Genomic DNA, 55,482 nt, shown 5'->3' on the forward strand with positions numbered 1-55,482 from the left:
CTCGGCGTTCACCCCAGTCGATCCGACCACCTCGCCGTATTTCCAACTGCCCAAGGGCGAGTACGGCCTGTTCGTCAAAAACGCCGACCCTACCAGCCACTACCTGATCGAAACCAACCCCCAGTTTGCCAGCCTCTCGGGCTTCTTCAGCTCCGACTACATGCTCGACAAACTCGGCTTCAGCGCCGACACCGCCTGGCGCCGCCTCGGTGATGGCCAATACGAAACCCGCCTGATCCGCGACGCCGTGCTCGCGCAAACCGGCCAACGCTTCCTCACCAGTGCCTTGAGCAGCGACGCCGACCAATTCCGCTACCTGATGGACAACGCGCTGGCCAGCAAAGACGCCCTGCGCCTGAGCCTCGGTGTGACCCTCACTAGCCAGCAAGTCGGCGCACTGACCCACGACATCGTGTGGATGGAAAATCGCGTGATCGACGGCCAGAGCGTCCTCGTGCCGGTGCTCTACCTGGCCCAGGCCGAGTCACGCAATGTACGCGGCAGCAGCCTGATCCAGGGCCGCGACCTCAACCTGGTCACCGGCGGCGACCTGCTCAACGTCGGCACCCTGCGCGCCAGCAACAACCTCTCCGCCGCCGCCGGTGGCAGTCTTTATAACGGTGGCCTGATCGAAGCGGGCAACAACCTGACCTTGCTGGCCCAAGACAGCATCCGCAACGCCATGGCCGGTGAAATTCGCGGCACCCAAGTCAACCTCGCCGCCCTCAAAGGCGACATCACCAACGACACCACCGCGATTCAAGTGCGCGACGGCACCGGCATGCGCACCCTCACCGACAACGGCACTAGCACCATCACTGCCCGCGACAACCTGGTGATGGAGGCCGGTCGTGACCTCATCAATCGCGGCGCGCTTGCAGGCGGCAACGACGTCACCCTCACCGCTGGCCGCGACCTCAGCCTGCTGCCCGTCAGCGATACCCGCGTGAAGCACGAATTCAGCGACGGCGGGCACAAATCCAGCATCACCACCGACGTGAAAAACCTCGCCGCCAGCGTTACGGCGGGGGGCAATCTGAATATGAAGGCTGGGCAGGATGTAAACATCATCGGTAGCACGGCCACCGCTGGCAAAGACATCAATGTCGACGTCGGGCGCGATTTCAACGTGGTGTCGGTCAGCGATGTGCACAGTGTTGACGGTAAGGAAAAACACGGCAAAAAACGCATCAAAACGATGGATGAGCAGACCACCCAAGTGGCCAGTGTGTTGACCGCGGGTGGGGATTTCAGAAGTCAGGCCGGGCGTGATACGACGCTGGTGGCGAGCAAGATCAGTGCGGGGAATGAAGCGTATTTGTACAGCGGGGAGCGGATGAATCTGCTGGCGGCTGAGAACAGTACGCATACCTTGTATGACATGAAGGAGAAGGGAAGCTGGGGCGCTAAAAAGGCGCAGATGGACGAAGTAACCCGCACGACTCAAGTAGGCACCGAGATCAAGGCGGGCGGAAACCTCACTCTGAAAAGTGATGGCGACCAGTTGTACCAAGTCGCCAAGCTCAACAGCGGCAAGGACATCATTCTCGATAGCAGCGGTGCGATCGTCTTTGAAGGAGTCAAGGACCTGCACGATGAGAGCCACACCAAGAGCAAAAGCGACCTCTCGTGGTTCAGCGCCAAAGGTAAAGGCAATACCGATGAAACCCTGCGTCAGAGCGAGCTGGTTGCTCAAGGGCAGCTTGTTATCAAGGCCGCCGAAGGCATTCGCATCGATGTCAAACAGGTTGATCAGCAGACCGTAAGCCAGACCGTAGATGCGATGGTAAAGGCTGATCCCAATCTGGCTTGGCTGAAGCAAGCTGAGGCGCGTGGCGACATTGATTGGCGCCAGGTGAAGGAGATTCACGAGAGCTTCAAGTACGACAACTCGGGACTGGGTGCCGGTGCCAAGATTGCGATTGCGATCATGATGGCGGCGATTATGGGCCCGGCTGGTTTTGGTCTAGGTGGCTGGCAACTGGCGGTCGCTACGAGCTTCTCTACTACGGGTGTTACCAGCACCATTAACAACAAAGGCAACCTCGGCAGGGCTTTGAAGGAAACCGTTAGTACCGACAGTCTTAAAAGCGCGGCGGTTGCTGGTTTTACGGCGGGTGCTCTGGAGTATGCCGACACTAATTGGTTCGCTGGTGCCGACAAAGCAGGTGCAAGTACTAGCACCGTCCAAGGTGTTAACCCGAGTGCGGGCTCAACCTTGGCGGTTACTAACTCCTCCAAAGATATTTTCACCTGGACGTCAGCGGGTGATATCGCCCTGCGCACTGGAGGTCGGGCGGTAATCTCTAGCGGGATTTCTACGGCCATCCAGGGCGGAAGTTTCGGCGACAATTTCAATGCTGCCTTGCTGGGAGAGGCTGGCAACGTTGCGATGGCTACCGGTTTTAATTGGGTGGGTGACTACGTCACGTTCCCGAATGGAAGCCCTCAAAAGATCATTGCTCATGCATTGATGGGCGGATTGCTGGCGGAAGCGACCGGCAGTGATTTCAAAACCGGGGCTGCGGCGGCTGGGTTGAATGAAGCGCTCATCAATCAATTAACTTGGGCCGCCCAAGGCAATAAAGACATCACTTTGATGCTTTCACAACTGACTGGGTTGTTAGCAGCGGCAGCGGTTGATGGTGATTTAGAGAAAGGCTCTCAGATTGCCCAGAAGGCGACGACGTTTAACTACCTTTACCACAAAGAAGTCGAGGAGATGCTTCGGGAGGTTGACAGCAAAAGTACGGAACAAGAGAAAAGGGCGGTTAGGGAGCGGTATGCGGCCCTTGATCAGCAGAGAAATGACGAATTGGATGCGCTCTGCGCGCGCGATCCGCAACGCTGCAGGGCTATTGCTATCTCGTTGGCGAACGATGATCAGAAACTCGTCGATCTGGTAGGTAAGCTTAGGTCCCAGGGGCAGGGCGGTGCTGCTTCTGCTGTAGGTTTTGTGATAGGGAGCAACCTAGACGCTTCCAGCAAAATTGCTGCAGATATCAGCTCTGCTGGCGGTGGGGTGTTGGTTAAGCTCGGGGCGGAGGCTATCAAGGCTGGAGTTGGAGTAACATTACCCTCGCGCTCTGGAGCAGGGAAAGGGAAGGGTAGTCAGGGTGAAGCTGCGGGTCCTGATGTACCGCAGGGTGCAAAAGCTACTGGCGGTGCTGCAGAAAAGGTAGATGATGTTGTAGCTCCATCGTCTAAACCTGAATGGTTGCAACGGCTTGATGCGGGTAATGAGTTTAATAAGTTACAGTCTAAAAACTACCCGAATAACGAAGTTTATATTCAGCGACCTGACGGGAATGGCTATTATCGTGTTGATTCGTATAATCCCATAAAAAGCGAAATCGTCTCTCGTAAATTGACACAGCTTTCTGAGGTTTCAGAGGCGACAGCAAAGAGCTACATAAGTGAGGCCATTACGAAATACCCTTCTGGCGCGACCATTGCGAAAGTTCCATCTAGTGGGTCTTTGGGTGGTCAAAAATTGCAAGGTGCTGTTATTCTGGAGGTTCCTCCACAGAATGGAGTAATTCCAAAAGCCATCTTGGACTCTGCCAATAAAGCAGGGGTTTTAATTAGAGATACTAATGGGAAGGTGTATTGATGGGGCTGCCTATTTATTATTGTAAGTCTTGGTTTCGGATGAAGAAGTTTGCGATAGAGCCTATGGATGAATCTCTGGCACATTCTAGGCATCTCTCGGGTGAGTCATATACGGCTCTCATTGGGTCGGACTCTGCGCCATCTTGCTTTGTTGAGTTCTCCATAGATAAAGGAATGGTTGGTGTCGGTTTTTTAGATAAAAAATGTCGTGAGTATCTGACCTACCAATTTCAAGTAACAGATGCGGATAACTTATTTTTGACTATGGCGACTCATCGTGAGTTTGAAGGGGATGGAGACGAGGTCATAGGTGGGGAGTCCTACATTTTCAATGAGGAAGGCGGCCTTGTTATTAGGCGAGAAAAATTTAATCCTCATGAGATTGAAGAGGCTAGATCAAGTTTCGAACCGTCTCGAAATTATGAAAAACTTCCCAAGTTTGGTTGTTACTCTGATGTAACAAAAGCTGATAGATGAAACAGGCAGGTAAGTTTCATTATAAATTTTAAGGGGGCTAAGTTGATCTGGCACCGGCCTTGCGCCGGTGTTTTTGCACCCTATCTGCACCCTTTTTGCCGCCTTCTTGCATCCTATTTGCATCCTTTCTGCAGTCAAGTTGCATCCCTTTTGCACCCGCCCTGCTGGCGGTGGGGTGTTGGTTAAGCTCGGAGCGGAGGCTATCAAGGCTGGAGTTGGAGTAACATTACCCTCGCGCTCTGGAGCAGGGAAAGGGAAGGGTAGTCAGGGTGAAGCTGCGGGTCCTGATGTACCGCAGGGTGCAAAAGAAGTAGCAGGTACAACTGCGACGAGCGGGACGAAAGTTGCTGCAACGGAAGGAACGTTTCCAGACGAGGTATTTACCGGGAAGAAACCGCACCAGACGACTCCTGGAATAGGGAGTGTGACACAGGAGAGGTACAACCCCGCGACTGGAAAACTGGAAGAATCTGTGATCGAGTACGACCAGTATGGCCGGCAGGTTAAAAGAACGGATTACACTAATCACGGATATGGAAACCAAGAAAAGCCTGCGGAATATCATTCCGACCCCCACACGCATACCTATGAATATGGTCCAGGCTATGGCTCCAATGGGAAAGAGACGAGGATCAATAATGATTAGTCTTCCAGAATTGAATGAATTGCTTGTTGCTCACAACTGCCTGCATGCGATTAGTATTCAGCTGAATGTTGACGGGATGGCTTATGATTTATCCTTATCGATCTCGGCCTCTGAAAAGGTAGGGGCTGATGTGGTGAGTATCAGATTCATTGATATTAGCCAATTTACGTGCCGTGATTTTGGCGGCGGATTAACTCAGCTGATGCACATGAACGTTAATAAGCTGGATTCTGGCTTCGATAGGATGCGTTATCAACTGAGTGATCTTGAGGATAAAAAGTTGTCGTTTTACTTCTCATCATTCTCGCTTGATTAGCTGGTGCAAAAGGCGCAGGTGAGGTTGCCTCTATAGGCGGAAAGACCTGGGAAATAGGGGGCAGACCACGTTTTGCATTTATGGAGTTTTTGTGACTATTGTTCAGTCCTTTAAAAAGAGAGTTATCCGAGGAGTGGTATGTCGTCCGAAGGCTGTTTTTTCTTAGTCTTATAATGGTGGTCTGACCCCTATTTCTCCCACCTGGAGTATTAGGCTTGGAGCCGGGTTCGGCATCATCTAAGGCTATACAGAATTACTTTCCTAGCACAAAAAACGGTTCCGTTGAGTTTGTTTTTGATCCTAAAACGAATACTTTCGCTGTCGGTAAGCCGACCAATAACCTCGGAGGCTCTCCTCATCAACAGTTGGCAGAGACAATAAAGTCCGATGGGTCGACTCTAGTTGGTGGTATGTTTCGGCGAGGGCCCAACGGGGAGGTAATCACTAATGAGTTTAGTGGGCACTACTGGAAGAACTGGACGCCTGAGGTCAGAGCTAAATTTGAGCAGACTCTTAAGCAGTACGATCTCAATGTCAAACATCATCCTGGAATGTAATTTATGACTGGCTCTGAAAAAACTATCTTGGGTAGCGATTTCATAATTTGCAGAGATGAGTCTGGTCGCTGGAAGCTTGTAAGTAATGAAGTTACACTTCCTCTAGTTAATTCGTCAGACTTTAGGCGGATTATCTCATTGCTTGAGACGCCTATTGAAAGTGTTAAAGAGGTGTTAGGTCTCGACTTTCCCTACATGAGTGTGGCAGAGATAGGGCTGAAGCACGACTCTGACTATTGGATAAAACTCGCCATTTCTTGGATCGCGCACAGTTCGGCCCAAGAAGCCTCTTCCTTTGTGGACGATCTGAAAAAATTGTCAACAGATAAGGCTGTCTCACAAAGTAATCGGCACTTGGCAAGAAAGGAATTAAAGCGCCTTCTTAATAGTTAGTTGGTGCAAAAGCTACTGTCTCTAAAAATCCCAATGCAACTAGTGCGCTGACTGACTCAGAGGCAGGCACGCTGGTTGAAAGGAATGTTTTGGAGGCGAGTCCCAAAGTAATAAATCAAGCCGAACCAGAAGTTCTTGCAAAGGTTAATAACGGACGCAGCCCATATTCTGAGTTAAACGGCGCAATTGGGGAGGCTCGTGGCTGGAGTCAGGCTATTGAATCGGGGCAAACACCAATTTCCGGACCTGGGAAAGCGTCACCCCCAGGTGCAGATTACATTACGTATGATCCATCATCGCGATCTGTGATCGTCTGGGACGCCAAGTATCGTGCTCCTGGCGGAAGCTATCCGACTTCCTTGCCAGGTTCAAAGTTACAGGCCTGGCAGTCAGAGATCATAAACTCCGTTAAAAATATGCCGGAGGGATCGGCCAAAGCAGCCGCAGAGAGTGCGCTTAAGGCTGGCAGGGTCGAAGGCCGAATATTCAAATGGCCACAATAGGCTTGAGGTATTTAAGATGAAAGAATGGTCATCGCTGTGCAAGTCAAAGGTTGGGGACGCCGTTGATGTACGGGAGCAATGCGTTATCGCTATGGACGACGGTGCATACAAAATTTCAGACGATCAGTATTTTTTAGCTGACGCTTTTTCTGATGAGGGAGAGGAAAAACTTCGTTTGCTATCCCTCTACTGGGCCTGCAGTGAGCCTGCATTTAGAAGAGCCTACTACAGGGATGTTGAAAATGATGACATGGCCGTATGCCGGCCGCCGCCTGAATTGCTTCCAGTTGGGGCGGGGGGGACCTATAGTCAGATAAAAAATGCTCTTAGCTCTCTTGGTTCTGACAAGTTTATGGAGTACGCCTCTTATCGTGTTATGTCTGATGGTGCATTTGTTCATAAGGGCTTAGAAAGCTCATTGGCTGTTTATTATTTTCGCTTGCATGATATTGTTGATGATGAGCTGCCTTACGCGATACTGTGGAAGCTTTCTAGTGTGTGATTTAATGAGAAACAACGTCCTGTTGCCGGGTTGAAGCAAAAGAGATAGGCGCTCATGCAAAAGTCGATTATTCAAGTATTGAAAATCCGCCAAATGTTGGTCCCGGTAAAGAATTCACTTTGCGGCAAAAACAAGAGGCATTGGAGTTGAATAAAGCAGCCAACGACGGTGTAGTCAAATCCGATGCCAGTGGTACTGTGTTAGTCAAACCACAAAAAAGCCAGCGCGGCGTAACTCCAGATCCTAACGGGTGGCAGTTTGACCATGTAAAGCCAAAAAATTGTGATGGTACAAATTGCAGCTCAAATATTCAGATTCTATCTCGACAAGAGAATAGAGCCAAATCTGACAAATAGGTGCTACTAGATGAATAATTCGATTCTAAATATAAATGAACTGCCTGCAGTTGATCGTGTTAAACATGTGGCTCAGGGGTTGGCGTTGTTGGATGCCATAATTATGCCCGAGTGGGAGTATAGATACTTCTCATTCAACTGTAATTGGGATGGAGCGGGGAAAGAAATGATGGCCTCAATGAGGGACGGATCCGGGGCTGAGTATTTTTTGCACTTTACCGATGCAGGTGTTGCAGGGAAAGTTATATGTGGTTCTCCTTTGCCTAATGTGTCTGAATGTTTGAATGCTATGCCCGAGGCGTTTCAGCAATTTAAAGTTGAGCCAGCGTTCTCTACGGATAATGCTAGTCTGTTTTTTTGGCGAGGTGTCAAGCAGCCATCGTGGTGTGCGTCGCCGGATGGGCTGAAAGAGTATCCACTGCTAGGTTTTTTTGTGGGAGGTATTGCAGCTTATAAGAGTTTAGTTGAGAACTATTATGAGAAAAGCATCGATGCAACCGTACTTGAAGAGGTATTCGCGTCGCTAGATGTGACTGCGGACCAGCTAGTGATACTTAATCCTGATATAGAGCTTGGTGATTTAGTCGATGACTTTCAAGAGATTTTAGGTCGTGAATTTTAACTTCATCTTGATGGCGTGGTGCAAAAGCACATGCTGACGCTCCCAATACACCTAGATTTATTGCGGATCCTGCCGGTAACATTATTGATTTAAATTATACCAAGGGACTCAGGGAAACGAATGTGACGGTCACGGGAGCTCGTGGTGGTGTTCAGTATCCATTGCAAGGACAAATCCCCGATTCTTATGCGAATCTTGGAAATGGACATGTAGTTGTCTACGGTCCTGAGGGGCGTGCACTATATTCAGCGGGTCAAGGGTGTGCACCATGAATGTCAAAACATTCCCAGCTATGAAAGTTTTTTTCATGTTCTTACTTTGCCCATTTTTCGCAGGGTTAATCATAGGACCTATTTTTCTGATCATCATGTTTGTAGATTTATTTAGTGATGCTCGGCTGCTAGGACAAGTCAGAGGTGGGGAGGCGTTTTCTATTCTGCTGACGGCCCCTATTCTTGGAGATATAATATTTTTTATTCCTTCGCTTGTATTTGCATCCTGTATTACGTTGCTTAGGCCGGCCAACAGCTTTAAAATTTGCAGGATTATTTCAATCTATGGGGGCGCGACTGCGTCATTATGGATGTTTATGGCGGACTACTACTTGCTTCGTAATAGTTCGGGTTACAATTTTTTGGACAGCTATGTTCCTGTGTCAATTGCTTTTGTAGTTGGTTTGTTAGTTACTGGCGGAATAGCATATTGGACCTTGCCGAAAAATTCTCATGGGAAATAGGGGGCAGACCACGGTTTGTATTTAAGGCGCTTTCGTGGCTATTGTTCTGTTCTTTAAAAAGAGAGTTATCCGAGGAATGGTGTGTCGTCCGAAGGCTGTTTTTTCTTAGTCTTATAATGGTGGTCTGACCCCTATTTCTCTTTAATGGTGGGGCCTGGAGTTGATTATCTGCACAAACCGGGGCGGCACTAAGGCCGCCCGATTTTATTCAGGTTGGATCGGCATTGAGCCTGCGGCTGATCACATCCAACAAATCGCACCCATCGCGCAGCGGAATCGCCAGTAGATGGGCAAAGTCTTGCAGCACCACGGCATCGCTGCTGAGCTGTTCGCGAAAGGCTAGGTTTTCCAGCAGTTGGGTGACGGCTTGGATGCGGTGCACGGCGGCGTCGTGGAGGACGTCGAGGGGGGCTTGGGTGTCGATGAGCAGTGCGGGGACGGTGCAGTCGTGGCCGGTCAGGGGCATGTAACGGTTCATAATTGGCACTCTGTTAAGTGGTTGAGGCCACCACTCAATCGTCGCCAAACGAATGGGTGGCAGCTGTACGCAGGTTGGCGAACCGGCAACAGAGTAAACCGGCAGACCCGGGGGTCTCCCGCGCACAGCCGCCATAAAAGGTACGACTTTGCGGGTGCAAAAACACCTGCATGAAAGCGGATTGCTTTTGCACTCTGTTGTCAGGTCGCCAAACCTGATCGCCATTTGGGCGACGGCCGGACTATAAGCCCCTCACCCAAAACAGCGCAAGGCATCAGAGTGATGGCACAATGCCTTATGCAATGCCATCCGCTGCCGACATACTGGTGATGCCCAGACGCATCAAAAATCTGAACCGGCCTTCGCCGGCGTTTTCGAATCCGCCCCACCGCTACCCACAAGGAAGAAATACATGATCAAGTTGTTCTGCAAAGGCGCTGTCGTTGTGTCCCTGGCCACGCTGTTTGGCTGTTCTTCGACCCCGTCGGTGGAGAAGATGCAGGCTGACGTGGCGAGCTATTCGCTGCCCAAGGCTGCCGTGGCCGATAAGGGCCTGGTGTATGTCGTGCGCCCTAGCAACGTCGGGATGCTGGTACGGTTCAACGTGTTCCTGGATGACAAGGAAGCCGACTCGGAGATGGGTTACAACCGCGGTAACCAGTACATCTATTTTTTCGTGACGCCGGGCAAGCACGTGATCAGCTCCAAGGCTGAAAACTGGGCGGACATGCCAATCAACGTCAAGGCCGGTGAGGTGGTTTACCTCAAGCAGGAAGTCGAAATGGGCTTTGCCGTGGCGCGCAACAGCCTCAAAGTGCTGAGCGATCTGGAAGGCCGTTATCTGGTCAAGGATGCGTCCTTGGGCACCGTGGCAAAAGAAAGCAAGTAAGTTAAAAGCGCTTAAGGCGGCCGAGCTCGGAGCCCGGCCGTTGTCGCTGTTCATCCGCCCTGCACACTTAGCTTGATAAGGGGCTGACACGCGACTCTTCAACCCTCGTTGACTGACACGCGACCTAAGTCGGAGTGGCACCGTATGGACGCAAATCCCCCGCTAAACGCCCGACCCTTCCGGCCCGCAATTGTTTAGACCCAAGGAAGCTCTTCAATGAAAATACATCGTTTGTTTATCTCGCTCACTGCTCTGGCGACCTGCACCAGCAGCTTCGCCGCGGCGCCTGCCCTGCAAAGTTTTCTCGCCTGCGACCAGAACTCCCTGGCGGTGGTAAGCCAGCCGGGGCTCAAGGAACGTGTCGCCCATAAGGTGGAGAACGGCAAGATCACGCTCAGCGGCGGCACAAAATCCGATATGGGCCAGCGCTGGATGTTCGACACGCCACTGACGCTTGACGGTATGACCTTGACCGGCTTTTTCGCCGAAGACCAGGACCTGATGGGCTCGCGCATCATCAACTGGGGTTTCTACACCGAGCAGGCGCCCGACGCGCTTTACGCACAACTGAGTAAAGTACCGGGTACGGGGTTGGAGAAAGCCAACGGTATCTACGCGCGTGCGCAGATCTGGTCGCAGAAGCAATCAGCCTGGGTACCGGAGGGCGGCGATGACAACGCGGGCAAGCTGGTCACCGATACGGCCGAACGCATCTTGATGGTCGAGCCCGCACCCAGTGACCTGGCCAAGACCAGCAATGGCATGATCACCTGCTCGGTTCAGGGCGCGGTGAGCGCCGCGATGCTCAAGATCACTCGACCTGACCTGATCAAGTGAACTGAGGCCGGCAACGATACCGCGGGCATGCTGAATGCCTGCGGTGTTCTCTGGTTTTTCGCGAGCAAGCTCGCTCCTACAGAGGGCGGGGTTACAGCAACTTGCGTTGCACCGCTTCATCCAGCGTGCTGCGCGTCAACGCCTCGACCACTTCCCGCGTGTCCGCCTGGAACGGGATGCCCACGATCAGCACCAGGTGCATCCAGGTGCGTACCGACTCACTCTTTTTGACGCGCCCGAGTTCTTTGCCGTCTTTGTCCTTGAACACGGTTTCCAGGGTGAAGGTGTTCTTCGCCGTGGACGGGATGATGAAGAACGTCACGCCAGTGATGATCGCCGAGGCCATGTTGAACTGTTCGTTGTTGTACAGGGTGGCGTCGGCGTAGATGTCCGAGTCGACCTTGTCGGTGCTCACCCGCGAGAAGCGGTTGGACTGGCGAAACGAATCCGCCACGGCCTTTTCCCACAACGCCGCCGGAGCGCCGGCTGCAGTGTTGCCCGGGCCGCTGTTGACCTGGCGGAGCGCGGTGGTGCGCACGAACGCGGTGGGTTTTTGCGCCGGTGCGTTGGCGGTCGGCGGCCAGGTTTGCACGGGCGGCAGTTCGTGTTGCGAGTAAGACACGCAACCTGTCAGCAAGATGGCCGCGAGGACCAGGCTGTGTTTGATCAATCCGTTCATGTGTCGCTCCTTGAAATTACGGTTTGGCCAGCTTGGCGGTGGCGCTGTCGAGCAGTTGCGCGACCAGTTCGTTCAGTTGCTTGGCGCCCATGGTTGGGGCCCAGTATTCACGACCGTAGAGGCCGACGTTGCGCTCGAACTTGACCTCGTGTTTGGCGCTCGCCAGTTGCTTGCCTTCGCGATCGACGATCACCAGGTCGCCGGCCACGTCGAAGGTGTCGACGTAGATCGGGCCGTTGACCCAGATCCAGACCGTCAGCGTCAGCAAGGCGCCGGGGACATAGCCCGGGTGGATGCCACGGTGGCCCTTGAGGGAGGTCATGTTGAACTTGAGCGACACGTCCTGCTCGCCCAGGCGCACAGGGTATTCGGTGACCTGCTTGAAGTAGCCCGCAGTACTTACGTACTGATTGAGCTGGGCGGTGAGCGAGCGGCTGATCGCGGTCTTGTTGGCGTCGTTGACGTCGGCGGCGCTCACCGTCACATCGGCGACTTGTGCGCTGCGTGGGCTGGTGACGGCGGCAGGGTGGAGCGGGGCGCCAATGGGGCCGGTGACGGTGTAGGACACACAACCGGTCATCGACAGAGCGGCGATCAGGGTCGCTGCTCGGAAGAGGTTTTTCAACACGCAATATCCCTATTAATAAGTGAGCCAAGTCACTGTCTCGACCGACTGGCCGAAAACTTGAGGAATGTGCGTCACCGCACGCGCTCCGACGAAACACCTTGAGAACCCCTCTCAACCCCGTAAAATGCCGCAGCCGTTGCGACACGACATGTTCAGGGATGAAGTCAGTTACGCACGTGTTCTTGCCTTTGCGCAGGCCAGCCTGCTCCCCTCCCTGAAACTGCCGCCCTTGGCCCGACGCCTTCGACCTCGAAGGAGTGGGTATCGCCTCGTGCCCGGTTTTTCGCTACACCGAGCTCTGCTGATTTCCTCACTTTAGGAGCAACATGTGAAAACACTGTCCCAAATCCTGCTCTCCGGCCTTGCCGCTGCAGCGCTGCTGACCGTGGCCGGTTGCGCCACGGAGAGCAACCGCGCGATGCCGGTGGAACAAGTCGCCAGCGCCAACATCGCTTATTCCGGCGTGCGCGTGCCGATTGCCGTGGGCAAGTTCGATAACCGCTCCAGCTACATGCGCGGCATCTTCTCCGACGGCGTCGACCGTCTCGGCGGGCAGGCCAAGACCATCCTGATCACCCACTTGCAGCAGACCAACCGCTTCAGCGTGCTGGACCGCGACAACATGGGCGAAATCTCCCAGGAAGCCGCGATCAAAGGCACCGTGCAGAAGCTCAAGGGCGCTGATTACGTGGTGACCGGCGATGTGACCGAGTTCGGCCGCAAAGAAACCGGCGACCGCCAGTTGTTCGGCATTCTCGGCCGTGGCAAGACGCAAGTGGCTTACGCCAAAGTCGCGCTGAATATCGTCAACATCAGCACCTCCGAAGTGGTGTATTCCACCCAGGGCGCCGGCGAGTACGCGCTGTCCAACCGTGAAGTGATCGGCTTCGGCGGCACCGCCAGCTACGACTCCACCCTCAATGGCAAGGTGCTCGACCTGGCCATGCGCGAAGCGATCAACCGCTTGGTCGACGGCATCAACGCCGGCGCCTGGAACCCGCGCAACTGATCAGCAACACCTCAAGGAGCAATACACGGATGAGCAAGGCAGTGAAGTTGGCGCTGATGCTGACAGCAATCGCGACGGTCGCCGGGTGCCAGACGGCGCCTCAACCCCTGTATCAATGGGAAAGCTACCAGCCGCAGGTTTACGAGTACTTCAAGGGCGAGCCCAAGGAAGCGCAGGTCGAGGCCCTGGAGCGCGATCTGCAGAAGATCAACGCCAGTGGCCGCAAAGCGCCGCCGGGTTACCACGCCCACCTGGGCATGCTGTACCTGAGCATGGGCAAGGATGACCAGATGGTGCAGGAGTTCCGCACCGAGAAGGCGCTGTTCCCCGAGTCCGCCGCGTACATGGACTTTTTGCTGAAAAACGCCAAGACCGGAGTCGCCACTAAATGAGCCTATTGAAACTCACCGGCGCCTTGCTCGCCCTGGCCCTGCTCGGCGGTTGCGCTGCACCCAAGACCATTGATTACACGGCGTACAAACAGGCGCGGCCGAAGTCGATCCTGGTGCTGCCGCCGATCAATGAATCGCCGGAAGTGCAGGCGTCCTACAGCATGGTCTCGCAGGTGACCTACCCGTTGGCCGAAGCCGGCTACTACGTGCTGCCGATCGCCCTGGTGGACGAAACCTTCCGCCAGAACGGCCTGACCACCGCCAACGATATCCAGGGCGTGGCGCCGGCCAAACTGCATGACATCTTCGGTGCGGATGCGGCGCTGTACATCACTGTCAGTGAGTACGGTACCCAGTACATGCTGATCTCCAGCAACACCACGGTGACCGCCTCGGCCAAACTGGTGGACCTGCGCACCGGCACCACCCTGTGGACCGGCTCGGCGCGCGCATCCAGCGAGGAAGGCAACAACAACAACGGCGGCGGCCTGGTGGGCATGCTGATCACGGCGGCGGTCAAGCAAGTGATCAACAGCTCCACCGACGCGGCGCATCCGATCGCGGGCATCACCAGTGCGCGCCTGCTCTCGGCAGGACAGCGCACGGGGCTGCTGTACGGTCCGCGTAACCCGAAGTACGGCACGGACTGATATCACCGAAGATCAAATGTGGGGGGGGGGATTGCTCCCGATGGCGGTGGGTCAGGCACCTGATGCAGTGGCTGACAGTTGGCAATCGGGGGCAAGCCCCCTCCCACATTGATCGAGGTGTTATCTAAACCAGGATTCAGGCGGGGCAGTGCACTGGGCTGAGTTAACCGTCTCGATTTTGGCTCCACCAAAGATCAAATGTGGGAGGGAGCTTGCTCCCGATGGCGGTGGGTCAGGCACCTGATGCAGTGGCTGACAGTTGGCAAGCCCCCTCCCACATTGATCGAGGTGTTATCTGAACCAGGATTCAGGCGGGGCAGCGCGCCGGGCTGAGTTAACCGTCTCGATTTTGGCTCTACCAAAGATCAAATGTGGGAGGGAGCTTGCTCCCGATGGCGGTGGGTCAGGCACCTGATGCAGTGGCTGCCAGTTGGCAATCGGGGGCAAGCCCCCTCCCACATTGATCGAGGTGTTATCTGAACCAGGATTCAGGCGGGGCAGCGCGCCGGGCTGAGTTAACCGTCTCGATTTTGGCTCCACCGAAGATCAAATGTGGGAGGGAGCTTGCTCCCGATGGCGGTGGGTCAGGCACCTGATGCAGTGGCTGCCAGTTGGCAAAGTTGGCAAGCCCCCTCCCACACTGACTGAGGTGTTATCTAATCCAGGGTTTAACCCGAACACCCCGCACCTTGCGTCTGACCTTGTGAACGGATCATTTATTCACGAGGTTCAGTCCATGTCCCGTCCTCTGCTTTTCCTGCGTCCTGCTGCCCAGGGCTTTGCGGTTACTTTGCTGGTGGCGCTGGCCGGTTGTGGGCTGTCTTCGTCGCCTGATTTAGCCAAACCGACTGAGCCCGTCGCCGAGCTGCAAAGCGCGCCGGTCCAGGGTGCTTTGGTCAAGCGCATGGCGATGCCTGCACCGATGCGGATGCAGGAGTCGGCGAGCCTGGACGACCGCAGCGAGCCCCGCGAGCAATACGCCAACCTGCCGGACAATCCGGTGCATCGGGTCGCTGAAACGCCGGTCTCGACCTTCAGCATCGACGTCGACACCGGCAGCTACGCCAACGTGAGGCGTTTCCTCAACCAAGGCCGTCTGCCGCCCGAGGGCGCTGTGCGACTGGAGGAAATGCTCAACTACTTCCCCTATCACTACGCGTTGCCCACCGACGGCTCGCCCTTTGGCGTGACCACCGAATTGGCGGCCACCCCGTGGAACCCGCGCACTCAACTGCTGCGCATCGGCATCAAAGCGTCCGACCGCGCCGTGGCAGAGTTGGCGCCGGCCAACCTGGTGTTTCTGGTCGATGTGTCCGGCTCCATGGATCGCCGCGAAGGCTTGCCGCTGGTGAAAAGCACCCTGAAATTGCTGGTCGATCAGTTGCGCGACCAGGACCGCGTGTCCCTGGTGGTCTACGCCGGTGAGTCGCGCGTGGTGCTCCCGCCGACCTCCGGGCGCGACAAAGTGAAGCTGCGCAACGCCATCGATCAGCTCAGCGCAGGCGGCGCTACCGCCGGTGCATCAGGCATCGAATTGGCCTACCAGATGGCCCGCGAAGGCTTTATCGACCAAGGCATCAACCGCATCCTGCTGGCCACCGATGGCGACTTCAATGTCGGCGTCAGCGATTTTGACAGCCTCAAGCAGATGGCCGTGGAACAACGCAAAAGCGGTGTGTCGCTGACCACCCTCGGCTTCGGTGTGGATAACTACAACGAACACCTGATGGAACAACTGGCCGACGCGGGCGACGGCAACTATGCCTACATCGACACCCTGCGCGAAGCGCGCAAGGCGCTGGTGGACCAACTCAGCTCGACCCTGGCGGTGGTGGCGCGGGACGTGAAAGTGCAGGTGGAATTCAATCCGGCCCAGGTCAGCGAATACCGCTTGCTGGGTTATGAAAACCGCGCATTGAAGCGTGAGGATTTCAACAACGACAAGGTCGACGCAGGAGAGATCGGCGCCGGGCACACGCTGACCGCGCTGTACGAAATTGTACCGAAGGGCGAGCAGGGCTGGTTGGAGCCGCTGCGCTACGCCTCCGCACCTGCGGCGCAGGGCCAATCCGCTGAGCTGGCCATGTTGCGTGTGCGCTATAAGCCGGCGGCCGGTGGTGCGAGCCGTTTGATCGAGCAGCCGGTGGGCAGCCAGTCGGCCAAGGCCAGCGACGACCTGCGCTTCTGCGCCGCCGTGGCCGCCTTCGCCCAGCAACTCAAGGGCGATGGCCGCTACACTGGCAGCATGACGTTGCAGGACACCGCCGCACTCGCCCGCTCGGCCCGGGGCGACGACCCGTTTGGGCTGCGCAATGAATTCGTGCAACTGGTCGAAGTGGCCCAAAGCCTCAAACCTTGATCGTGAACACGCCGACCAGAAAGGAGTTCGCCACCGACATGCCCGCTCCAGATGATTCACCCAGCGACGAATCGCTGCTGGCCCGCTACCGAACCGGTGACGGTGCCGCGTTCGAGGTCTTATACGCGCGGCATCGCCAGGGCCTGTACCGCTTCCTCGTGTCCCTGAGCAACAAGGCCGAACTGGCCGAGGAAATTTATCAGGAGACCTGGCTCAGCCTGATCCGCAGCGTCACCCAGCCACAAGGTCGGGCGAGTTTTCGCACCTGGCTGTTCCAGATCGCCCGCAACCGCCTGATCGATTACTGGCGCAAGCACGGCATCCACAACCCGTTGCACGACAGCTACGATGAGCAACTGCACGCCCAGCCCGACGCCGGCGCCGGTCCCGAGCAGCAACTGAGCCTGAGCCGCGACCAGGCGCGTCTCGACGCCGCGTTGCAAGACTTGCCCGAAGACCAGCGCGAAGTCTTCCTGCTGCGCCTGCACGGCGACCTCGAAGTGCCGCAAATCGCCGCGCTCACCGGTGCCCCGCTGGAAACCGTCAAAAGCCGCCTGCGTTACGCCCAGCAGAAACTGCGCCGCCTGCTGGCCGAGGAGATACCCGCATGACCGACTCCCGACACACCCCCGACGACCCGCTCATCGAGCATGTTCGTCAATACAGCAGCGGCGAACCGCCGGCGTCCCTCGACGCCTTCATCCTCGCCACCGCCCGCCGCGAAACCCCGGCGCCGCAACCGAGTGTGTGGCAACGCTGGCTGCAAGCCTGCCAACGTCCGCGCTGGCAAATGGCGTTCGCCACCGTCGCAGGCTTGGCGCTGATGATCGGCGTGGTCATGCGCTCGCCCGTGCCGGCCCCCGATATCTCCCCCGCGACCTTCTCCGCGTTCCACGAAGAAGCGCGCCGCCCCGCCCCGCCAGCGTTCTCCGCGCCCGCGCCGATGGCCCGAATGGCCGCCGCGCCCAAGGCCGAAAGTGCGCCGGTCCAAGCCGAAATTGCCGGCGCGTTGGCGGATCAATCGACGGCCAAACTCAGCAAGCGTGCGCCGGTTGCACTGCCGTCATTGGAGGAGGCGTTGCAGGAGATCGTGAACCTGCGCGCGGCCGGGGAAAGCAAAGCGGCGGATGAGAAGTTGCTGGCGTTGCACGCGCGCTTTCCCCAGGAAGACTTGCCCGCGCGGTTGGAGAGGTTGCAGCAGTAGTCAGAAGCTGGCGTGTGGCAAGCCCGCGCCAGTATCAAGCGACGCCGACGGGCTCAATGTCGGCCCAGTGTTCGCGTATCTCGAGGATTTCGGGTAGGCAGTCCATAAAAACCTCGACCAATTCCGGATCGAAGTGTTGGCCGCTTTCCTGCTGGATCAACCCTGTGGCGTCTTCAACTGACCAGGCAGGTTTATAGGGGCGCACGCTGGTCAGAGCATCAAACACATCAGCCACGGCAACTATTCGGGCGGCATGGGGAATGTCTTCACCCGCAGTCCGGCTTGGGTAGCCGGTGCCGTCCCATTTTTCGTGATGGTTCTGCGCGATGATCTGCGCCATATGCAGCAGTCCAGAAGGGTGCTCACCGATGATCTTGGCTCCGATGGACGTGTGCTGGCGCATGATGGTCCACTCGTGTTCAGTCAGCTTTCCCGGCTTTTGCAGGATCGCGTCGGGAATGCCTATCTTGCCAACGTCGTGCATCGGCGCAGCGTGCAGCAAGTCTTCTGCTGCCAAGCGGCTGTAACCCGCGCCCAGGGCCATCGTCTTGGCATAGTGGCTCATGCGGATAACGTGCAGTCCGGTTTCGTTGTCCTTGAACTCGGCTGCGGTACCCAGCCGCTGAACGATCTGCAAACGTGTATCGCGTAGTTCTTGTGCCTGCACCAGGGACAGATGGGTGCGCACACGGGCTTTGACGATGCCGGGATTGTAAGGTTTGCTGATGTAATCCACGGCCCCTAGCTTAAGGCCGAGCATCTCGTTGTCAGCCTCGGCCAGGGCACTGACGAAGATAATGGGGATAGAGGTCGTACTCGAGTCCTGTTTGAGCGCGGTGCAGACGTCATAGCCCGAGAGCCCGGGCATCATGATGTCGAGCAGAATCAGGTCCGGCCGATCAGCCTGCGCCAGCTCTAGCGCCTTGTAACCGTCCTTGGCGAAGAGCAAGCGGTACTCATCTTGCAGCGTGTGGCGCAGCACCTGGAGATTGGTCGCTTCATCATCGACCACCAGCAAGGTCTGGCGAGAGTCCTTCATGTACTTCATGCAATGGTCCTGCTCATGCTTGAGTTTCCAGGGTGTGGTCGGCAACGAGTTGCTGCAGCAGGGTTTGAGCGCGCCCAAACTCAAAAGCATCGACCGCCGTGCGCAACACCTGAACATGTGTATGTTCACCCAGGCTCTCGAGCCCGGCGCAGACCTTCTCTAGCGCTGTGTCGTTCAATTCGTTGTGCGTAAGGCAGGCCAGCAATTGGTGCATATGGGCTAGCAGTTCGGGCGCGGAGGGCTCGGCCAAGGGGCGTTTTTTCTCAACGAGTAGCGCGTTGCTGGCCTGTAATTCTCGGGTTGCGGACGCTAGCAGAGTGCGCAGCTCTGTGATTTGAGGGCGTGCCTCTTCTTGCCGTCCTGTCCTGACCAGATCCTCCAGCGTGCAGGCCAGTTCGGCCACGGAGGGGAGCGATAAGTTGCCGGACGCCCCATGGATGCCATGTAGGCTGAGAAGTGTCGTCTCCCAGTCGATATCGACGTCCGCGTCACCCGGCAACGGATGGTTGGTAGCCGCTGACTCCAGGAATTGCTTGAGTGCCTTGGCCAGTCGCTTTTCACTGCCCCATAGCGAGATGCCTGAGTCCCAATCGATCAGTTGGTGAGGTGCAAGGGTTTTATCGGTGTCGCCGGGGAGAGCGGGGGCGCGTTCGATCTTCAAGACCCCTGCGATCTCATCGAACAGTCGAGGTACGTCTAGCGGCTTGACCGCGAAACCGTCCATTCCGGCCAGCTGTGCGGTTTGTCGGTCTTCGGCCAATACGCTGGCGGTGAGCGCGATGATCGGGGTGTAAGGGCGAGCGTGTGTGCGCTCGTACTGACGGATCAGCCGTGTTGCCTGCAGGCCGTCAGTGCCTGGCATGTGCACATCCATCAAGATGAGATCGAAGTGGTCGCTTATGAATTTCGCGACAGCTTCGCCGCCATCGCGCGCAGCCACTACCTGATGTCCGCGGCCACTGAGTGTCAGCGTCAACAGTTCGAGGTTTTGGGGTACGTCGTCGGCGATCAGAATCTTCAGCGGTGGCAACACCTGCTGGGGCGCCGCAACCGGTGCGGCCTCGGGTATTTTTCCTATCGGCAGGGGCAGTTGCACATGGAAGATACTGCCATGTCCGAACTCGCTCACAACCTCAATTCTTCCGCCCATTTGTTCGACCAACTGACGCGCAATGGTGGTGCCCAAACCGGTACCGCCGAAACGCCGGCTGATGGACGCGTCGGCCTGAGTGAACGGTGCAAAAATCAGTTCGATTTGCTGGGGCGTCATGCCAATGCCGGTGTCCGCGACTTTGACGTGCACCATGGCGTCCGTATAGCTAAATGAAACTTCAATACCACCACGCTCGGTGAACTTGATGGCATTGCCGACAAGGTTGGTCAGTACTTGCAAGATGCGAAGGGGATCACCTTGAAAGTATTCAGGCATGTCGGTCGGGTAGTGCGGGGTGAGCGTCAGGTGCTTACTCTGCGCGCCCAAGCGCATTGAGGATTCGATCTGTAGAGCAAGCCCTTTGAGCGAAAAATCAATGGACTCCAGCGTCATGCTCCCATTTTCCATCTTGGTGGTATCAAGAATGTCGTTGATCAACCCGAGTAGCAGTCTGGATGATTGCCCCACGGTGTGCAGGTGGTTGCGCTGGATCGATGTCAGATCACCCTGGAGAAGTAACTCGGTGAACCCGATGATCGAGTTCATCGGTGTACGAATTTCGTGGCTCATATTGGCCAAAAAGGTGCTCTTGGCGATGGCCGCGCGTTCGGCACGTTCCGCGGTCTCGCGTAATGAGGCTTCCAGCGCGTGACGCTCGGTGATGTCGGTGACGAAACCGACAAACAGTAGCTCATTGGGCAGGTCTACCCGGCCGACGGCAAGCCGCATTGGCATCAGGCTGCCGTCCTTACGCAAGCCCATGACCTCCCGACCTACGCCGATGATCTTCGGAGCGCCCGTGGTCTTGTAGTTATGCAGGTAACCATCGTGCTGCGACTGGTCGGGTTCGGGCATCAGCATATTGATGTTGCGGCCAATGGCTTCGTCGGCTTTCCAGCCAAACAGCCGTTCCGCCGAATGGTTGAAACTTTGGATCAGGCCTCGGCTATCGATAGTGATAATGCCATCGACCGCAGTGTCTAGGATGGCATCCATGCGTGACTTGCTTTCCTCAATCTTGAGGTTGTTCTCTTCCATCGTTCGGTACAGCTTGCGCGAATGGATCAAGCCATTGAGTGCAAGCACCAGCACCGTCACCGTGACGGTGAACGTGGAAAGCGCGATAGACGCGAATGTGGTGTTAAGCAGAACACCTGGCGAGGTGCTGTCCGGCACACCGACGAACCGGACTGCTGCCATGCCTGTGTAGTGCATGCCAGCAATGGCCGACCCCAAGACTGTCCCACTGACCAGCAACCGTTGCATGGAGGTCAATGTGGTTCGTAGAAGTCGGTAATGCACCCACAAAGCGAACACCGCGAGGACGATCGCCAGCACGATGGACAGCGTGAAGATGAGCGGGTCATAACGCATCTGCAATGATGTTTGCATCGCTGCCATGCCGCTGTAGTGCATCGCCCCGATGCCTAAGCCGACCAGGGTGCCACTCATGACGAGATGCAATCCGGTGACGGAGGGACTTGAAAGCATGCGCAGAGCCAGCCAGGAAGCTACGCAAGCCGGCAGCAGAGAAAAAAGGGTCAGGCCGGTCGCGTAGTGGACGTGGGTATGCAGCTCGAACGCCAGCATGCCGATGAAGTGCATGGTCCAGATGCCACCGCCCAGGGCGAACGCACCTGTGCTGACAGCCATGTGTCGATGCAACGCGCTTTCGGCTTTGCGTGCAATCTGTGCGGTTTGCAGCGACATGGTGGCCGAAAAGATCGACACCAGGATAGATAGCACTACCAAGCCCGGATTGTGAGAGCCCGGCACGTAGAGTGCTGCGACCGGCGTGTCGATAAACAGGCTATAGAAACCCCCCATGTCGCGTTGACTCCTTAATGCGGAAGATGGTCGGTTAAAGGGCACAGAACCGGTGATTAGAAGCATCGGCGAGTGAGCTGAATTCTTGAGGGAGAGGCGACGATACGTGTTGCCAATGGGCTTGCAGGGTCGGGGCTGGCGGCGAGACGCAGCGTCTCACGGTCTCGTCGCCACCTCGTGCGGTCTGATATGACGCGTCTCATTGGAGCGCGATCCCGGCCCCGCTTGGGTTTCCATCGACCGCTCTAAGAAAGGGCTGTTCAGCTGTTTTTGCGGATCTGGCACCGGCCTTGCTCTGGCTCTGGCTACCAGCCCGACTGGCAACCCAATAATAAAAACAGGTGCCCGATGTCCAGCCCAGCCTCTTTCCCTGTTCTGCCCGTGGTGGCGTCATGAGTTGTGTGTCGCTGACCGTTGGCATCACCCCGAGCAGGTCAATCGACTGATTTTGGACGTTGTGCAACCGCACTGACGCCCCTGCTGGCGGACTCTGGCGGGGCGCCAGGACCAACCGTTTCAAGGAGATTTCGCGATGACCCTTTCGATCAATCCGCAACGCAGCATGCGTGCCGCTGTCTGGCACGGCCGTAACGATATCCGCGTCGAAGACGTTCCGCTGCCCATTTCGCCGCCTGCGGGTTGGGTGCAAATCCGCGTGCAGTGGTGCGGAATTTGCGGGTCCGATTTGCACGAGTACGTGGCCGGGCCGGTGTTCATCCCGGTTGACGCTCCGCACCCGCTGACCGGGATAAAGGGCCAGTGCATTCTCGGTCATGAGTTTTGCGGTGAGATCGTCGAACTCGGTGCCGGCGTGCAGGGCTTCAGCGTCGGCGAACCGGTGGCGGCCGATGCGTGCCAACATTGCGGCACGTGCTACTACTGCACCCACGGGATGTACAACATCTGCGAGAACCTGGCCTTCACCGGGCTGATGAACAATGGCGCCTTCGCCGAACTGGTCAACGTGCCAGCCAACCTGCTGTACAAATTGCCGGCGAACTTTCCGGCCGAAGCCGGGGCACTGATCGAACCGCTGGCGGTGGGCATGCACGCGGTAAAAAAAGCCGGAAGCCTGCTCGGGCAAAACGTGGTGGTGGTCGGTGCCGGCACCATTGGCCTGTGCACCATCATGTGCGCCAAAGCGGCCGGTGCCGCGCAGGTGATCGCGCTGGAAATGTCCGGAGCCCGCAAGACCAAGGCCCGCGAAGTGGGCGCGACCCATGTGCTCGATCCGAATGAGTGCGATGCCCTGGCCGAAGTACGCCGCCTGACGGGCGGACTCGGCGCGGATGTCAGCTTCGAATGCATCGGCAACAAACACACGGCCAAGCTCGCAATCGACCTGATCCGCAAGGCCGGCAAGTGCGTCCTGGTGGGAATCTTCGAAGAGCCCAGCGAGTTCAACTTTTTCGAATTGGTGGCGACGGAAAAACAGGTAATGGGCGCGCTGGCCTATAACGGCGAGTTCGCTGACGTGATCGCGTTTATCGCTGATGGACGGCTGGACATTACGCCGCTGGTGACGGGGCGCATTCAGTTGGAACAGATCGTGGGGCAGGGCTTTGAGGAGTTGGTTAAGAATAAGGAGCACAACGTGAAGATTATTGTGTCGCCTGCTCGGGTTTGAGGTGAGCGATGATTCTGCCACTTTGTTGTAGATGGCAAAGGGTGGCGGGGTGCTGATGGGATCTATCGTGCCTTTCCCGTCGCCCGGCTGAGGACTGGCAAAAGCAAAGCACACGAAAAGGCCCCGCACTTGGCTCAAGTGTGGGGCCTTTTGATTTACCATTCGCACGCCGCCCGTTCCGGCGGCGTTCAGCCCAACGGCTGCACTCCGAATTTAAAATGGAAGGATCCCCACATCATGTCCGATAAGTTGTTCCGCACACTCGCCTTGTCCAGCCTGTTCGTACTCGCCAGCTGCACCACGGCAACGCCAATCGTATCGACGCCTGTCACCTCCAAGGCCATCGAAGCCTTCGTCGACATCTGCCTGAAGACTGCGCCCTCATTCGCAGGCTCGGCTGAAGCGGCCAAGCGGTTCGGCATCAACGACCTCCAGGACATGGGCTTCATGCGCCTCGGCTTCACCGCCGACAAAAAACTCGGCGTGCAACTTTCCGAAAAGGAATGCGTCGTCACCACTCCGAATCAATCGGACGACAGCCTGCCCCGCCAACTGCTGAGTGCCGCGCAGACTTACTCGCAAACGCCAATAGCTGATCGTGTGCCATCGAAGGTGCGTATCCAGGACAACAACTTTATTCTTCAGCATGACCGCAAAGGCGGTGAAACGTATGTGCTATTGCGGAACAAGTAATTAGCACTTTTACCCTGCGCACGAAAAAAGCCCGCTTTGCGGGCTTTTTTTATGTCGGGAATTTAACGAAAACGCCGTTATTTGAAGCCACTTTCAGCTTGGGAATCGCTAGTGAAGAAATCTACTTTTTCGGATTGATGGGCTCACCTTCGTTTTGCCGAGCCAGCTTGTGGTAAGTCACTATGAATCGCCCTGGATTCTCTAGACACCTTGCGAGCTCCAGTTATAGGAATTTGAAAGCATACAAATGGGCATACACGGCGGGAAGTTATAGGGGTAGACAGGGACGGATAGCCAGAAACAAGAAAGCCCGCACGGGGCGGGCTTCTTGGGGTGTTTCGTAGACTGTCTGAGACAGCCAGAAACTAGTATATGGCCCGGCGTCGTTTGAACTGGAGGCTTTTAGTGCCGGTTTATAAGGGTCTAGCTGGTAGTGTTTCGGTTAGGCATACACGTGGGCATACACGGTGCAGCGTACTGCTTCCTCTCACACTCGTTTAGGGCGCTCGATTTAGCCACCATGACGAACGACTGCGGGCGCACCTTGGTAATTCCCCGCACTACGTATCCAACGCTGTTCGTCACAAAAGAAATGGGCTGTGAAGATCGCTTCACCGGGGCTCGCAGGATTAAGTGTGCGAGCCTCAACGACCCTCGACCCACTTCCCGTAAGCGCTCGTCCCCATCTTCTCAAAATCTGGAAAAACGCCTGTCTCGACAGCTTGGAAAAAGGCGAGGCAATGACTCCAATCAGAGTTGCTGGGCTCATCCACTACCCAGCAGTCATAACCCAATGACTTCCAGTCAAGGGAAGGGTCCGAGTTGGATACCCGCAGGAGTTCCTCAGCAATGCGTTCTGTCCACGCTATTGCCTCCCCCAACGTAGGGGCCGTGACGTAAACGCCGGTGGATGACTCGCAGTCTTCAATGATGCCTTTTTGAAACAACTCCCAGCGTTCGGGCTCGTGGTAAGTGAAGCCTATTAGGAATTTATTCATGTTGAATCCTTGTGGTTCCATCGCCACTAGCATCGCTACCGTGCTTTCGCGGACCTTAGTAATTGGGTGAACCTGGAAATCGCAAGATGTATGTCATCTTGGGTATCTCCGTCCCACTCCTCAACCGTTTCCAACTCGGCTCGTAACCTGGCAATACGCTGTTCGATCTCTGCAATTTCAGGGGCTCCGCATTGCTTAGAGATTGCTTGCCAATCCTCAGCAGAGATTTTTTCCTGAACAGACAAGCCCGACTTGGCATTTTCTATCAGCTTCTGAAGGTTACTCATCTGTGGTCTCGGGCAGGTTGTGAAAAAAGTCGCTGGGGACCCTGAGGATATCTTGAGGACACGGGGCATGAAACCCGCGGGACTGCGTTAGCGGCAGCCGTGCCAGCTTACTGAAATTTCAATGTTGAAATTGAAAGGATCTTGAAGAAAAAAGGGCATCGTTACCGTATTGGTAATGGTGCTCGCAGACGGTTCAAACGTTAGGGCAAATGCACAGGTGAACTGGAGTTCACCTGTTCACTAAGCTGGGTGACTTTCCGCTAACACGATCCTGCGGGTTCTTTGCCCCGTACCTTCAAGAATGCTCCAGGGTCCCCACTATCGAACCAAAGCCAAGAGCATGACCCGCCTCGCTTCGCTGGAGGAGCAATACTAATGGGGCTAGGGGGATACCCTGATAAAACCGTGTTACGGGTGTTACGCGTGTTACTGAAGTAGATAACTGTATGATTTTAAATGATTTATTTGGCGTTACACAGCTGTGACTGATTTGCCGATATGCGTGTTACATGGCAAATAGGTGTTACATCAATGAATGCTCTGGGAGGAGCGGTTTGTGATGATTAAGGCGGGTGTTATCAAATTAGGGGCTTTCGCTTAGAGGGCCGCTACCGGCCGATTGTGTTGAAAAAGTCGGCCATGGTTTCCATGCAGAAAAGTATGCGCTTGAGATTGAAATCTTTACTTTGAGCAGAGGGTTCCGGGCTCAGATTTCGCGTAGCCGCGCACAAAAAAGGCATCTTCAGCAGTCAGTACATGCGCAGCCTGGAAGGATCGACTTTTTCAACACAATCGGCCAGAAGCGGGCATTGGGTGGCACATGGCGATATATTCCGGGCATAGCAATCCACCTTCATTCACGATACTCGCTAAAGACAAAGGTCAGGAAAGACATGAACTTCACCGACGAATTAGTAGCCGCCTTCCCGGCAAGCAATCCGGTACCTCCAGTATTACGACAGACCATGGAATTCCTGGAAGCACTAGGCTGCGTCCGTCACTATAGGACCGGGGGCCGCTACATGACTTTGCATCCCGAACCTGAATACAACAACAGCGCTATCACCGCCTTTCACGTTCCGGACTCCGCCGATACTGCTCGATGGACGGCCTGCGAAGATCCCAGAGTAAACGAGCGGCTATCAATATTCCTCAGGACTGGTGGCGATGGATCGTGGGCAGGGTTGTGGCTGGACGACCACGATCAGCAGCGAATCGTCCATCTTGGCTCGGGCTCGGGATCAGACATGCTCTGCGTCTTGACCAATAGTACGCAAGACCTGATTCGCTTACTGGCCATCGGTTACAACGAGCACTGCTGGCCAGAGGAGTTTACGAGAACACCGGCCGAACTGCGGGAGCAGCAATACGCAGATGATGACTACCCAGCACCACCTAGGGCATTGCGTGCGTACGTGGAACGCACGCTTGGCCTCAGCGTCCCGGCGCGCGCATCAGATCTCATCTCAAGCACAACAAGCATGGACGCGCATGAATCCAGTGATCCTTTCTGGAACTGGCTCAAACAGGTAAGAAATGATTGAAAGGTCCCGTCACGATCTCGACCACCAGAAGGTCAGAGAATCGCAGGATTTTTCATCAAGCCTTGGATTAATTGGCCGCTCGCAACGGGCGTAGACCAGCAAAAAATCGACGTTAGACACGTAATCGCGAGCTGCCTAATCCAAGCTTCGAAGCCACGATAGGGGAAAGATATGGCAGGAGGGAACATCATCTGCGGCACCTTCCAAAGTGCTGACAAATCCGGATCAGCCTTGGAGGCTGTGTTAGAGGGACTCCCGTTGCAGGCTCACGAACTGGTCGAAAATGTTAAACAGCAACTCGATACAGCAGAATTTGTCCTCATAGAGGTTGAACAAGCGAAAAGCTTGCTTCCATTCTTACATATTGCCCTTCCGAATCTTCAGGCGCTCGTCACGGTAGCGTGCAAAATCTGAAGAGGTGAGGGTGGCAACGATGCGTGTCGCCAGCGGGTGACGCTTAAGCGCTTCCAGACGTTTGATTTCCGAATAAGCGCCTTTGTGCTTCGGAGCAATCTCAGAGATATAGCGATCAATAAGTTGATGAAAGGCGGTGCGTTCAGCCTCGACCCGAGAGACAAAAATACCCCGGTCGATTTCGCTTTCGATCATGCGTGCCCAGGCTTGGGCATCGGCTTTGGTTTCAAAGGTTTTGCGCTGGGCTGGATAGCCCTTACGGCGGATTTGCGCTTCCCACTGATACTCGCCGCGATTCCTGATTGTTGCCATTTCGACCATTCCCGCCACTTTTGAGTGTGGCAAATTTGTGGCAAAAAACGACTTTCAGGACTAGGACAGGTTTCTGTCAGGAGCGCTATCCCCTTGTAATACAAGGGAAAGAAGATGGTGCACCCGGCGGGATTCGAACCCACGACCCCTGCCTTCGGAGGGCAGTACTCTATCCAGCTGAGCTACGGATGCTTGTGCGGGCGCCATCATACCCATGTCGACCTTGGGCGTCCATGCTGGTTTTTGGCCGTTGGCGGGTAGGAATTGTCCGTGTCGGGGCTCTGCGTCGGGCGCGAGGGAGCGGTGGCGGGGAACCGGGCTGAAGGTCGCTGATCCGATAAATCCGGCAAATGTGCGGTTTTTGTTCTTTTTTTCGAACATCCTATTGCCCTATACCCCCATTGATCCTAGGATTCGTTTGAGATTTCAAACGCTCTGTCTCCCGTGCGCTATCCACTTGCTTGCACGCTGGGGCTGATTTCCCTGACGGCAGCCCACAAGGCGCCTTTCAAAAACTCTAATTCGCTCCGCGCGCGCGCGGTGCTGTTAAGGAAAGCCGACATGCAGCTTAAAGATGCCCAGTTGTTCCGCCAGCAAGCCTTTATCGATGGGGCTTGGGTCGATGCGGACAACGGTCAGGCCATCAAGGTCAACAACCCCGCCACGGGCGAAATTCTCGGCACCGTGCCGAAGATGGGCGCCGCTGAAACCCGCCGCGCCATCGAAGCCGCCGACAAGGCGCTGCCGGCCTGGCGTGCGCTGACCGCCAAGGAGCGCGCCAACAAGCTGCGCCGTTGGTTCGAGCTGATCATCGAGAACCAGGAAGACCTGGCCCGCCTGATGACGCTGGAACAGGGCAAGCCGCTGGCCGAAGCCAAGGGCGAAATTGTCTACGCCGCGTCCTTTATCGAGTGGTTCGCCGAAGAAGCCAAGCGCGTCTACGGTGACGTGATTCCCGGTCACCAGCCGGACAAGCGTCTGATCGTGATCAAGCAACCGATCGGCGTGACAGCCGCGATCACGCCGTGGAACTTTCCCGCTGCGATGATCACGCGTAAAGCCGGCCCGGCCCTGGCCGCTGGTTGCACCATGGTGCTCAAGCCTGCATCGCAAACGCCGTTCTCCGCGTTCGCCCTGGCTGAATTGGCCCAGCGTGCCGGCATTCCGAAAGGCGTGTTCAGCGTGGTCTCCGGCAGCGCCGGCGATATCGGCAGCGAGCTGACCAGCAACCCGATCGTGCGTAAATTGTCCTTCACCGGCTCGACCGAAATCGGTCGCCAGTTGATGGCTGAATGCGCCAAGGACATCAAGAAAGTGTCCCTGGAACTGGGCGGCAACGCGCCGTTCATCGTGTTCGACGACGCTGACCTGGATAAGGCCGTTGAAGGCGCGATCATTTCCAAGTACCGCAACAACGGTCAGACCTGCGTCTGCGCCAACCGTCTGTACGTTCAAGACGCGGTGTACGACGTGTTCGCTGAAAAACTCAAAGTAGCGGTGGCCAAGCTCAAGATCGGCAACGGTCTGGAAGACGGCACCACCACCGGCCCGCTGATCGACGGCAAAGCCGTGGCCAAGGTCCAGGAGCACATTGCTGATGCCCTGGCCAAAGGCGCTACGCTGCTGGCGGGTGGCAAGGTCATGGAAGGTAACTTCTTCGAGCCGACCATCCTGACCAACGTGCCGAAAAACGCCGCTGTGGCGAAGGAAGAAACCTTCGGCCCGCTGGCGCCGCTGTTCCGTTTCAAGGACGAAGCCGAAGTGATCGCGATGTCCAACGACACCGAGTTCGGTCTGGCTTCCTACTTCTATGCTCGCGACCTGAGCCGTGTGTTCCGTGTGGCCGAAGCCCTGGAATATGGCATGGTGGGCGTCAACACCGGGTTGATCTCCAACGAAGTGGCACCGTTCGGCGGCATCAAGGCTTCGGGCCTGGGCCGTGAGGGTTCCAAGTACGGGATCGAGGATTACCTGGAAATCAAATACCTCTGCCTGGGCATCTAAGCCCGGCAAGGCATTGCTGCAAGCGCAAAGGGCACGAGAGCGCTGATCCTTTGCGCGTTTTACATCGTTATTCGTAGTGGCCGGGAACGCTGTGGCAGTCGATCATCGCATGCTGCCATAGTTGCCTCCCCGCCACGTATTCCTTGGACCACGCCACCCGATGAGTGGCGAATGAGGACTTTATGAGCAAGACCAACGCTTCTTTGATGAAACGCCGCGAAGCCGCTGTACCACGCGGTGTTGGCCAGATTCACCCGATCTTCGCCGAATCCGCGAAGAACTCCACCGTGACCGACGTTGAAGGTCGCGAGTTCATCGACTTCGCCGGCGGTATCGCCGTGCTGAACACCGGTCACGTACACCCGAAAGTCATCGCGGCCGTGACCGAGCAGTTGAACAAGCTGACTCACACTTGCTTCCAGGTACTGGCCTACGAGCCTTACGTGGAGCTGTGCGAAAAAATCAACGCCAAGGTCCCAGGTGATTTCGCCAAGAAAACCCTGCTGGTCACCACCGGTTCCGAAGCCGTTGAGAACGCCGTGAAAATCGCCCGCGCCGCCACTGGCCGTGCCGGCATTATCGCGTTCACCGGCGCGTACCACGGTCGCACCATGATGACCCTGGGCCTCACCGGTAAAGTCGTGCCTTACTCGGCCGGCATGGGCCTGATGCCAGGCGGCATCTTCCGCGCGCTGTACCCGAACGAACTGCATGGCGTGAGCGTCGACGACTCCATCGCCAGCATCGAACGCATCTTCAAAAACGATGCCGAGCCGCGTGATATCGCTGCCATCATCATCGAGCCGGTGCAGGGCGAAGGCGGTTTCTACGTCGCGCCTAAAGCCTTCATGAAGCGCCTGCGCGAACTGTGCGACAAGCACGGCATCCTGCTGATCGCCGACGAAGTGCAAACCGGTGCCGGCCGTACCGGTACGTTCTTCGCGATGGAACAGATGGGCGTGACTGCCGACCTGACCACCTTCGCCAAATCCATCGCCGGCGGTTTCCCGTTGGCCGGTGTGTGCGGCAAGGCCGAATACATGGACGCCATCGCGCCAGGCGGCCTGGGCGGCACCTACGCCGGTAGCCCGATCGCTTGCGCCGCGGCCCTGGCCGTGTTGGAAGTGTTCGAAGAAGAGCACCTGCTGGATCGCTGCAAAGCCGTCGGCGAGCGTCTGGTCACCGGCCTCAAGGCCATCCAGGCCAAGTACCCGGTGATCGGCGATGTGCGTGCCCTGGGCGCGATGATCGCGATCGAGCTGTTCGAAGGTGGCGACAGCCACAAGCCAAACGCCGCTGCCGTCGCCTCCGTGGTGGCCAAGGCGCGTGAGAAGGGCTTGATCCTGCTGTCCTGCGGCCCTTACGGCAATGTGTTGCGCGTACTGGTTCCGTTGACCGCGCCGGATGCGCAGTTGGACAAAGGCTTGGCAATCATCGAAGAGTGCTTCTCCGAGCTGTAAGCACGGGCTGAACCGATCGATAGAAAAAACCCGCTTCGGCGGGTTTTTTTTTGTGCCCGAGACAGCACATTCAGCGGTTGTTCATTGTGCGTAGGCCACCGCATTGTCTAAGGTGCAGGCATTGCAGATGGAGCGTGCTGGATGAGTGCTGTTGATTTGCCCGCTGTACCCCGAGTGTTGATTGCCGAGGCAGACCCTTGGTCGCGGGACCTGCTCAAGCAGGTGTTGTTGAATGTGCGCTGCGATGCACGGTTGGATGTGTGTGCCGATGGCCGGCAAGCGGCTACGCTGCTGCGCGACAAGGCCTACGACCTGATCGTGGCGGATTGGGAACTGCCGGGCATCGATGGCCTGAGCCTGTTGCGCACCGTGCGCCAGCAGCGTCGTTCGCCCGCGCTGCCGTTCATCTTGCTGAGCAGCCGCAATGACAGCGCCAGCGTGCGTGAGGCCTTGCCCCTGGCGCCCACGGCGTATCTGACCAAACCGCTGAACATGGAAGGCCTGACCCAGCGCCTGCAAGACCTGCTGCTCAACGAGGGCGAAAGCGTGTACTGCGAAGTGCCGCGACTGGCGCCGGGCATGACCTTGCCGGTGTTCCTCGAGCGCCGCCGCGATGCCTGCGATGGCGCGCCGCTGTGGGTCGATGTGAAGGCCGCCGTGCAAGACAGCCTCGGGCCGGAGGGCCTGGACCTCAATCGCCTGGAAGACCGGGTGCGCATGGACCCGCAGATCACCGCCGTGCTGATTGCCGCCGCCAACAGCGCGGGCAATCACGGCACGCCGGTGCAGACCCTGTCGGCGGCGCTGCACACGCTGCTGGCCGGGCAAAGCATGAACCTGATCCTCGGCCTGGCCCTCAAGCACAACGTGGCGTTGGGTGATCCGGGCCTGGTGGCGTATGCCGAGCGTCACTGGCAGTTGTCCCAGGACACCGCCGACTTCGCCCGCCGCCTGGCGCGCATGCTGGAGCTGGACCACGAGCGCTGTTACAGCGCGGGCATCCTGCATCGGCTCGGCGACCTGGCCTTATTGCGCTGCCTGGAAGACTGGCGCCAGGGTGGCGGGGCGTTGGATGACGAAGCGATTGGCGAGTCTCTCCACGCCTTGGGGGCCGCCTACGGTTCGGCGTTGCGCACGCGTTGGCGCTTGCCGCTGGAGCTGCGCCAGTTGATCGCGGCGGTCTACTCGCTGGAGGGCGGGGTGTATTCGCGGGAGGCGCTGGTGATGAACCTGGCGGCGCAGATGGCGCGGTTGACCGAGCATGAAGGGCTGGAAGCACTGGCCAGGAGCAAAACCGCGCGCTTGCTCAAGGTGGGGTTGTCGGAGCTGATGAGGTTGCGCAAGGCCTAGAGGGCGATGCAATTCAAATGTGGGAGGGGGCAAGCCCGCTCCCACATTTGATCTGTGTTGGTCCTCTAGCCAGCAACCACGCGGTTTTTGCCCAGGCGCTTGGCCTCGTACATGGCGGCGTCGGCGCGGCCGAACAGGCTGTTCAAGGTCGAGTCTTGCTCGTTGAGGCTGGCCAGCCCCTGGCTGACCGTCACGGTAAACGCATGGCCGTCATAGCTGAAGCTCAATGCCTGGATTTCCTTGCCAAGCCGTTCAGCGACTTGCAGGGCTGTATCCGGCGCGCAACCGGGGAGTACGGCGGCGAACTCTTCGCCGCCAATGCGCCCGAACAGGTCGCCACGGCGTAATACGCCACGACCGCTCTCGGCGATGCGCCGCAACACCTGATCGCCCTCCAGGTGGCCGTAGGTGTCGTTGACGTCCTTGAAGTCATCGATGTCCAGCAGCAGGAACGCCAGCGGCGAAGCCTGGGCGCAGGCACTGTCGAAGGCCTGGTTGGCGCATTCGAAAAAGTGCCGGCGGTTGCTGCTCTGGGTCAGCGCATCGGTGGTGGCCAGACGGTGCAGCTCCAGCTCCATTTGTTTCTTGTCGGTGATGTCCTCGGCCATGCCGACCACAATCAACGGTTCACCCGGCTCGACCTGCTGGTTGATATAGCACTTGTCGCTGAGCCAGCGAATCTGCCCGTCGGCCGTGATGATGCGGTACTCGCGGTCTTCCACGGCGCCTTGCTCCAGCACGCGGGCCAGGCTGTGTTCGGCGTAGTCGAGGTCTTCGGGATGAATGCTGTTGCGCCATTCCCGGTGGTCGGCCAGCAGCAGGCCGGCGGAACGGCCGAACACCCGCTCATACGCCGGGCTCACATACAGCACGCGCCGCGACTCCCAGTCGATGGCCCATAGCACCGCACTCACGCTGACCAGCAGTGAACTCAGTAATTGTTCACGCTCACTCAGCCGCTCGACCTCGCCCTGGGCGTGCATCAACGCCAGCAAGTTCGCTGCGGTAGGGGGGCGTGGGGTTTTAGCGGTCGGCGGATCGAGCAGGTGAGTCTTTTTGTGGACCATCGGCACAACTCTCTCTGGGCGCGCCGCAGGGTTCAGCAGCGGTCACAACAAGGGGCCACCATGATGGCGAAGTGTTGTCTGAGAGGGGTGAATTGCGTCTAAGTTCCGTCATCGGGGGCGATTTTGACGGATTAAGGGGTGTCTGGAGAATGGCGTCAAAAAAGTGATCAGGGGGAAGGCAAGCCTTCCCCCGGCGTGTTCACACCGCTGCCGGGCGCAACGAATAAGTCTTCAGTTGGTGGGCAAAGTCGCGCAGGGACTGGATGCCGCTGGCCTCGGCCTCATGCACCCACTCCTTGATCGCGGCCAGCATATCGTGGCCGTTGGAGCTGGTCTTGAGCCAGATCTGCTGCAGGGCCAGACGCTTTTCGTAGATCACTTTCAGGGCCTGGCTGTGTTCCAGCATGCTCTGGATACGCAGGTGGTGACGGTCATCCAGCAGGCTGGTTTCCCGCGACAGCAAGCGCTTGGCACGGTGGAACTGGTGGCGCACCGAGTGATCGACCTTCTCCAGTTCCTGCGTGACCAGCGGGCCGATCACCAGCTTGCGGTACTGGGCCATGATCTGGAAACGGTTGTTGAGGATTGCCATGGCGGTGTCCATGTCCAGGTGGCCCTTGCCTTCCACGCGGTGGGCGATCGGTGCGACACGCTGCACCTTGGCCAGGCGCAGGAAGCTGAACAGTTTGATCCACGCCCAGCCGAGGTCGAACTCCCATTTCTTCACCGACAGCTTGGCGGAGTTGGGGTAGGTGTGGTGGTTGTTATGCAACTCTTCGCCGCCCACAATGATGCCCCACGGCACCAGGTTGGTCGCAGCGTCCCGGCATTCGAAGTTGCGATAGCCCACGGCATGGCCCAGGCCGTTGATCACACCGGCGGCCCAGAATGGAATCCACATCATCTGGATCGCCCAGATAGTGATACCGATGGTGCCGAACAGCAGAAGATCGATCACACCCATGATTGCCACACCCAGCAGCGGGTAAGGCGTGTAGAGTCTGCGTTCGATCCAGTCGTCCGGGCAGTTCTTGCCGTAGATGCGCAGGGTCTCGGGGTTCTCTGCCTCGGCGCGATAGAGCTCGGCGCCTTTGCGCAATACGGTAGACAGGCCTTTAATGACGGGACTGTGTGGATCGTCGACGGTTTCGCATTTGGCGTGGTGCTTGCGGTGGATGGCGGTCCACTCGCGGGTGTTCTGCGCCGTGGTCAGCCACAGCCAGAAGCGGAAGAAGTGTTTCAGGCCAGCATTGAGCTCCAGGGAGCGATGGGCTGAATAGCGGTGCAGATAGACGGTGACCCCAATGATGGTCACGTGGGTCATCAACAGGGTGACTGCCACCAGTTGCCAGGCCGACAGGTCAAGAAAACCGTTGTACCACATAGGCTGTATGGCCCTCAGATAAAGAAAAAAACAGCTTACGCATTATCACTAAGCCTACAGAGAAAACCAGCCGACCTTTCAGATAGAAGTGAGCGGATGTTTCTTATTCTATAATCCCTAACCTTTGTAGGGCGAATCTAGCTTTTTAGTAAGGATTATTGGCCATATGTTGTTTTCATACCGAGGGGCCCGGCGCGCAGGGTTGGTATATCTGCTGGTTTCGCTGCTGTGGGTCGTGCTTACTCACCGGGTATTGATCGAGTTTCTCGATAACCCGGTGGAGTTAAACCAGTGGCTGCAGCTGCGCGGCTACGTGTGGGTGGCCATCAGCGCCCTGGTGATTTACCTGATTTGTGCGCGCTTTGAGCACGTCAACCAACGGCTGCAACCGCTGAAAGAGAGTCGCGAACGCCTGCGCCAGGCCGCCGCCGTGTTCGATTGCACCCGCGAAGGGGTGCTGGTCACCGATGCCCAGGGGAAGATCGTCCATGTGAACCGGGCCTTTATGGAGATCACCGGCTACCGGCGCGAAGATGTCATGGGTGAGCAACCCAGCCTGTTCAAGTCAGGCCGCCATTCGTCGAGTTTTTATCAACAGATGTTCCAGGCTCTGGAGCAGACCGGCGAGTGGAGCGGCGAAATCTGGAACCGGCGCAAAAGCGGCGAAATTTATCCACAATGGCAAACCATTCGGGTGATTTACGATGACCTGGGCCATGTCAGCCATTACGTCGCGGTGTTTTCCGATATCAGTGCCATCAAGGATTCCGAGCACGAACTGGCGCACCTCGCTCACCACGACCCGCTGACCGACCTGCCCAACCGCCTGCTGTTCACCGACCGCGCCGAGCAGGCCCTGACTTCGGCGCAAGCGCATAAACGCGGCTGTGCGTTGCTGCTGCTCGACCTGGACCACTTCAAGATCATCAACGACAGCCTTGGCCATAACGTCGGCGACCAATTGCTCAAATTGGTCGGTGAACGCCTGAAAAGCCTGTTCGGCCCCGGCGTGACGCTGGCGCGGCTGGGAGGGGACGAGTTCGCGCTGTTGGCGGAAAATTGTCCACAGGTGGTGCAAGCCGCCGCGTTCGCGCAACGCATGCTCGATGCGATGAAACTCCCGTTTATTTTTGATGGCCATCAATTGTTTATCAGCGCGAGCGTTGGCATCAGCCTTTTCCCCAGCGACGCACTGAGCGCCCAACAGTTGTTGCGTAACGCTGATTCCGCGTTGTTCAAGGCCAAGAGCGTCGGCCGTGAAGGCTACGCGTTGTACACCGAAGAGTTGACCGCCCACGCCCAGAACCGCGTGGAGATCGCCAGCGAACTGCGTCGCGCCCTCGACCAGCAGGAGCTGCGTGTTTACTACCAGCCGGTTCACGACCTGCAAACCAGCCGCCTGGTCGGCGTCGAAGCCCTGGTGCGCTGGCAGCACCCGGAACGCGGCCTGGTGCCACCGGTCGAGTTCATCCCCATCGCCGAACGCACCGGCCTGATTGCCGATATCGACGCCTGGGTCATGCACCAGGCGTGCGCCCAGATGTGCCAGTGGCTGGCTGACGGCGCGCCGCTGAGCTTTATGGCGATCAACGTGTCCAGCCGCATGTTTGCGCGACGCGAGTTGTATGACCAAGTCGCCCAGGTGCTGCATGACACCGGCCTGGACCCGGCTTACCTTGAGCTGGAAGTCACCGAAAGCGCAGTGATGGAAGACCCCGAAGTGGCCCTGGAGCAACTGCACCGCCTGCGCGAGCTTGGCCTGCGCCTGGCCATTGACGATTTTGGCACCGGCTATTCCTCGCTGCTGCGCCTCAAGCGCCTGCCGGTGCAGAAGCTCAAGATCGACCAGGGCTTTGTTGCTGGGTTGCCGTGGGATGAAGACGACGCCGCCATCGTGCGCGTGGTGATTGCCCTGGCGAAAAGCATGGGCATGCAGGTCCAGGCGGAAGGGATTGAACAGGTGGAACAGGCGCGGTTCCTGTTGGATCACGAATGCGGCATGGGGCAGGGGTATTGGTTTGGGCGGCCGATGCCGGCGAGTGAGATCGATTGGGCGCTGGCGCCCGTCATTCGACAACCCTCCACGAACGAGACTTGAAACACCGCCAAAATGTGAGCGCGGGCTTGCCCTCTATGAGGGACTTTCAGACGAAATATTCGCCGCCTGTCGACACCCTCATCGCGAGTAAGCGCGGCTCCCCCAGGGGTCAGCAGCGTCTGTGCGTCAGTATTTTCACCCGCAAAACCTTCGCAACCCCGCGTCCTGCCAGAAAATTCTTTTTGGTTATATAAACATTCTTAAATAGTATTTTTAAGAATATCTGCGCTTATCTACTATCGCCCTCACGCCGCAAGCAGTGCCGCTACTGCGCGGCACTCTTCATTTCAGGAGCGAGACCATGAGCGCATCTCTACGTAGCGTCGACGGCCAGGACGAAGCAGCCATTTTGCGCGAGATCCAGAGCGCGTTGCGCGATCTGCGCTTTGGCGCGGTGGAAATCACTGTACACAACGCTCAAGTGGTACAGATCGAACGCAAAGAAAAATTCCGCCTGCAAAACCCGGGTAACAAACCGGCCTGAGCAAGAGCGGCGATAGACCCATCACTATAAGAAATGCCCCTGTAGGCGCGAGCTTGCTCGCGAAAAGCTTGAAGGCAACGCGTTGCACCTGATGTGCAGCGTTATCGTTGACGTTTTTCGCGAGCAAGCTCGCTCCTACAGTCGTCAGCCAACACCCCAGAATTTCAGGAGCTTTCTATGTCGTCGATTCGCCGTTACGCCCTGGCTGCCTTGGCCAGCGCCGTGTTTGCCGGCTCTGCCGTGGCCAAGGACTACGAGTTGCTCAACGTCTCGTATGACCCGACCCGTGAGCTGTACCAGGACTACAACGCTGAGTTCACCAGCTACTGGAAACAGTCCCACCCCGGCGACAGCGTCAAGATCCAGCAATCCCACGGCGGCTCGGGCAAACAGGGCCGTGCGGTGATCGACGGCCTGCGCGCCGATGTGGTGACCCTGGCGCTGGCCGGTGACATCGATGAAATCGCCAAGTTGGGCAAGACCCTGCCGCAAAACTGGCAGACCCGTCTGCCGGACGCGAGCACCCCATACACCTCGACCATCGTGTTCCTGGTGCGCAAGGGCAACCCAAAAGGCATCAAGGACTGGGGCGACCTGATCAAGAAAGACGTGTCGGTCATCACCCCGAACCCGAAAACCTCCGGCGGTGCGCGCTGGAACTTCCTCGCCGCCTGGGCCTACGGCCTCAAAGCCGGAGGCAGTGAAGCCAAGGCCCAGGAATACGTGCAAGCGCTGTTCAAGCACGTACCGGTCCTCGACACGGGCGCGCGCGGTTCGACCATCACCTTCGTCAACAACGGTCAGGGTGACGTGCTGCTGGCCTGGGAAAACGAGGCGTTTCTGGCGTTGAAAGAAGACGGTGGTGCCGACAAGTTCGACATCGTCGTGCCGTCCCTGTCGATCCTCGCCGAACCGCCGGTGGCCGTGGTCGACAAAAACGCCGAGAAAAAGGGCAACACCGAGATCGCCACCGAATACCTCAAGCACCTGTACAGCCCGGCGGGCCAGGAGATTGCGGCGAAGAACTTCTACCGCCCACGCGATGAGAAAATCGCCGCCAAGTACGCCCAGCAGTTCCCGAAACTGGACCTGGTGACTATCGACAAAGACTTCGGCGGCTGGAAAACTGCGCAGCCGAAATTCTTCAATGACGGTGGCGTGTTCGACCAGATCTACACGGCGCAATAAAAACACCGCCCTTTGTAGGAGCGAGCTTGCTCGCGAAGAAGGTCCAGGCACCGTGTGCACCCAGAATGTGCGCGTTATCGTTGACGTTTTTCGCGGGCAAGCCCGCTCCTACAGAGCACGCATTCACCTGCGGGTTTTGTGTGTCAGACCTGCTAACCAAGGACTCTTATGTCGCGTCGTATTTCCCCCGTCATACCCGGCTTCGGGCTGACGCTGGGCTACACCGTGGTGTACCTCAGCCTGATCGTACTCATCCCCCTCGCGGCGATGTTCGTACACGCCGCTCAACTTACCTGGGATCAGTTCTGGAACATCATCACCGCACCGCGTGTGCTGGCGGCATTGAAATTGAGCTTCAGCACCGCGCTGTACGCCGCGCTGATCAATGGCGTGATCGGTACGCTGCTGGCCTGGGTGCTGGTGCGCTACACCTTCCCCGGGCGCAAGATCATCGATGCGATGATCGACCTGCCGTTCGCCCTGCCCACCGCCGTTGCCGGTATCGCGCTGACCGCGCTGTACACGCCGACCGGCCTGGTCGGCCAGTTCGCCGCCGACCTGGGTTTCAAGATCGCCTACAGCCCCTTGGGCATCACCCTGGCACTGACCTTCGTCACGTTGCCATTTGTGGTGCGCACGGTGCAGCCGGTCCTCGCCGATATCCCCCGGGAAATCGAAGAAGCCGCCGCCTGCCTGGGCGCCAAGCCGTTGCAGGTGTTCCGCTACATCCTCGTGCCCGCGTTGCTGCCGGCCTGGCTGACCGGCTTCGCCCTGGCGTTTGCGCGTGGCGTCGGTGAGTACGGCTCGGTGATCTTCATCGCCGGCAACATGCCGATGAAGACCGAGATCCTGCCGCTGCTGATCATGGTCAAGCTCGACCAGTACGACTACCACGGCGCCACCTCCATCGGTGTGCTGATGCTGGTGGTTTCCTTCGTGTTGCTGCTGCTGATCAATTTGCTGCAGCGGCGCATCGAACACCCATAAGGAGGCGCGGAACATGTCCCAATCGTCTATCTCCGCCGCGTCCTCGGCCAACGCTGCCCGGCGTGGCAGTGCGCTGTCGCGGCGCATCCTGATCAGCCTGGGCTGGCTGGTGTTCTTCCTGTTCCTGCTGCTGCCGCTGTTTATCGTGGTGTCCCAGGGCTTGAAGAATGGCCTCGGCGCGTTCTTCACCGCGATCCTCGAGCCCGACGCGCTGTCGGCGCTCAAGCTCACGGTGGTCGCCGTGGTGATCTCGGTGCCGCTCAACGTGGTGTTCGGCGTCAGCGCCGCGTGGTGCGTGAGCAAGTACTCGTTCCGTGGCAAGAGCATCCTGGTGACGTTGATCGACCTGCCGTTCTCGGTGTCGCCGGTGATCGCAGGTCTGGTCTATGTGCTGATGTTCGGCGCCCAGGGCTTCTTTGGCCCGTGGCTGCAAGACCACGACATCCAGATCGTCTTCGCCTTGCCCGGCATCGTGCTGGCGACCATCTTCGTCACCGTGCCGTTCGTGGCCCGGGAGCTGATCCCGCTGATGCAGGAACAAGGCACCCAGGAAGAAGAAGCCGCGCGGCTGCTCGGCGCCAATGGCTGGCAGATGTTCTGGCACGTCACCGTGCCGAATATCAAATGGGGCCTGATCTACGGCGTGGTGCTGTGTACCGCGCGGGCGATGGGTGAGTTCGGCGCGGTGTCGGTGGTGTCCGGCCACATTCGCGGCGTGACCAACACGTTGCCGCTGCACGTCGAGATTCTCTACAACGAATACAACCACGTTGCTGCGTTTGCGGTAGCGAGCCTGTTGCTGATCCTGGCGCTCTTCATCCTGCTGCTCAAGCAGTGGAGCGAGAACCGTATCAACCGCCTGCGCGCAGCAAGCGGTGAGGAATAATCCATGTCCATTGAAGTCCGTAATGTCAGCAAGAATTTCAACGCCTTCAAGGCCCTGAACAGCATCAATCTGGACATCCAGAGTGGCGAGCTGGTGGCGTTGCTCGGCCCGTCCGGCTGCGGCAAGACCACCTTGCTGCGCATCATTGCCGGCCTGGAAACCCCGGACGAGGGCAGCATCGTGTTCCACGGTGAAGACGTCTCCGGCCACGACGTGCGTGATCGCAACGTCGGTTTTGTGTTCCAGCATTACGCGCTGTTCCGCCACATGACCGTGTTCGATAACGTCGCCTTCGGCCTGCGCATGAAGCCGAAAAACCAGCGCCCGAACGAAAGCCAGATCGCGGTCAAAGTCCACGAGCTGTTGAACATGGTGCAGTTGGACTGGCTGTCCGACCGCTACCCGGAACAGCTCTCCGGCGGCCAACGCCAGCGTATCGCCCTGGCCCGCGCCCTGGCGGTGGAGCCCAAAGTGCTGCTGCTCGACGAACCGTTCGGCGCCCTCGACGCCAAGGTGCGCAAAGAGCTGCGCCGCTGGCTGGCGCGCCTGCACGAAGACATCAACCTGACCTCGGTGTTCGTGACCCACGACCAGGAAGAGGCGATGGAAGTTGCCGACCGTATCGTGGTAATGAACAAGGGCGTGATCGAGCAGATCGGCTCACCGGGCGACGTCTACGAAAACCCGGCCAGCGATTTCGTCTACCACTTCCTCGGCGACTCCAACCGCCTGCACCTGGGTGGAGACCAGCACGTGCTGTTCCGCCCCCATGAAGTGTCGTTGTCACGCCATGAACTGGAAGACCACCATGCGGCCGAAGTGCGCGATATCCGGCCGCTGGGGGCGACCACGCGGGTGACCTTGAAAGTCGAAGGCCAGAGCGAGCTGATCGAGGCCGAAGTGGTGAAAGACCACGACAGCCTGACTGGCCTGACCCGTGGTGAAACCCTGTTCTTCAAACCCAAGGTCTGGCAAAAAGCCTGAACACACTGCAATAACAAATGTGGGAGGGGGCTTGCCCCCGATTGCAATGGATCAGTCAATATCTTCAGTGACTGACACTCTGCTATCGGGGGCAAGCCCCCTCCCACATTCAGACTTCTCTCGGCTTTAGATCGCGGCGAGCGACTGGCCCCGAACGCTCTTCAATCTGCTGCTTGAGCTCATGCCGCAACCCCAGCAAAAACGCCAACTCCGCCACCACAAACAACGGCCCGACGATCAGCCCCGACACATCATCCACAAACGCCGGCTTCTTGCCTTCGTAGTAATGCCCGACAAACTGAATCACCCAACCCACCACGAACATACCGATACCGCCGCTGAGCCAGACCGTCGTGCTTTGCGCCGCCAGTACATGCCCGGCCCACACCGACAAGCCCATCAGCACGCTCATCAGCACGCCCAGCGCGAGTTCCAGGCGCAGGTAGAACCACGCCGCAAGCAGCGCAACGATCAGCGCCGGCGACAGCCAGAACCCGCCCAGCGGCCACTCGGGGCGTGAAAGCAACGCTGCGACGGCGACCACGATCAGTGGGATACCGATAAAGTGGCTGGCGATATTGCGCGGGTCGCGGTGGTAGGCGGCGTATTGACCGAGGTGGTCGACGAGGCTTTTCATTGTTATTCCTCCTGTAGGATGTTTGATCATGCCTTGTCAGCCTTCGCCTAACTGTCAACTGGGCGACAATCTTCGGAGTTCTCATGAACGCAGAGCAATGGCGACCCCGGCTGGCTACCGGGCACTGGTTCAGCCACCTGCCCGCCGCTTTTCAGCATAGTCTGCTGGCCCACGCCCGGCTGCGGCAGCTGACGGCGGGGCAATACCTGTTCAAGCGCGGTGACCCGCCCTGCGGCTTGTATGCGGTGCTCGACGGCACCCTGCGTATCAGCGCGGTAAGCGAGCAGGGCAAGGAGGCGGTGCTGAGCCTGGTGGAGTTGCCCTACTGGTTCGGTGAAATCTGCCTGTTCGACGGCCTGCCGCGCACTCACGACGCCTGCGCGGTCGGACCCTGTACGTTGTTGCAGGTGCCCCAGCAGGCATTGCTGAATATTCTTGATGAAACCCCGCAGTACTGGCGCGACTTGGCCTTGTTGATGAGCCAAAAGTTGCGCCTGAGTTTTATCGGCCTCGAACAGCTCAGCCTGATGCCGGCCTCGGTGCGGCTGGCCCATCGCTTGTTGATGATCATTGAGGGGTATGGCGACATCGAGCACTCAAAACGTCGGCTGCAGTTGCCCCAGGAAGACCTGGCGGCGATGTTGAGCCTGTCGCGCCAGACCACCAACGCCTTGCTCAAGGACCTGCAAGCCCAGGGCATCGTGCGCCTGGGTTACGGCGAGATCGAAATCCTCGATGCACAGCGCCTGCGTGAGGCGGCGCATGCCTGAGGGTGTTAGCCTGCAAGCCTGACCAATCGAGGTGTGTTATGCGCGTGCTGTTAGTGGAACATGAATCCGAAGAGGCACAACGGATGGCCCAGGGCTTGAACGAAGCCGGTTATTCCGTGGAAGTTGCGGCCAACGGGATGGTGGCGCAGCGGCTTGTCGAAGGCACCGAGTACGACCTGGTGATTCTGGATGTGATGCTGCCCGGGCTGAATGCCTGGAAGTTGCAGCAGGCGATTCGGCACAAGGGCGAGACGCCGGTATTGTTTCTGACCAGCCCGGGTGGGATCGAAGACCGTCTGCGCGACTTGGAATTGCATGAGGATGACTATTTACTCAAGCCGTTTGAAGACAAGGCGCTGGTCATGCGCGTGAAAAAACTACTGCGTCGTGATCGCGGGCGCTGATAGATGTGTGGCCTGGGCTCTCGCTATCGCGAGCAAGCCCGGCTGTTAAATGTGGGAGGGGGCTTGCCCCCGATGACGGTGGATCAATTGATGAATGCGCTAGCTGATACACCGCCCCTCCTATAGTTTGATTTTTTAGTTATTAATAAATAGCTTCTTATTCCTTAACGAATATAAACCCCGTCCCTATACTGTTCAGCAACGTTAAACGCTGCAGGAGGGCACACCCATGCACAGCGAATCGATTCGTTACCTGATCGTGCCGGGCTGGCAAGGATCGCCAGAAGATCATTGGCAAACGCATTGGCAGAACAGCCTGCCCAACAGTGCGCGGGTGGAGCAGGCCGATTGGCTGACGCCGCGTCGCGAAGACTGGGTGGCCGCGCTGGCCGAGGCGATTGCCGCCGACAGCACGCCGGTGATTCTGATCGCCCATAGCCTGGGCTGCATCACCGTGGCCCACTGGGCTGCTACTGCCCCGCTGCAGTTTTTGCGGCAGGTACGCGGGGCGTTGCTGGTGGCGCCGGCGGATGTCGAACGCCCGGCCTGTGCCCCCGCCTTGCGTAACTTCGCGCCGATTCCGCGCGACCTGCTGCCGTTTCCCAGCCAGGTGGTCAGCTCCGACAACGACAGTGCCGTCAGCGCCCCCAGGGCCCTGGAACTGGCGCGCAATTGGGGCGCCGAAGCCGGCATTTTGTCCGGCGCGGGGCATATCAATGTGAAGTCCGGCCACCAGCGCTGGGAGCAGGGTTTCGCGTATCTCTATCGCCTGCAAAGCCGCCTGGAGCATCACGCCCGGCGCACGGCCTGAACATTTTTCAACGCCCCGTCCCTGAGCGGATTGGGGGCGGGAGCCTGCCATGAGTCTGCATGAAACTTTCGGTCAGCCGCTGCTGACCTTCCCCGACGCCGAAAAGAGCCCGCTGAGCATCCGCGCTAAGGCACTGGTGTTCGTCGACCCGCGTTCGCGGCAACTGCGCGAAGCGCTGGAACACCTCGCGCCTCGCGCCTTGCCGGTGTTGATTCGCGGCGAGACCGGCAGCGGTAAAGAGTTGCTCGCGCGGCATATCCATCGGGGCAGCGACCGCGCCGGGCTGTTTGTCTCGGTCAATTGCGGCGCGATCAGCCCGACCTATGCCGATGCCGAGTTGTTCGGCTACGCCGCCGGCGCTCACAGTGGCGCGGCGAGCAGTCGGGCCGGCTGGTTCGGCTCGGCCAATGGCGGCACCCTGTACCTGGATGAAATCGGCGACTTGCCGCTGCCGATCCAGGTCAAATTGCTCGCCGCCCTGGAAAACCACGAAGTCACCCGCGTCGGCGCCCATCAGCCAAGCCCGGTGGACGTGCGCCTGGTGGCGGCGACCAGCATCGACCTGGCCCAGGCCGTGGCCGTAGGCAAGTTCCACGAGCGGCTGTTCCATTACCTCAGCGAAGGCCGACTGGACCTGCCGGCCTTGCGCGAGCGGGTCGGCGACATCCTGTCCCTGGCCGAATACTTCCTCGGCATCTACAGCCAGCGCCTGGACCTGCCGGTGCCGTTGATCAGCGACGCGGCCCAGCGTGTGCTGGAACACCATAGCTGGCCGGGCAATACCCGCGAGCTGGAGAACGTCATCCACTTTGCCTTGCTGGTCAGCAGCGGCGACGAGATTTTGCCGGAGCATTTGAACCTGCCGACCGCCGGTTCGCCGCTGGAGCAGGTGCAGCGGATATTCGAAAGCGCCAGTGCGGTCGAACGGGAAACCTTGCGCAAATTCCTACATGAACAAAATGGAATATCAACCTGAATAAAAGGTATTGTTCGGGAATAAAAAATCTAGGTATTGTCGCTCTCACGCCGCGATAGCACTTCGCTGGCACTCCACACCAACACGGTCGTCAGAGACGCCCCGGAATGTCGATAAGGACACTGCATGAAAAAGGTTCTGTTGTTTACCGCATTGGCGGCTGCCCTGACTGCAGGCTTCGCCCAGGCCAACGAAAAACTGGTGGTGGCCGCCACCCCGATCCCGCACGCCGAGATCCTCGAACTGGTCAAGCCGACCCTCGCCAAAGAAGGCGTGGACCTGGAAATCAAAGTCTTCACCGACTACGTACAGCCCAACGTGCAGGTGGCCGAGAAGCGCCTGGACGCTAACTACTTCCAGACCCTGCCGTACCTGGAAAACTTCAACAAGGGCAAGGGCACCAACCTGGTCACCGTGGTGGGCGTACACGTAGAGCCTCTGGGTGGTTACTCGAAAAAAGTCAAAACCGTGGCTGAATTGAAAGACGGCGCCACCGTGGCGATCCCTAACGAAGGCAGCAACAGCGGCCGTGCGCTGTTGCTGTTGCAGCGGGCCGGGCTGATCGAGTTGAAAGACCCGAAAAATGCGCTGGCGACCCCCAAGGACATCGCCAAAAACCCGCACAACTTCAAGTTCAAGGAATTGGAATCGGCATTGCTGCCACGCGTGCTCGACCAGGTTGATCTGGCGCTGATCAACACCAACTACGCCCTGGAAGCCGGCCTCAACCCGGCCAAGGACGCGTTGATCATCGAAGACGCCAAGTCGCCGTATGTGAACTTCCTGGTGGCCCGCCCGGACAACAAGGACAGCGTTGCTATCCAGAAACTGGCCAAGGCGCTGACCAGCCCGGAAGTCAAAGCCTTCATCGAGAAGAAATACAACGGCGCAGTCGTGCCGGCGTTCTGATCGAGCAGTAAAACCTTTCAAGGTTTAAACGCCGACGGCTGGCATAGCGTCGGCGTTTTTTTCGCTCAAAACTGTGGGAGGGGGCTTGCCCCCGATAGCAGTGGTTCAGTCAATGCATCGGTGACTGACACACCGCTATCGGGGGCAAGCCCCCTCCCACATTTGATTTTTATCTCACCGTGGATTTTCAGCGTTTCACAGAGCGCGGGTGTTGATCGCCCTGCGCAATGCCACCAACCATTTCACCAGCTCCTGCGGATCAATCGGTTTCGCTTCGTTCATTGTTCATTCCCTCGAATCGCAGACCCCACAACCATAGCTGTCACTGGCCGAACCCGCGAATCCGCCGGTCATTTTTTGCTGTGCCTGTTCTACCGCTATCGGGCGTCAGTCGAATCGCCCCTCACATTGTGATTGCGGGGGCGTTCACGGAAGTCCTCGGCCACGCTGTTGTCGTGGCCGAGGGTGGGGCCGTCAATTAAAACTAGAGTTTATCGTCGAAGTTATGTCAATGGAGTTGGGAGCCCATATCCCTTTTCCCGGAGAAACTAACGGAAGGGGGTCTTGGGGCGTCCAAAATAGTACTGGTAAAGTGAGTATTAAAGTTTCCGCCAGCAGAAGGGCGCCAGTTAGCAGGAATTACGTTGTTAGCAACAAGCGTAGTTTTGGATGTATGACGAAGCGGAGTTGCCTCTGCATCACCAAGCGTAGCGGCAACCAATACCAGCATCGCGCACCTGCCGCAGTTCATGATAGTGAGCATGGTATTCGCTCCCTGATCCGTCGCAGACCGTGTCGAGTCGATTAGATACGCGAAACCCCCACCCAACAACTGTCAGCTTTAACAGGTACAAACGAGTGCGCAGCGCTTGTTCAGCCCCAGCCGAAGAGCGAATAACGCGCCTCACAAGAAAGCTCGCGCTCAGCTAGGATTTATCGTGCCACCCTTGTCGGATACAGCATTACCGCGTTTTAAAGGACGGCGGAAAACGCTGTGGCAAAGCGGATTCTACGGTATTGCCGCCAACGACAATCTTGAAGGCTGGATTGACCGGATCTATGGCGAGGCCAGCGCCGACCGGGCCGACCCTTTTGAAAACATGCGTATGGGCTTGTACCAAGTGCGCGCCGGGCAACAACGTGCGGCGGCGATGCAAGCCTATGAAGTGCTGCGCTTGCACACCCTGGGCAGTGCCGAGGTGCTGGGTATTGATACGCAAGTGGGGAGTCTCAAGGTGGGCAAGCGTGCGGACATGCTCCTGTTGGACCCACGGGCTTTCACGCCCTGGCAGGAACCTTACGCCGCGCTGGTGTTTGCAGCCGGCGTGAAGGATATCCGGGAAGTCTTCGTGGATGGTGTGTCATTGGCCCGATGAACCGGCCGGCTTGCGCCACACGCTGGCCAGCCAGGGTTGCTGTTCCCGGGGCAGGCCGGCGGGGCGATAGTAATGCTCCAACTCCACAAACCCGGCGGCAGTCAGCAGCGCTTGCCAGGCCGTGAGGTCGTGATAGGAACCATACCGCGGCCCATTCCAGCCTTCCCGGTTGTCACCGCGTGGATTGGAGCTGAACAACACCCCACCCGGTTTCAGCGCGTCCTGCAACTGCTTGAGCACGCGCGGCAGTTCCTGCTTGGGGATATGAAACAGCACCGCATTGGCAAAGATCCCGTCGAAGCGCGCGTTGGGCAGGTCCAGCTTCAAGAAGTCCTGCTGCAGGACCTCGCAGCCGCTGTCTTCGCGTGCCATCTGCGCAAAGCGCTCGGAGCCGTCGAGGCCCACGGCGGTATGGCCCAAGCGCGTAAAGGTCTGCAAATCCCGCCCCGGCCCGCAGCCGAAGTCCAGCACGGTAAACGGCGCCGCGCCTTGGATATGCCGCAGCAGCGCGTCGATGTTCTGGCTCACATCGTGATCGCGGGTGCCTTCTCGGAAGTCCTCGGCCACGCTGTTGTAGTGGTCGAGGGTGGTGGCGGTGATCTGGTTGAGGTCGTCGGGGGCGAGTTTCATGGGGAGGTGCTTCGAGGGCGAAATGCTGACTATATCCCATGTCCAGTCGATTGCACCTGACGGTGAGCCCGTGAGGGCTCCTTCATCTGTTTGTGTTTGAATCAATCTATGACATTTATCGGGTGATGCGCCCATGGGATAGGAACTGTATGTTATTTCCACCCCATACTGGGTGCGTATAACTGTAGAAGTTGGTGTTAAAGGTAATGGTTGAATTTGAGGAGTGGAGCGGCATTGCCGCCGCATCGCCAAGCGTGACCGCAACCAACACCAACACCAGCATCGCGCACCTGCCACAACTCATGAAATTGAACATGATATTCGCTCCCTGATCCGTCGCAGACGGTGTCGAACCGATTAGATACGCGAAAACCCCACCCAACAACTGTCAACCTTAACAGGTACAAACAAGTACTCAGCGCTTGTTCAGCCCCCGCGCCAACCGATCCCCACCCAACTGAATCACCGCCACCAGCACCACCAGCAGCACAATCACCGTCAGCATGATCTGTGTATCAAAGCGCTGATAACCATAGCGGTAGGCAATATCCCCCAACCCGCCCGCGCCGATCGCCCCGGCCATCGCCGAGGAGTTGATCATGGTCACCAGGGTGATGGTGAACCCGCCGACGATCCCCGGCAGCGCTTCGGGCAGCAGCACATGCCAGATGATGTGCCAGCGCCGGCAGCCCATGGCTTGTGCGGCTTCGATCAAGCCGTGGTCGACTTCGCGCAGGCTCACTTCGGCGATGCGCGCAAAGAACGGCGTGGCGGCGATGGTCAGCGGCACCACCGCCGCCCACACGCCGTAGGTGGTGCCGACGATCAGCCGGGTGAACGGGATGAGCGCCACCATCAGGATCAGAAACGGAATCGAGCGGAACAGATTGACGAACGCTCCCAGCGCTCGGTTCAGCGCCGGAGCCTGATAGATGCCGCCCTTGTCGCTGGTGACCAGGAACACCGCCAGCGGAATCCCCACCAGCAGCGCGATCAGCGACGACACACCGACCATCAACAGCGTGTCGATGGCGCCCTGCACTAAACGATCAAACCACATAACCCAGCACCTCCACGTGTTGTGCCCAATGCCCGGCGCGGCTGCGCAGTGTGTCGGCCTCATGCGGCGAGCCGTGCACCGCCAGCAGCAATTGCCCCAGGGCATGCCCCTGAATCCGTTCCACGCCGCCTTGCAGCAAGCGCACGCGCCCGCCGAGGGCGCCGAACAGTGCGGCCAGGTCCGGTTCGTCGGTGGCGCTGCCGGTGAACTGCAAACGCAGGACCAGCGCTGCGTCAGCCGAGGCCGGCGTGGCTTGCAAACGGCTTTGCAGTTCTTCCGGCAGGCCGTGTTGCAGCGGCGCCAGCAGGGTTTTGCTGACCGCGTGCTGCGGGTCGCCAAACACCTGCCACACCGGGCCTTGCTCGACGATGCGGCCGTGTTCGAGCACCACCACGCGGTCGCAGATCTCGCGAATCACCGCCATTTCATGGGTGATCAACACGATGGTCAGGCCCAGGCGTTGGTTGATCTCGCGCAGCAGGCCGAGGATCGATTGGGTGGTCTCCGGGTCGAGGGCCGAGGTGGCCTCGTCGCACAGCAGAATCTCCGGGTCATGGACCAGCGAACGGGCAATGCCCACGCGCTGTTTCTGCCCGCCGGAGAGTTGCGCCGGGTAGGCCGTGTGCTTGTCCTTGAGGCCCACCAGTTCCAGCAGTTCACGCACCTTCTGCTCGCGCTGCAGCTTGGGGATGCCGGCGACTTTGAGTGGCAATTCGACGTTCTGCCACACGGTCTTGGCCGACATCAGGTTGAAGTGCTGGAAGATCATGCCGATGCGCCGCCGCAGCGCCACCAGGCGGTCTTCGTCGAACGCGCCGATGTCGACCTGATCGATCAGCACGCGCCCGCTGCTGGGCTGCTCCAGGCGGTTGATGGTGCGGATCAGCGACGACTTGCCGGCGCCGCTGCGGCCGATGATGCCGAACACTTCGCCGCGCTGGATCGCCAGGTCGATGCCTTGCAGGGCGTGCACGCTACCGTCGTAGGTCTTGCCCAGGTTGATAAAGCGCACGTGGGCGCGGTTGAGGTGCGGATGCAGTTCAGTCTGCTCGGCGTTCCTGGGTGGTGTGCCCAGGTCGCGCAGTTGGATGTTGGCGGCCGTCATGTTCAGCCTTCCCAGCCGACTTGATAGAGCTTGCCGAGGGATTTATCCAGCGCGGCGCGCACCACCGGCGAGTGCTGGTAGATGTCGACGAACTTGATCACCCGTGGGTCGGTTTTGGCTTTCGGCTGGATCACGAACTGGATCACGTATTCCGGGTGGTCGAGGCCATCGAACAGCAGCGCCGACTCGGCATCGAAGGTCTTGGACAGGCGGATATACGCCGGGTAGCCCTGCACCAGGTCCGCATCGTCATACGCGCGCACCAACTGCACGGCCTCGACTTGCAGGATTTTGAGCTGCTTCGGGTTGGCGATGATGTCTTCTTCGGTGGCTTTGTAACCCACGCCCGGCTTGAGCGTGATCAGCCCCGCCTTGGCCAGCAATTGCAGGCCGCGCCCGCTGTTGATCGGATCGTTGGCAATCGCCACGCTGGCGCCTTGGGGCAGGTCGTTGAAGGTTTTGAATGTCTTCGAATACAGCCCGACGTTGTTGATGATGCCCGGCGCATACGGCACCAGCTCAAACCCGGCGGCGGCCTTGGCGTTTTCCAGGAACGGGATGTGCTGGAAGTAGTTCACGTCGATATCGCCGGCCGCCAGGCTGACGTTGGGCGCGATCCAGTCGGTGAACTCCACCAGCTCGACGTTCAAACCTTGTTTGCCAGCCTCGGCCACAGCGGCTTCCAGGGGAATCGCGAAGGCGGCGGTGGTGCCGACTTTCAGCGGCGCATCGGCGGCGAATACCGCTGAGCTGAACAACCCGAAGGCCAGGGCCAGTGCTTTGACTGGGTTGTTGAGGAATGTCTTTTTCATATTGGATTTCCAGTCATAAGGTATTAGGACAAACAATGCATATCCAATGTGGGAGGGGGCTTGCCCCCGATAGCGGTGTGTCAGCAAACCAATCCGGTGACTGATTCACCGCTATCGGGGGCAAGCCCCCTCCCACATTTTTCGATCAGTGTCGGTAGGTGGAACCGGTGTGTTGTTCAGGCAGGCGCGCCGTGCCGTGGAAGACTTTTTCCCGCAGCGTCCCCGGCTCATATTCGGTCTTGTACGACCCCCGCCGCTGCAACTCCGGCACCACCAAGTCGATGAAGTCCACATAGCTTTCCGGCGTGACGATGCGCGTGAGGTTGAAGCCATCCAGCCCGGTTTCACCGACCCAGGATTCCAGCTCGTCGGCCACCTGCTCGGGCGAACCGACCAGGGTGATGTAGCGTCCGCCGAGGGCATGCTGCTCAAGCAATTTGCGCCGGGTCCAATCGTTGTTCTGCAGGTGCTGGGTGGCCGACTGGATCGCATTGCTCTTCACGTACTGGATCGGTTCGTCCAGTTCGTACTGGGCAAAATCGATCGCCGTGGACGCCGAGAAATGCGCCACGCCGGCTTCCGCGCTGGCGTAGCTCAGGTACTCGGCGTGCTTGGCCCAGGCCAGTTCCTCGGTGGCGCCAACGATGACGTTGAGGCCCATGAATACCTTGATGTCCTGCGGGTTGCGCCCGGCCGCCACGGCGCTGGCGCGCACCTTGTCCACCTGCAGTTTGGTGCTGGCCTTGTCCCGCCCGCTGATGAACACGCACTCGGCATGCCGCCCGGCGAACACCAAGCCACGCTCCGACGTGCCGGCCTGGAACAGCACCGGTGTGCGTTGCGGCGACGGCTCGCACAGGTGATAACCCTCCACCTGGTAGAACTCGCCGTGGTGCTCGACTTTGTGCACCTTGCCCGGCTGCGCATACACCCGTGCCTGCGGATCGTTGAGCACGGCGTCATCTTCCCAACTGCCTTCCCAGAGTTTGTACAGCACCTGCAGATACTCATCGGCCTGGTCGTAGCGCCGGTCATGTTCGACCTGTTCGGTCAGGCCCATGGCCTTGGCGGCGCTGTCGAGGTAGCCGGTTACGATGTTCCAGCCAACCCGGCCACGGCTCAGGTGGTCGAGCGTCGACATGCGTCTGGCGAACAGATAGGGCGGCTCGTAGGTCAGGTTGGCGGTCAGGCCGAAACCGAGGTTCCTGGTCACGGCGGCCATGGCTGAGAGCAGCAGCAACGGGTCGTTGACCGGCAGTTGGATCGACTCTTTGAGCGGCACGTCGATGGCGTTCTGGTACACGTCATAGACGCCGACGATATCGGCGATGAACAACCCGTCGAACAGCCCGCGCTCCAGGGTTTGCGCCAGGTCGGTCCAATACTCAAGGGTTTTGTACTGGGTGGACGTGTCCCGTGGGTGCGTCCACAAGCCGTGATTGATATGCCCGATGCAGTTCATGTTGAAGGCATTGAGCAGGATTTTTTTCTTCGCCATTCAGAGGGTCCCCCGCAGTGGCGGCTTTTCATCGTTGAGGTAGTAATTACCCACGGCGTGGTACTTCCAGCGCACCGGGTCGTGCAGGGTGTGCACGCGGGCGTTGCGCCAGTGGCGATCGAGGCCGTGCTCGGCCAGGGTCGCCTGGCTGCCGGCGAGTTCGAACAGGGTGCTGCCGGCCGCCAGGGAGATTTCGGTACTCAGGGCGCGTGCTTCGGCGACCGCGATTGAGGCGGCGGCCACGGTCTGGGCGTTGCTATCGGCCTGGGCGCGGTCGAGAAACTCACCCGCGCGCTCCAGCAAGGCTTCGGCGGCGTGCAGGCGGATGCTCAAGTGGCCGAAGCTCTTCAGCGTCAGCGGGTCTTCGCTGGCCTTGTCGTGACCGGAGTCGATCCACGGGCGGGTCTTGGTGCGCACAAAGTGCAGCGCATCCTCGAAGGCGGCGCGGGCGATGCCGGTGTCGATGGCGGCGTGGAGGATCTGCGCCAGCGGGCCGACTGTGGTCGGGCGTTCGAAAGCGCTCTGGAACGGGAGCACGTCGTGCGCCGCGACCCACACGTTGTCGAACACCACCGAACCGCTGCCGGTGGTGCGCTGGCCGAAGCCGCTCCAGTCGTCGATCACCGTCAGGCCCGCGCTGTTGCGCGGCACGAACGCCAGGTGCTGGATACCCTGTTCATCCACCACGGACGTCGGGATGCGCTGGGCGTAGATCGCGCCGGTGGCGTAGAACTTGCGGCCGCTGATCCGAAAACCGTCGCCGTCGCGGGTGATCGCGGTCACGCGGTCATGGGCGGTCTTGGTGCCCAGTTCCGCCAGGGCATTGCCGAAGCGTTGGCCGGCGAGTACTTCGGCGTACAGGCGTTGTTGCTGCGCGGGGCTGCCGTTCACGCGCAGCACTTCGAGGGCGTAGAAATGGTTTTGCGGAATCTGGCCCAGCGAGGCGTCGGCCTGGGCGATCAGCGCGATGACCTTGGCCAGGGTGACATTGGACACGCCCGCGCCGCCGTAGGCTTTCGGCACGCTGATGCCCCACAGGCCAGAGCGGGAAAATACGTCCAGTTCGGGCAGCGGCAGGCGGCGCTCGCGGTCGCGCTGGGCGCTGTCGCGGCGTAAGTCTTCGGCCAGGTCGCTGGCGACAATCAGGGCTTGTTCGTCGCTGGTGATAACCGCGACGTGGTGAGAAAGAGTCATGCGTATTTCTCCAGAGGTCTGGTCGGTTAAATCCAGGAGTGGCGAGCCGGCAACGTGCCGTTCAGGCGATAAGCGCCCACCGCGTGATACTTCCAGCGCACCGGGTCGTGCAGGGTGTGGACCCGTGCATTGCGCCAGTGGCGGTCGAGGTTGAATTCGGCGAGGGTGGCGCGGCTGCCGGCCAGTTCGAAGAGTTTTTCGCTGACCAGCAGCGAGACTTCGGTGCTCAACACCTTGGCCTCGGCTACGGCAATCGAAGCGCGTGCGGCGGATTGCGCGGTGATCGGCGCGGCGCTGACCTGGTCCAGCACCTGGCCGGCCTTGCGCAGCAGCGCTTCGGCGGCGTGCAGTTCGATCTTCAGCTTGCCGATATCGGCGATCACATACAGGTCATCGCTGGCGCGTTCGACTTTGGCGTCGATCCACGGGCGTGAGCGCTCACGGACGAACGCAATGGCGTCATCCAGCGCACCACGGGCGATGCCGGCGTCGATGGCGGCCTGGATCAACTGCGAGACCGCACCCTGGATATTCGGGCTTTCGCCGAGGCGCCAGTTTTCGACCACCAGCTCTGCATCGACCGGCACCCGGTCGAGCAGCACGGTGCCGCTGGCGGTGGTGCGTTGGCCGAAGCCGGACCAGTCATCGACGATGCGCAGTCCTTGCGTGCCACGGCGCACAAACGCCATGACCTGCTTGCCGTCATCGTTCAGCGCCTTCACCGCGACCCAATGCGCAAACAGTGCGCCGGTGGAGTAGAACTTCTGGCCGCTGACCACGTAGCCGTCGCCTTCGGCGGTGATACGCGCCTTGAGCTCCAGGGTGTTTTTGGTGCCGCGTTCCGGGCCGCCATTACCGATGCGCCAGCCGTCGAGCACGCTCTGGAACAGCTGTTTTTTCTGGCGCTCGGTGGCGGCGCCCTGCAGCAGGTGCAGGATGCCGAAATGGTTCTGTGGGATCTGCCCGAGTGCCGGGTCGGCCGCGCTGATGATCGCGAAGACTTCGGCCAGGGTGGTGAACGACACCTGCGGGCCGCCGTACTCGCGGGGAATGGAAATACTGCCCAGCCCGCTGCGGGTGAACTGCTCGATCTGCGCCCATGGCAGCTTGCGCAGCTGGTCGCGCTTGGCGGCTTGCACGCGCGCGGCCTGGGCCAACTCGTGGGCCGCGCTCAGCGCTTGGGCGTCGTCGCGCAGCACAGCGGCCGGCAACAGCAGGGGGGCTACGTCCAGATCACTCTGGGGGGGTGTTAGAGCCAAGTTAGACATCAGCGCCGCTCCTTGGCTGCACGTAATGCCCTGGCGTTCTGCACCGGGGTAATTCTGACCATACCGACCTCGCATTCAATGAAATGAAAACAAAAAAATCAGGAATGTCCGGTGGTCCGGTGCATATACCCTAAGCGTGTTAAATTTATAAATAAACTAACTTTTAGGAATATGCATAGAAGGACCGTTACCCAAGCTCCAGGGGCGAGCCGGGGCGACGCGGTTGATAGACCGGCGCGGCGCTGGCCGGGCGCTTCGGTGCCGCTGGCACATAGGCGGCGATGCGCAATGTGCGGGCCGGCGCCCAGCGTGAGTTATTGCCCACGCGATCGAGAATGCAGTACGTGACCTCCAGCCGGCTGTCGTCGCCCGCTTCGATAATGATCGCCGAG

At 58.6% G+C, this 55,482-nt stretch carries 55 protein-coding genes and 1 tRNA gene (2 of these 56 only partly in view); 35 read left to right on the forward strand and 21 right to left on the reverse strand.

Annotated elements, in window-relative coordinates:
- From J2Y83_RS00235 to J2Y83_RS00270, 9 genes are all read left to right on the forward strand, one after another.
- A protein-coding gene (locus J2Y83_RS00235) for a two-partner secretion domain-containing protein (protein ID WP_253392467.1) crosses the window boundary here: on the forward strand, positions 1-3,613 show its 3' portion. It extends 3,419 nt beyond the left edge of the window; the window shows 3,613 of its 7,032 coding nt (coding positions 3,420-7,032); its start codon lies beyond the left edge, outside the window; the stop codon is at positions 3,611-3,613.
- Positions 3,613-4,089, forward strand: coding sequence for a lytic transglycosylase (locus J2Y83_RS00240; protein ID WP_253392469.1), 477 nt, complete (start codon positions 3,613-3,615; stop codon positions 4,087-4,089). The genes J2Y83_RS00235 and J2Y83_RS00240 overlap by 1 nt, the downstream gene beginning before the upstream one ends.
- A gap of 175 nt (positions 4,090-4,264) precedes the next feature.
- Positions 4,265-4,735, forward strand: coding sequence for a hypothetical protein (locus J2Y83_RS00245; RefSeq protein WP_253392471.1), 471 nt, complete (start codon positions 4,265-4,267; stop codon positions 4,733-4,735).
- A complete protein-coding gene (locus J2Y83_RS00250; RefSeq protein WP_253392479.1) occupies positions 4,728-5,051 on the forward strand; it encodes a hypothetical protein in 324 nt (107 codons plus the stop codon). The genes J2Y83_RS00245 and J2Y83_RS00250 overlap by 8 nt, the downstream gene beginning before the upstream one ends.
- Before the next feature lie 215 nt (positions 5,052-5,266).
- A complete protein-coding gene (locus tag J2Y83_RS29665; RefSeq protein WP_367399733.1) occupies positions 5,267-5,608 on the forward strand; it encodes a polymorphic toxin type 43 domain-containing protein in 342 nt (113 codons plus the stop codon).
- Between the two features lie 3 nt (positions 5,609-5,611).
- On the forward strand, positions 5,612-6,001 hold the full coding sequence (locus J2Y83_RS00255; protein ID WP_253392481.1) for a hypothetical protein: 390 nt from the start codon (positions 5,612-5,614) through the stop codon (positions 5,999-6,001).
- A gap of 519 nt (positions 6,002-6,520) precedes the next feature.
- Positions 6,521-7,006, forward strand: a complete 486-nt coding sequence (locus J2Y83_RS00260) for a hypothetical protein (RefSeq protein ID WP_253392483.1) — start codon at positions 6,521-6,523, stop codon at positions 7,004-7,006.
- A 366-nt stretch (positions 7,007-7,372) separates the two neighbouring features.
- Entirely contained in the window at positions 7,373-7,984 is a 612-nt protein-coding gene (locus tag J2Y83_RS00265; protein ID WP_108526168.1) for a hypothetical protein, read from the forward strand.
- Positions 7,985-8,252: 268 nt separating this feature from the next.
- Entirely contained in the window at positions 8,253-8,720 is a 468-nt protein-coding gene (locus J2Y83_RS00270) for a hypothetical protein (RefSeq protein ID WP_253392485.1), read from the forward strand.
- 208 nt (positions 8,721-8,928) lie between these two features.
- Here the strand turns inward: J2Y83_RS00270 and J2Y83_RS00275 are convergent, their stop codons facing one another.
- A complete protein-coding gene (locus tag J2Y83_RS00275) occupies positions 8,929-9,186 on the reverse strand; it encodes a hypothetical protein (RefSeq protein ID WP_046488837.1) in 258 nt (85 codons plus the stop codon).
- A 508-nt stretch (positions 9,187-9,694) separates the two neighbouring features.
- Between J2Y83_RS00275 and J2Y83_RS00280 the strand changes: the two genes are divergently transcribed.
- Both J2Y83_RS00280 and J2Y83_RS00285 read left to right on the forward strand, forming a co-directional pair.
- Positions 9,695-10,087, forward strand: coding sequence for a DUF2846 domain-containing protein (locus tag J2Y83_RS00280; protein ID WP_173677843.1), 393 nt, complete (start codon positions 9,695-9,697; stop codon positions 10,085-10,087).
- A gap of 216 nt (positions 10,088-10,303) precedes the next feature.
- Positions 10,304-10,924 (forward strand): hypothetical protein, encoded by a 621-nt coding sequence (locus tag J2Y83_RS00285; RefSeq protein WP_253392486.1) that lies wholly within the window; start codon positions 10,304-10,306, stop codon positions 10,922-10,924.
- 91 nt (positions 10,925-11,015) lie between these two features.
- Here J2Y83_RS00285 and J2Y83_RS00290 read toward each other — a convergent pair whose 3' ends face one another.
- Together J2Y83_RS00290 and J2Y83_RS00295 are read right to left on the reverse strand one after the other, a co-directional pair.
- Positions 11,016-11,603: a hypothetical protein gene (locus tag J2Y83_RS00290; RefSeq protein ID WP_253392488.1), complete on the reverse strand. Its 588-nt coding sequence runs from the start codon at positions 11,601-11,603 to the stop codon at positions 11,016-11,018.
- A gap of 16 nt (positions 11,604-11,619) precedes the next feature.
- Positions 11,620-12,231 (reverse strand): hypothetical protein, encoded by a 612-nt coding sequence (locus J2Y83_RS00295; RefSeq protein ID WP_253392490.1) that lies wholly within the window; start codon positions 12,229-12,231, stop codon positions 11,620-11,622.
- 328 nt (positions 12,232-12,559) lie between these two features.
- On the opposite strand from J2Y83_RS00295, the gene J2Y83_RS00300 reads away from it, so the two are divergent.
- The 6 genes from J2Y83_RS00300 to J2Y83_RS00325 all read left to right on the forward strand — a co-directional run bounded on the left by J2Y83_RS00300 (position 12,560) and on the right by J2Y83_RS00325 (position 17,845).
- Positions 12,560-13,240, forward strand: coding sequence for a CsgG/HfaB family protein (locus tag J2Y83_RS00300; RefSeq protein ID WP_247401792.1), 681 nt, complete (start codon positions 12,560-12,562; stop codon positions 13,238-13,240).
- Between the two features lie 29 nt (positions 13,241-13,269).
- A complete protein-coding gene (locus J2Y83_RS00305) occupies positions 13,270-13,632 on the forward strand; it encodes a DUF4810 domain-containing protein (RefSeq protein ID WP_017848623.1) in 363 nt (120 codons plus the stop codon).
- Entirely contained in the window at positions 13,629-14,282 is a 654-nt protein-coding gene (locus J2Y83_RS00310) for a DUF799 domain-containing protein (RefSeq protein WP_247401790.1), read from the forward strand. Before J2Y83_RS00305 ends, J2Y83_RS00310 begins: the two co-directional genes overlap by 4 nt.
- A gap of 736 nt (positions 14,283-15,018) precedes the next feature.
- Entirely contained in the window at positions 15,019-16,641 is a 1,623-nt protein-coding gene (locus tag J2Y83_RS00315; protein WP_253392492.1) for a vWA domain-containing protein, read from the forward strand.
- 38 nt (positions 16,642-16,679) lie between these two features.
- A complete protein-coding gene (locus tag J2Y83_RS00320) occupies positions 16,680-17,252 on the forward strand; it encodes an RNA polymerase sigma factor (RefSeq protein ID WP_253392494.1) in 573 nt (190 codons plus the stop codon).
- The gene (locus J2Y83_RS00325; RefSeq protein WP_253392497.1) at positions 17,249-17,845 is read left to right on the forward strand and encodes a hypothetical protein; all 597 of its coding nucleotides are present in this window, start codon (positions 17,249-17,251) and stop codon (positions 17,843-17,845) included. The genes J2Y83_RS00320 and J2Y83_RS00325 overlap by 4 nt, the downstream gene beginning before the upstream one ends.
- Positions 17,846-17,879: 34 nt before the next feature.
- Here the strand turns inward: J2Y83_RS00325 and J2Y83_RS00330 are convergent, their stop codons facing one another.
- Both J2Y83_RS00330 and J2Y83_RS00335 read right to left on the reverse strand, forming a co-directional pair.
- Positions 17,880-18,893 carry a response regulator gene (locus tag J2Y83_RS00330; protein ID WP_253392500.1) on the reverse strand — a complete coding sequence of 338 codons (1,014 nt, stop codon included), beginning with the start codon at positions 18,891-18,893 and terminating at the stop codon, positions 17,880-17,882.
- Positions 18,894-18,906: 13 nt separating this feature from the next.
- Positions 18,907-21,873: an MHYT domain-containing protein gene (locus tag J2Y83_RS00335; protein ID WP_253392506.1), complete on the reverse strand. Its 2,967-nt coding sequence runs from the start codon at positions 21,871-21,873 to the stop codon at positions 18,907-18,909.
- Between the two features lie 562 nt (positions 21,874-22,435).
- Between J2Y83_RS00335 and J2Y83_RS00340 the strand changes: the two genes are divergently transcribed.
- Together J2Y83_RS00340 and J2Y83_RS00345 are read left to right on the forward strand one after the other, a co-directional pair.
- Positions 22,436-23,500, forward strand: a complete 1,065-nt coding sequence (locus J2Y83_RS00340) for a 2,3-butanediol dehydrogenase (RefSeq protein ID WP_247400187.1) — start codon at positions 22,436-22,438, stop codon at positions 23,498-23,500.
- 237 nt (positions 23,501-23,737) lie between these two features.
- A complete protein-coding gene (locus J2Y83_RS00345) occupies positions 23,738-24,193 on the forward strand; it encodes a hypothetical protein (RefSeq protein ID WP_253392508.1) in 456 nt (151 codons plus the stop codon).
- A gap of 644 nt (positions 24,194-24,837) precedes the next feature.
- On the opposite strand, the gene J2Y83_RS00350 is transcribed toward J2Y83_RS00345, so the two are convergent.
- Entirely contained in the window at positions 24,838-25,191 is a 354-nt protein-coding gene (locus tag J2Y83_RS00350) for a hypothetical protein (RefSeq protein WP_253392510.1), read from the reverse strand.
- 35 nt (positions 25,192-25,226) lie between these two features.
- Positions 25,227-25,478, reverse strand: a complete 252-nt coding sequence (locus J2Y83_RS00355) for a hypothetical protein (RefSeq protein WP_253392512.1) — start codon at positions 25,476-25,478, stop codon at positions 25,227-25,229.
- Positions 25,479-26,371: 893 nt separating this feature from the next.
- Between J2Y83_RS00355 and J2Y83_RS00360 the strand changes: the two genes are divergently transcribed.
- Positions 26,372-27,022 carry a hypothetical protein gene (locus J2Y83_RS00360; RefSeq protein ID WP_052735757.1) on the forward strand — a complete coding sequence of 217 codons (651 nt, stop codon included), beginning with the start codon at positions 26,372-26,374 and terminating at the stop codon, positions 27,020-27,022.
- 357 nt (positions 27,023-27,379) lie between these two features.
- On the opposite strand, the gene J2Y83_RS00365 is transcribed toward J2Y83_RS00360, so the two are convergent.
- Together J2Y83_RS00365 and J2Y83_RS00370 are read right to left on the reverse strand one after the other, a co-directional pair.
- Positions 27,380-27,757 (reverse strand): hypothetical protein, encoded by a 378-nt coding sequence (locus tag J2Y83_RS00365; RefSeq protein WP_253392514.1) that lies wholly within the window; start codon positions 27,755-27,757, stop codon positions 27,380-27,382.
- A 106-nt stretch (positions 27,758-27,863) separates the two neighbouring features.
- A tRNA-Arg gene (locus J2Y83_RS00370) sits at positions 27,864-27,940 on the reverse strand.
- A gap of 369 nt (positions 27,941-28,309) precedes the next feature.
- Between J2Y83_RS00370 and gabD the strand changes: the two genes are divergently transcribed.
- The 3 genes from gabD to J2Y83_RS00385 all read left to right on the forward strand — a co-directional run bounded on the left by gabD (position 28,310) and on the right by J2Y83_RS00385 (position 32,562).
- On the forward strand, positions 28,310-29,752 hold the full coding sequence (gene gabD, locus J2Y83_RS00375; RefSeq protein ID WP_253392517.1) for an NADP-dependent succinate-semialdehyde dehydrogenase: 1,443 nt from the start codon (positions 28,310-28,312) through the stop codon (positions 29,750-29,752).
- A 182-nt stretch (positions 29,753-29,934) separates the two neighbouring features.
- On the forward strand, positions 29,935-31,212 hold the full coding sequence (gene gabT / locus J2Y83_RS00380) for a 4-aminobutyrate--2-oxoglutarate transaminase (RefSeq protein ID WP_253392519.1): 1,278 nt from the start codon (positions 29,935-29,937) through the stop codon (positions 31,210-31,212).
- A gap of 141 nt (positions 31,213-31,353) precedes the next feature.
- Entirely contained in the window at positions 31,354-32,562 is a 1,209-nt protein-coding gene (locus J2Y83_RS00385; protein ID WP_253392521.1) for an HDOD domain-containing protein, read from the forward strand.
- Between the two features lie 65 nt (positions 32,563-32,627).
- Here J2Y83_RS00385 and J2Y83_RS00390 read toward each other — a convergent pair whose 3' ends face one another.
- Positions 32,628-33,629 carry a GGDEF domain-containing protein gene (locus J2Y83_RS00390; RefSeq protein ID WP_253392523.1) on the reverse strand — a complete coding sequence of 334 codons (1,002 nt, stop codon included), beginning with the start codon at positions 33,627-33,629 and terminating at the stop codon, positions 32,628-32,630.
- Between the two features lie 199 nt (positions 33,630-33,828).
- Positions 33,829-35,013, reverse strand: a complete 1,185-nt coding sequence (gene desA / locus J2Y83_RS00395) for a delta-9 fatty acid desaturase DesA (RefSeq protein ID WP_253392525.1) — start codon at positions 35,011-35,013, stop codon at positions 33,829-33,831.
- Between the two features lie 166 nt (positions 35,014-35,179).
- Between desA and dibA the strand changes: the two genes are divergently transcribed.
- The 6 genes from dibA (at position 35,180) to J2Y83_RS00425 (ending at position 41,640) form a co-directional block, all read left to right on the forward strand.
- Positions 35,180-37,111, forward strand: coding sequence for a phosphodiesterase DibA (gene dibA, locus J2Y83_RS00400; protein ID WP_253392527.1), 1,932 nt, complete (start codon positions 35,180-35,182; stop codon positions 37,109-37,111).
- Positions 37,112-37,412: 301 nt separating this feature from the next.
- Positions 37,413-37,595, forward strand: coding sequence for a sulfur starvation response protein OscA (gene oscA / locus J2Y83_RS00405; RefSeq protein WP_010565387.1), 183 nt, complete (start codon positions 37,413-37,415; stop codon positions 37,593-37,595).
- A gap of 177 nt (positions 37,596-37,772) precedes the next feature.
- Positions 37,773-38,783 carry a sulfate ABC transporter substrate-binding protein gene (locus J2Y83_RS00410; protein ID WP_253392529.1) on the forward strand — a complete coding sequence of 337 codons (1,011 nt, stop codon included), beginning with the start codon at positions 37,773-37,775 and terminating at the stop codon, positions 38,781-38,783.
- Positions 38,784-38,951: 168 nt separating this feature from the next.
- Positions 38,952-39,770, forward strand: a complete 819-nt coding sequence (cysT, locus tag J2Y83_RS00415) for a sulfate ABC transporter permease subunit CysT (protein ID WP_247395722.1) — start codon at positions 38,952-38,954, stop codon at positions 39,768-39,770.
- Positions 39,771-39,783: 13 nt separating this feature from the next.
- Entirely contained in the window at positions 39,784-40,656 is an 873-nt protein-coding gene (cysW, locus tag J2Y83_RS00420) for a sulfate ABC transporter permease subunit CysW (protein ID WP_253392531.1), read from the forward strand.
- Between the two features lie 3 nt (positions 40,657-40,659).
- Positions 40,660-41,640 (forward strand): sulfate/molybdate ABC transporter ATP-binding protein, encoded by a 981-nt coding sequence (locus J2Y83_RS00425; protein ID WP_253392533.1) that lies wholly within the window; start codon positions 40,660-40,662, stop codon positions 41,638-41,640.
- A 109-nt stretch (positions 41,641-41,749) separates the two neighbouring features.
- Here the strand turns inward: J2Y83_RS00425 and J2Y83_RS00430 are convergent, their stop codons facing one another.
- The gene (locus tag J2Y83_RS00430) at positions 41,750-42,277 is read right to left on the reverse strand and encodes a DUF962 domain-containing protein (protein ID WP_253392541.1); all 528 of its coding nucleotides are present in this window, start codon (positions 42,275-42,277) and stop codon (positions 41,750-41,752) included.
- A gap of 83 nt (positions 42,278-42,360) precedes the next feature.
- Between J2Y83_RS00430 and J2Y83_RS00435 the strand changes: the two genes are divergently transcribed.
- The 6 genes from J2Y83_RS00435 (at position 42,361) to J2Y83_RS00460 (ending at position 47,523) form a co-directional block, all read left to right on the forward strand.
- Positions 42,361-43,047: a Crp/Fnr family transcriptional regulator gene (locus J2Y83_RS00435; RefSeq protein ID WP_253392543.1), complete on the forward strand. Its 687-nt coding sequence runs from the start codon at positions 42,361-42,363 to the stop codon at positions 43,045-43,047.
- A 38-nt stretch (positions 43,048-43,085) separates the two neighbouring features.
- The gene (locus J2Y83_RS00440; RefSeq protein ID WP_253392545.1) at positions 43,086-43,451 is read left to right on the forward strand and encodes a response regulator; all 366 of its coding nucleotides are present in this window, start codon (positions 43,086-43,088) and stop codon (positions 43,449-43,451) included.
- 229 nt (positions 43,452-43,680) lie between these two features.
- Positions 43,681-44,262, forward strand: a complete 582-nt coding sequence (locus J2Y83_RS00445) for an alpha/beta hydrolase (protein ID WP_247395714.1) — start codon at positions 43,681-43,683, stop codon at positions 44,260-44,262.
- Positions 44,263-44,311: 49 nt separating this feature from the next.
- Complete coding sequence (locus J2Y83_RS00450; protein ID WP_253392547.1) at positions 44,312-45,238, forward strand: sigma 54-interacting transcriptional regulator; 927 nt, start codon at positions 44,312-44,314, stop codon at positions 45,236-45,238.
- Positions 45,239-45,364: 126 nt separating this feature from the next.
- Positions 45,365-46,147: a MetQ/NlpA family ABC transporter substrate-binding protein gene (locus tag J2Y83_RS00455; RefSeq protein ID WP_247395712.1), complete on the forward strand. Its 783-nt coding sequence runs from the start codon at positions 45,365-45,367 to the stop codon at positions 46,145-46,147.
- Positions 46,148-47,085: 938 nt separating this feature from the next.
- On the forward strand, positions 47,086-47,523 hold the full coding sequence (locus J2Y83_RS00460) for an amidohydrolase family protein (protein WP_253392548.1): 438 nt from the start codon (positions 47,086-47,088) through the stop codon (positions 47,521-47,523).
- Here J2Y83_RS00460 and J2Y83_RS00465 read toward each other — a convergent pair.
- The 9 genes from J2Y83_RS00465 to J2Y83_RS00505 form a co-directional block, all read right to left on the reverse strand.
- Positions 47,509-48,153, reverse strand: coding sequence for a class I SAM-dependent methyltransferase (locus J2Y83_RS00465; RefSeq protein ID WP_253392556.1), 645 nt, complete (start codon positions 48,151-48,153; stop codon positions 47,509-47,511). The two genes, J2Y83_RS00460 and J2Y83_RS00465, sit on opposite strands and share 15 nt — an antisense overlap.
- 115 nt (positions 48,154-48,268) lie before the next feature.
- Positions 48,269-48,469 carry a hypothetical protein gene (locus J2Y83_RS00470; protein WP_253392558.1) on the reverse strand — a complete coding sequence of 67 codons (201 nt, stop codon included), beginning with the start codon at positions 48,467-48,469 and terminating at the stop codon, positions 48,269-48,271.
- A gap of 99 nt (positions 48,470-48,568) precedes the next feature.
- Positions 48,569-49,213 (reverse strand): methionine ABC transporter permease, encoded by a 645-nt coding sequence (locus J2Y83_RS00475; RefSeq protein WP_247395707.1) that lies wholly within the window; start codon positions 49,211-49,213, stop codon positions 48,569-48,571.
- The gene (locus J2Y83_RS00480; RefSeq protein WP_253392560.1) at positions 49,203-50,318 is read right to left on the reverse strand and encodes a methionine ABC transporter ATP-binding protein; all 1,116 of its coding nucleotides are present in this window, start codon (positions 50,316-50,318) and stop codon (positions 49,203-49,205) included. The genes J2Y83_RS00475 and J2Y83_RS00480 overlap by 11 nt, the downstream gene beginning before the upstream one ends.
- A gap of 2 nt (positions 50,319-50,320) precedes the next feature.
- Positions 50,321-51,130: a MetQ/NlpA family ABC transporter substrate-binding protein gene (locus J2Y83_RS00485; RefSeq protein WP_253392563.1), complete on the reverse strand. Its 810-nt coding sequence runs from the start codon at positions 51,128-51,130 to the stop codon at positions 50,321-50,323.
- 145 nt (positions 51,131-51,275) lie between these two features.
- Positions 51,276-52,628 carry an LLM class flavin-dependent oxidoreductase gene (locus tag J2Y83_RS00490; RefSeq protein ID WP_253392565.1) on the reverse strand — a complete coding sequence of 451 codons (1,353 nt, stop codon included), beginning with the start codon at positions 52,626-52,628 and terminating at the stop codon, positions 51,276-51,278.
- Entirely contained in the window at positions 52,629-53,822 is a 1,194-nt protein-coding gene (locus J2Y83_RS00495) for an SfnB family sulfur acquisition oxidoreductase (protein WP_253392566.1), read from the reverse strand. It abuts the gene before it with no gap.
- Positions 53,823-53,848: 26 nt separating this feature from the next.
- Positions 53,849-55,090, reverse strand: a complete 1,242-nt coding sequence (locus J2Y83_RS00500) for an SfnB family sulfur acquisition oxidoreductase (protein WP_253392568.1) — start codon at positions 55,088-55,090, stop codon at positions 53,849-53,851.
- 187 nt (positions 55,091-55,277) lie between these two features.
- Positions 55,278-55,482: the final stretch of a hypothetical protein gene (locus J2Y83_RS00505; RefSeq protein ID WP_253392570.1), read on the reverse strand. 581 nt of this gene lie beyond the right edge of the window; the window shows 205 of its 786 coding nt (coding positions 582-786); its start codon lies off the right edge, out of view; the stop codon is at positions 55,278-55,280.

The organism is Pseudomonas marginalis, from assembly GCF_024169655.1.
Classification (GTDB): domain Bacteria; phylum Pseudomonadota; class Gammaproteobacteria; order Pseudomonadales; family Pseudomonadaceae; genus Aquipseudomonas; species Aquipseudomonas paraveronii.

What these genes read in the sequence shown, in the direction of transcription:
- J2Y83_RS00440 (WP_253392545.1), top strand. Translation starts at nt 43,086, where the DNA reads ATGCGCGTGCTGTTAGTGGAACATGAATCCGAAGAGGCACAACGGATG.
- J2Y83_RS00445 (WP_247395714.1), top strand. Translation starts at nt 43,681, where the DNA reads ATGCACAGCGAATCGATTCGTTACCTGATCGTGCCGGGCTGGCAAGGA.
- J2Y83_RS00275 (WP_046488837.1), bottom strand. Translation starts at nt 9,186, where the DNA reads ATGCCCCTGACCGGCCACGACTGCACCGTCCCCGCACTGCTCATCGAC.
- J2Y83_RS00500 (WP_253392568.1), bottom strand. Translation starts at nt 55,090, where the DNA reads ATGTCTAACTTGGCTCTAACACCCCCCCAGAGTGATCTGGACGTAGCC.
- J2Y83_RS00305 (WP_017848623.1), top strand. Translation starts at nt 13,270, where the DNA reads ATGAGCAAGGCAGTGAAGTTGGCGCTGATGCTGACAGCAATCGCGACG.
- J2Y83_RS00470 (WP_253392558.1), bottom strand. Translation starts at nt 48,469, where the DNA reads ATGTTCAATTTCATGAGTTGTGGCAGGTGCGCGATGCTGGTGTTGGTG.
- J2Y83_RS00385 (WP_253392521.1), top strand. Translation starts at nt 31,354, where the DNA reads ATGAGTGCTGTTGATTTGCCCGCTGTACCCCGAGTGTTGATTGCCGAG.
- J2Y83_RS00270 (WP_253392485.1), top strand. Translation starts at nt 8,253, where the DNA reads ATGAATGTCAAAACATTCCCAGCTATGAAAGTTTTTTTCATGTTCTTA.
- gabD (WP_253392517.1), top strand. Translation starts at nt 28,310, where the DNA reads ATGCAGCTTAAAGATGCCCAGTTGTTCCGCCAGCAAGCCTTTATCGAT.
- J2Y83_RS00315 (WP_253392492.1), top strand. Translation starts at nt 15,019, where the DNA reads ATGTCCCGTCCTCTGCTTTTCCTGCGTCCTGCTGCCCAGGGCTTTGCG.
- J2Y83_RS00475 (WP_247395707.1), bottom strand. Translation starts at nt 49,213, where the DNA reads ATGTGGTTTGATCGTTTAGTGCAGGGCGCCATCGACACGCTGTTGATG.
- J2Y83_RS00355 (WP_253392512.1), bottom strand. Translation starts at nt 25,478, where the DNA reads ATGAGTAACCTTCAGAAGCTGATAGAAAATGCCAAGTCGGGCTTGTCT.
- J2Y83_RS00465 (WP_253392556.1), bottom strand. Translation starts at nt 48,153, where the DNA reads ATGAAACTCGCCCCCGACGACCTCAACCAGATCACCGCCACCACCCTC.
- J2Y83_RS00345 (WP_253392508.1), top strand. Translation starts at nt 23,738, where the DNA reads ATGTCCGATAAGTTGTTCCGCACACTCGCCTTGTCCAGCCTGTTCGTA.
- J2Y83_RS00335 (WP_253392506.1), bottom strand. Translation starts at nt 21,873, where the DNA reads ATGGGGGGTTTCTATAGCCTGTTTATCGACACGCCGGTCGCAGCACTC.
- J2Y83_RS00485 (WP_253392563.1), bottom strand. Translation starts at nt 51,130, where the DNA reads ATGAAAAAGACATTCCTCAACAACCCAGTCAAAGCACTGGCCCTGGCC.
- J2Y83_RS00495 (WP_253392566.1), bottom strand. Translation starts at nt 53,822, where the DNA reads ATGACTCTTTCTCACCACGTCGCGGTTATCACCAGCGACGAACAAGCC.
- J2Y83_RS00265 (WP_108526168.1), top strand. Translation starts at nt 7,373, where the DNA reads ATGAATAATTCGATTCTAAATATAAATGAACTGCCTGCAGTTGATCGT.
- desA (WP_253392525.1), bottom strand. Translation starts at nt 35,013, where the DNA reads ATGTGGTACAACGGTTTTCTTGACCTGTCGGCCTGGCAACTGGTGGCA.
- J2Y83_RS00390 (WP_253392523.1), bottom strand. Translation starts at nt 33,629, where the DNA reads ATGGTCCACAAAAAGACTCACCTGCTCGATCCGCCGACCGCTAAAACC.
- J2Y83_RS00330 (WP_253392500.1), bottom strand. Translation starts at nt 18,893, where the DNA reads ATGAAGTACATGAAGGACTCTCGCCAGACCTTGCTGGTGGTCGATGAT.
- J2Y83_RS00410 (WP_253392529.1), top strand. Translation starts at nt 37,773, where the DNA reads ATGTCGTCGATTCGCCGTTACGCCCTGGCTGCCTTGGCCAGCGCCGTG.
- dibA (WP_253392527.1), top strand. Translation starts at nt 35,180, where the DNA reads ATGTTGTTTTCATACCGAGGGGCCCGGCGCGCAGGGTTGGTATATCTG.
- gabT (WP_253392519.1), top strand. Translation starts at nt 29,935, where the DNA reads ATGAGCAAGACCAACGCTTCTTTGATGAAACGCCGCGAAGCCGCTGTA.
- J2Y83_RS00310 (WP_247401790.1), top strand. Translation starts at nt 13,629, where the DNA reads ATGAGCCTATTGAAACTCACCGGCGCCTTGCTCGCCCTGGCCCTGCTC.
- J2Y83_RS00340 (WP_247400187.1), top strand. Translation starts at nt 22,436, where the DNA reads ATGCGTGCCGCTGTCTGGCACGGCCGTAACGATATCCGCGTCGAAGAC.
- J2Y83_RS00285 (WP_253392486.1), top strand. Translation starts at nt 10,304, where the DNA reads ATGAAAATACATCGTTTGTTTATCTCGCTCACTGCTCTGGCGACCTGC.
- J2Y83_RS00350 (WP_253392510.1), bottom strand. Translation starts at nt 25,191, where the DNA reads ATGAATAAATTCCTAATAGGCTTCACTTACCACGAGCCCGAACGCTGG.
- J2Y83_RS00240 (WP_253392469.1), top strand. Translation starts at nt 3,613, where the DNA reads ATGGGGCTGCCTATTTATTATTGTAAGTCTTGGTTTCGGATGAAGAAG.
- J2Y83_RS00430 (WP_253392541.1), bottom strand. Translation starts at nt 42,277, where the DNA reads ATGAAAAGCCTCGTCGACCACCTCGGTCAATACGCCGCCTACCACCGC.
- J2Y83_RS00280 (WP_173677843.1), top strand. Translation starts at nt 9,695, where the DNA reads ATGCAGGCTGACGTGGCGAGCTATTCGCTGCCCAAGGCTGCCGTGGCC.
- J2Y83_RS00260 (WP_253392483.1), top strand. Translation starts at nt 6,521, where the DNA reads ATGAAAGAATGGTCATCGCTGTGCAAGTCAAAGGTTGGGGACGCCGTT.
- J2Y83_RS00480 (WP_253392560.1), bottom strand. Translation starts at nt 50,318, where the DNA reads ATGACGGCCGCCAACATCCAACTGCGCGACCTGGGCACACCACCCAGG.
- J2Y83_RS00325 (WP_253392497.1), top strand. Translation starts at nt 17,249, where the DNA reads ATGACCGACTCCCGACACACCCCCGACGACCCGCTCATCGAGCATGTT.
- J2Y83_RS00455 (WP_247395712.1), top strand. Translation starts at nt 45,365, where the DNA reads ATGAAAAAGGTTCTGTTGTTTACCGCATTGGCGGCTGCCCTGACTGCA.
- J2Y83_RS00290 (WP_253392488.1), bottom strand. Translation starts at nt 11,603, where the DNA reads ATGAACGGATTGATCAAACACAGCCTGGTCCTCGCGGCCATCTTGCTG.
- J2Y83_RS00360 (WP_052735757.1), top strand. Translation starts at nt 26,372, where the DNA reads ATGAACTTCACCGACGAATTAGTAGCCGCCTTCCCGGCAAGCAATCCG.
- J2Y83_RS00255 (WP_253392481.1), top strand. Translation starts at nt 5,612, where the DNA reads ATGACTGGCTCTGAAAAAACTATCTTGGGTAGCGATTTCATAATTTGC.
- J2Y83_RS00435 (WP_253392543.1), top strand. Translation starts at nt 42,361, where the DNA reads ATGAACGCAGAGCAATGGCGACCCCGGCTGGCTACCGGGCACTGGTTC.
- J2Y83_RS00425 (WP_253392533.1), top strand. Translation starts at nt 40,660, where the DNA reads ATGTCCATTGAAGTCCGTAATGTCAGCAAGAATTTCAACGCCTTCAAG.
- oscA (WP_010565387.1), top strand. Translation starts at nt 37,413, where the DNA reads ATGAGCGCATCTCTACGTAGCGTCGACGGCCAGGACGAAGCAGCCATT.
- J2Y83_RS00365 (WP_253392514.1), bottom strand. Translation starts at nt 27,757, where the DNA reads ATGGTCGAAATGGCAACAATCAGGAATCGCGGCGAGTATCAGTGGGAA.
- J2Y83_RS00450 (WP_253392547.1), top strand. Translation starts at nt 44,312, where the DNA reads ATGAGTCTGCATGAAACTTTCGGTCAGCCGCTGCTGACCTTCCCCGAC.
- J2Y83_RS00250 (WP_253392479.1), top strand. Translation starts at nt 4,728, where the DNA reads ATGATTAGTCTTCCAGAATTGAATGAATTGCTTGTTGCTCACAACTGC.
- cysW (WP_253392531.1), top strand. Translation starts at nt 39,784, where the DNA reads ATGTCCCAATCGTCTATCTCCGCCGCGTCCTCGGCCAACGCTGCCCGG.
- cysT (WP_247395722.1), top strand. Translation starts at nt 38,952, where the DNA reads ATGTCGCGTCGTATTTCCCCCGTCATACCCGGCTTCGGGCTGACGCTG.
- J2Y83_RS00490 (WP_253392565.1), bottom strand. Translation starts at nt 52,628, where the DNA reads ATGGCGAAGAAAAAAATCCTGCTCAATGCCTTCAACATGAACTGCATC.
- J2Y83_RS00320 (WP_253392494.1), top strand. Translation starts at nt 16,680, where the DNA reads ATGCCCGCTCCAGATGATTCACCCAGCGACGAATCGCTGCTGGCCCGC.